The organism is Rhodococcus sp. DN22 (assembly GCF_036669995.1).
In the GTDB taxonomy this organism is placed as follows: Bacteria; Actinomycetota; Actinomycetes; order Mycobacteriales; family Mycobacteriaceae; genus Rhodococcus_F; species Rhodococcus_F erythropolis.
Genome location: NZ_CP133326.1, coordinates 3,538,039 through 3,595,709, shown reverse-complemented (window position 1 = coordinate 3,595,709; position 57,671 = coordinate 3,538,039). Strand labels below are relative to the sequence as shown.

The window sequence follows — 57,671 nt, the reverse complement described above, 5'->3', positions numbered from 1 at the left end:
AAGTGTCAACGCCCGAATCCGCAGGGCTATCAAGGCCCGTGGACACTTTCCGACCGAGGCCGCGGCCTTGAAATGCGTGTATCTGGCCATCATGAGCCTCGACCCGAAAGGCACCGCCCGCCAACGCTGGTCCAACCGATGGAAGGCAGCACTGAATGCCTTCGAGATAACGTTCGACGGACGGCTGTCTGCCGGACGAAAGTAGTTAGAAATCAATCAATTACACCGTTTTCTGGACAGACCCGTCAGACCCGCTGTGGAGGAGATGTTCACGATTGCACCTCCGCCCGCGGTTGTCAGGGACTTTGCAGCACAGTGTATTCCGAGCCATGCCCCGTACAGGTTGGTATTGAGGACATGTTTGAACTGTGTGGGGCGTTGTAGTTGCACGCTTCCCGACTCGATGATTCCGGCATTGTTGACGAGGACGGACAGATGTCCGAAAGTTGACTCGGCTGTGTCGATGGCGGATTCCCAACTCTCCGGTTGTGTCACGTCGAGACGCTGGAACGCCACGCGGTCACCGAGTTTCGATGCTGTGGCGTTTCCTTCTCCTTCGAGGAGGTCGCCGATGAGGACTCCGAAGCCTTCTTCGGACAGGGCTTTGGCGATGGCCGCACCGACCTGGCTCGCTCCTCCGGAAATGAGAGCGCTTCTTCCGTTGTGGTCGGTCATGCGTAGCCCCTCAGTTGAAGTTGTCCGCCTTGCTGTCGAGATAGCTGATGATGCGTTGCCGCGCGAGTCGTTCGCTGAGTTCAGGTCGGGCTTGCGGCGTTGTCCAGGACAGATCGTCGAGGCAGCCTGTCACGACGATGTTGATGCATTCCGCCGAGATGAGTCCCTTGAACTCCGCGACGAGTCGATTGACTGTGGCGGAGTATTGGTTGCGGTCCGAGGGCGACTTCGGTGGTGATTGGGGTTCGAGGTGCGTTGTCACGTGTTCTGGTCCTTCTGGCGGGTGGGGGACGGCATGATCAGCAACGGGCAGGACGCTGTGTGCATGAGACGGCGACTCGTCGAGCCGAGTAGCATCGACGAGAATCCGCCCCGTCCTCGCCGTCCCACGAGTACGAGTCGCGCCGATTTCGATTCGATTTCCAATTGCCTTGCAGGATTGTCACGTACGACGACACATCGAACGGCGACGTCGGGGTACTCCTGCCTCCACCCCGCAAGCCTTTCCGCCAAGACCGCATGCTCGGCGGTTGAGATCGTGTCCCAGTCCAGCGATACACCGTCAGGATCGGAGCGAAACACGGTTGTAAGGTCGGAGTCGCTCCAGGCATGGACTGCAGTTAGCTCCACTCCGTGGATTGAAGCGGCCTCGAACGCTTCGGCAATCGCGGGTTCGCTGTTCTCTGTCCCGTCGATACCCACCACTATCGGGCCGCTCATCTGCGGCTGTTTCGAATTCGGGACGTTTCGGATGACTGCGACAGGCACGTTCGAATGGAGAACCACTGCCGCGCTGACGGAGCCGAGTATCGCGTCGGCGAATTGATTGAGCCCGTGCGATCCGACGACAAGCATCGCAGCCGTGCGGGATTCGTCAAGGAGTACTTCTACACCGTTTCCGAATCTCAGCTTGTCGACGATCTGTAATTCTCTGTCTCCCAGCGTCGCTGCGGACAGCAGCGCCTCGGAACGAGCTGTGGAGAGTCGTTCGCGACCAACAGTTCGTTGGTCTGGAAACCGTGGTGCACCGAGTTTGACAGCACCGCCGAAAGTGTCTGCGTCGTCAGGCATCACGGACAGTAAGTGGAGCGGTCGAGTGCGAAGTACGGCTTCTCGGGCCGCCCATCGAACTGCGGACAGCGCCGGCGCCGACCCGTCGACACCCACCACGATTGGTGCTCCGCGGTTCATGACGTTTCCTCTGATTCGAAATCCCGTGTGGTGCGAGCTGCCTCGCGGATCGACTCAGCCCAGGAGCGAACCGAAGCCCAATCCCGGAAGTCGCCTTCGGGCGCGTGAACGACTCGTACGGCCACTCGTTCACCGAACCCCAATCCTTCGCGGTCGAGTTTGCCTGCGAACGATTTGTGTTCGACTGCACCGGTCTTCTCCATCAAGGTGGCGATGTCGGATGGAACACCGGTCGTGGATTCGCCGGAACCGATCGGTCCCGAGGAGAACAGCCAAACCTGGCGAAGCCGCAATGCATCCGAGAAGCGTTTGGTGAATTCCTCTGCGTCCTTCATCCAGTGCCCCATATAGATCGCGCTCCCGAGAACTATCGTGTCGTACTCGGTGAGTTCGAGAACGTCGTCAGGCTGGCGGCGGTCGGCGTCCATTCCGCTCTCTCGTAGGGATTTTGCGAGAAAATCTGCGATTTCGCTTGTCGAACCGTGGCGGCTTGCGGCCGTGACCAGTGTCTTCATCCAATGCTCCGCTCGGGAATCAACAGGGCGATTGCTCACGTGCACTCGCCGTGCTCGGGTGATCGTGATTCGAATTGTGCCGGGGTCAGGACTTCCTGGTCAGGGCCGCGAGGTGCACGAAAAAGGGTCTTTCGGCCTTCTGATCCGTGTGCCGCCGACACCTGTGGTGGTGGTTGTTGTGGGCTAGCGTCGACGGCAGGTAGCGACTCGACCGGTACGGCTGCTCAGGAGGCCCGGGAATGAATCAACCGAAAACTGCGAGTTTGGTGAGCGAGGCCGGGGATACGGTGACGGTCTCAGGGGAAGGGAGCACAGTCAGATCGTTCCCGGTCGGGGTATGGATGCTGACAGACGGTCGGCGCGTGGTGATCGTTGGTGAAGGTGGACCACTGTCGACGGCGACCGTCGACGGCAGCGCCCTGGTGGCTGCGGTACATGCGCGATGGCCTGGCGCTGTCGTGCTCGAGAGGACGCCTGTCACGGGCAGCGCTGCTGACCCGAGAGCGTATTCGGCCAGGTATGTCGAGGTTCGCGATGACGGTTCCCACGGCGAGCCTGCGTATGCGGATCTATCCGACGCCGGGTTCGCCCTGGGGCCGTCGATCGACGCCTCCTGACTGCCCCGCTGTTCGGACCCCTAGCTGTCCGGACCTCCTACTTATCCGAACTCACGGTGACCGAGGAGCCTGCAGCAAGGGTGTAGCTGGTGTCGTGGATCGAAAGCTCGATCGGTGGGATATCTTTTGTCTCCGATGCCACAGTCACATCCGAATGGGTGCACTGGATTCGAAGACGGTGGCCACGGTAACAGATCGTGAAGGCAAGTTCAGGCAGCTCGAGGGGTAATTGCGGATGCAGCCACAGAATATCGTCCCGGAAGTCGAGCCCTGTGTAGCAGCGTTCGAGAATATCGATCGCGCCCGCCATCGCGCCGAGATGGATTCCTTCCCTGGTACTTCCGCTCCGAGCGTCGGACAGATCCGCGGCCAGGGCATCGCGGAGCATGGCCCACGACTGTGATCGGTTGCCTCGCACAAGGACCCATGTGTGGGAAATTCGGCTCAGTGTCGAACCGTGCGTCGTGCGCTCGAGGTAGTAATCGATCATCTCCGGGATCACGGAGGGATCGAACTCGTACCCCAATCGTGTGATCAACTCGGTCAGTTCCTCCGCGGTGAAGACGTAGAGCAACATGAGGATGTCTGCCTGTTTCGAGGCCTTGTAGTGGATCGGCGAGTCTCCCTCTGCCTCGAGTATGAGATCCAGGCGCCCGATGTCCCCGTATCGTGACCGGTAGTCGGCCCAATCCAGCTCGGTCAACGCGCCGAAACCCTCGAATTGACTGATCAGGCCGTTGTCGAGGAAAGTCAGGCGCAGTCGCCTACTCAGTCGGTCCCACGACACCAACTCCTTGTCGCTCACATCGAGGCGCCCAGGGAAGTATCGGTTGTCATTGCGGAGTACCCGAACCGCCTCGACCGCACGTATGAGCGACCATTCCGTCATGACGTTCACGTATGCGTTGTTGTCGATCCCGGTGCCGGGGCGGTCGGGATAGCCGTCATGGAATTCATCTGGGCCCATGACACCGCGGATATCGTATCTGTCGTTGCTCGCGTCGTATTCGGACTTTGCCATCCAAAATCGCGCATTCTCGATGAGTAGATCGACCCCGTGACGAGCGAGAAATTCCAGATCGGTTGTCGTTTGCCAATATCGCCAGACATTGTGGGCGATTGCGAGGTTGACGTGGTACTGGCGACGAGAGTGATCGGGCATCCAGTGGGCAGACCTGGGGTTGAAGAGGAAGGGCGGTGTTTCTTCTCGACCGTCGCTGCCGCTTTGCCAGGGAAAGAGAGCGCCGCGCAGATTCAGGCCTCGGGCGTTTCGGTGCGCCTGGGCCAATCGTCTGCACCGATAGAGCAGCAAGGACGATGTCAACTCCGGAAGGCGGCGCGTCAGGATTGGCATAACGAACAATTCGTCCCAGAAGACGTGACCGCGGTATGCCTCGCCATGGAGTCCTCGTGCGGGAACTCCGACGTCGAGATCTGTTGTGTGGGTCGACAGTGTCTGAAGTACGTGAAGGAGTAGTACGTTCGTCGCCAGAGCAGAGGAGTCTTCTGTAGCGAGGGTAATGGCGAATTGGTGCCAGAGTCCGTCCCAAGCGGCGCAGTGGCGTCGAAACAGTGCGTCGTGGTTCTCTGCTTCCTGGACTCGTTGCCACGCGGCGGACTTCGGGTCGAGAGTTGATTTATCGCGGGAGGTGAAGAGCGCCGACGTCTTCTCGATGGTGACGGGTTTGGCGACGGTGATTCGGCAGCGGATGACCTGCACGATTCCAGTGTGGTCTGTGTTCACGTGGCGGTGGTGTTGCGTGATTGATCCGTCGATGTCGGCTAGGCGGAGACGCTCGGCTTGGGTGATTCGAATGTGGGAGTTAGTGGTTTGGACCGTTGCGGAAATGCATTGGTCGTCGACGGTGTCCAAAGCGAGGACTTCGAGGTGTTTTTTGGCCAGTTTCGAATAGTCCGGAACATTGTTGTTGACGACGTCGGTGGTGATGCCGGATCTGATGTCGATTGTTCCATCCCAGTTTTCGGCTGCGACGGTCATGGTGATCGCGGCTACGTGTGGATCGTCCATCGATACGATCCGGCGTTGTCGAATTCGAGTGACGCGACCGCGCGTATCGCGGAATACACTTTCTCTGGAACAGATTCCGTGCTCGAGATCGACTGCTTCGTGGTGGTGCGTGACAAGCGTTGATTGGGATTGGAGCAGTTCTCCGTCAGGTCCTGTGACGGTAAATGTCGTCCAGTCCGGCAGATTGACCGCGCTTTCGTCCTCGCGTAAGTGTCCGTCCATATCCGAGGTGAGTCGGTTGTAGCACCCCGCGACATATGTGCCGGGATAGTGGAGGCCGTCGTCGTGGGACTCAGACAACGCGCCTCTCGTGGCAAAGTAGCCATTTCCCATGGTCGACATGGTCTCGCGTAGGCCAGTGGCGCTCGGGTCGATCCCGCGATATTCGAGTGTGGAGTTGGGCTCATTTCCTGATATACAGAGTCGGCATCCAGGATCGTGGTTATCGCCTTCGCGCGTTGTGGCCGTGACGAAGTGGAAGGCGACCTCGCCGATGGCGGTGACGGCGAGGTCGGCGCCGTTCTCGGTGAGAGAGTCGAGATTTTCGCTTGGACCAAGACCGATTCGCAGACCGAATCCACCGGATCGGGCGGCGCGGATTCCAGCGATCGAGTCTTCGACGACGACGCATTCGGCTGGCGGGATCGACAGTCTTCGTGCGGTTTCCAGATAGGTGTCTGGATCCGGCTTGCCGTCCAACCCGAGTAGTGCAATGTCGGCGCCGTCGAGTCGGATGTCGAAATAGTCAGAGACACAGGCGATCTCGAGTACTCGTCGCGCGTTTTTGCTTGCCGACACCACAGCAGTGAGTACGCCGGCGGCGCGTAGTTGCTGAACCCACCTCACGGTCGGGGCGATCACCCCGACTCCTTCTCGTTCGAGTTCCGCGAGGAAGAATCGGTTTTTGCGCTCGAGGAGATTATTGACGGTAGTGGCATCGGGAGGATCGTCGGGATGCCCCAGGGGAAGTTCGATTTTCCGCGATTCGAGGTATGACCGGAGGCCCTTCTGTCTTTCTTTGCCGTCGATGAATTCTCGATAGTCCTCGTCGTCGAGTTCCACATCGCCGACGTCGTCGTGCGCGCTCAATTCGTGAAACAGGCGCCCCCAGGCGGCTCGATGGGTATGTCGGGTGTCGGTCACGACACCGTCCATGTCGAACAAGACAGCGCGAAAGACGCGTCTACGAATGATCACCGACGCGTGTTCGGAGGTCGCCGCGCGCCAGATAGTCATGGCACCAGCACTGCTGCGCCCGTGACTCGATCTGCCGCCAAGTCTTCCAGTGCCCGATTCGCTCCGCTGAGTGGATAGGGCATGGTGCTGACGTGGAGGTGATGATTGTCCGCGAATTCGAGAAACTCCTGTGCATCTCGCCTGGTGTTCGAAGTTACCGATCGAACCTCGCGTTCGTAGAACAGGTGCTTCTGGTAGTTCAGTGCAGGTACATCCGTGAGGTGTATTCCGGCGATTGACAGGACGCCGGCTCGGTCCAGTGCTTCGAGGGCAGTGGGAACGAGATCGCCGACTGGCGCGAAAAGGATTGCCGAATCGAGCAGTTCCGGTGGATGGTCGTATGCACCTTGCACCGATGCGGCTCCGAGATCGTGGGCCAGTTCGCGCGCGGATTTGCTGCGCGTCATCACATGCACCTGTGCGCCTCGAGCAAGTGCGACCTGCGTCGCAAGGTGTGCACTTGCGCCGAAACCGTAAACTCCCAGCCGCCCACCTTCCGGCAGGTCGGCACGCTCGAGCGCACGGAATCCGATGATTCCCGCACAGAGTAGCGGTGCGAGTTCGTCGTCCGTATACCCAGACGGGAGTTTGAGTGCGAATGCTTCTGATATAGAAGTATATTCGGCAAATCCACCGTTGACATCCCAGCCGGTATAGGTGGAGTTCGGGCACAGGTTCTCAGCGCCGCGTAGGCAGTAGCGACACACACCGCACGTCGAATGAAGCCACGGAATCCCCACACGGTTACCGGGCTTGAAGGCGTCGACAGCCGTCCCGACCGCCTCGACGAGCCCGACAACTTCGTGACCCGGTACGACGTTGCGTCGGTGAACCGGAAGGTCGCCTACGGCGACGTGGAGGTCGGTGCGGCACACTCCGCACGCGAGAACACGGACCAGTAGTTCATTCGCGCCGATTTCCGGGCGGGGGACCAGTCGCCTGACAAGTGGATGCGTCCCGAGCGAACCGGGGGCGTCGACATGCCACGACATCATCCACTCGTCGGAGGGCGTGCGGGGTGTCATCTCGATCATCGATGGCTGTTGACGACCAACACCGGACAGTGTGCGTCGTGGAGGACTTCTCGACAGGTGCTCCCTAGAAGCATGCCGCTGAATCCGCCGCGGCCGCGGCGTCCCAGAACTACCAACTGTGCCCGCTCGGTGTGGTGGACGAGATTTTGACCCGGCTTGTCCTTGACTACGACAGTATTTACTGGCACATCGGGGTAACGATCGCCGAATCCGGCCAGGCTCTCGGCGAGCAGTGCACGTTCGGTGTCTTGGCGGGCTCGCCAATCGACCTCCCGAAACTTCGAGAAGACAACGTCGAGAACTACGTCCGACCAGGCGTGGACGGCGACCAACTCGACGCCACGTAGTGACGCTTCCTCGAAGGCAGTGGCGATGGCTGGTTCGCTGTGTACGCTGCCGTCGACCCCGACTACTACGGGGCGAGAGGAGACGTCCTCGTCGCCGCCGAGTCCTCGGACGACGGCGACCGGGCACAGTGAATGCACTGCCAGCGACGAACTCACCGAACCCAGGAGACCTCCGGTGTATTCGCCGTGCCCGCGGCTTCCGACGACGATGACCCGGGCAGTTTTGGAAGTTTCACGGAGCACCGGTATGGGTGGATCCGAAGCCAATTCGACGTCGATCTGGACTGTTCGTTCGCCGACCGCTTGTTTCGCCAGTTCGGTGGCCTCGGCAAGTCGTTTTTTGGCGGCTGCTTCTTGTTCGTCGAAATAGAAGGCCGGCATCCCGATGGGTACGCCATAGGTGGTGGGAGTGAACATCGTCGTCAGCAGGAGTAAGGGTGCAGCTCGGAGGGCGGATTCGTGAGCGCCCCACCACACTGCGTCCCGTGACTGCGAAGATCCGTCATACCCGACAACAACGGGTGGATTGTTTTTCACAACTGATCTCCTTCTCGTCGGAACGGATGTCAATTGGCCGTGACCGAATCCTTCGTGACCGAGGCTGTCTATGGCAGAGGAGAAAGTCATTTTCGGTGTCACCAGTCGGATTGGGCCGACCTTCACAGGGTCGGCGTTGCGGTGACCATTGGCACTTATGCGGAGCGGACGACCCTGCGACGCTTCTACTGAGAGCGGCACGTGGGACTTCGGGCCGCTGAGATCGGAGGAGACATGAACCTCACCAAACCGGATTCGAGTGTCGTACAGCTCGCCGTCGATCTCGCGTGTCGGGCGCCGTCCTTGCACAACAGCCAACCGTGGCGGTGGACGTACGCCGACGGGCGGTTACAGCTGTTCGGCGATCACCGTAGACTTCTCCGGGCAGCTGACCCGACCGGACGGCAACTGCATATCAGTTGCGGCGCCGCACTCGATCACCTCCGAGTGGGCCTGCTGGGGCTACGTTGGAGTGTCGACATTCACTACGAAGACCGCGGAGTCTCCCCGAATCTATTTGCCACGGTAGAGTTTCGGCACGATGCGCGGCCGCGCTCGCACGACTTCGACATGCTCGCCGCGATACGTCGGCGGCGCACCGACCGCCGCGCTTTCGGGATGTTCGACGCAATCGACGAGCTGACCGACTCTGTGGCGGAAGTGGGTCGCAAACTTGACGTCGGCGTAACGGTACTGGGCTCGGAGCAACGAGCCGGTCTGCTTCGCGCAACCCAAGCGTCGGCCGCTGCTCGCCGATACGACTCCGAGTATCAAGCGGAGTTGCATTGGTGGGCTGGGCATTCCATGTCCTCGGGTGGAATTCCGGAGACTTCGCTTGTTTCCGGTGGTGGCAGCGTCCCCATCGCCCGGACTTTTCCCGCGCGCCGTAATGCTGCGATGGGGGACCAAGGTGCAATCGACGAATCGACGGTAGTGGCAATTGGCACAACCACTGACAGCCGGCGCGACTGGCTGCGGTGTGGTCAGGTGCTCTCGTCGATACTGCTCGAAGCGACGGTTCGGGGCGCGGCGACGTGCCCGCTGTCACATATGACCGAAGTGCCTGGCAGTCGTGCTCTGCTCAACCGGTTGGTGCCGGAAGTCGGCGTTCCTCAGATGCTGGTTCGTATCGGGCGTGCGCCTGGCGGCACTCCACCCGTCATGACTACTCGTAGGTCGATGTCCGAGGTCCTTACCGTGACGTGACGAACTTGTCGGGCAACACCCTTTGGGTGCAGTGACGTCCGCGTTCGCTGATTCGTTCGTCGGGCTATGGGTAGTCGTTGAGTGCGTGCTGCGTGAGGTGAGGACGGATGATCACATGACCGACGTATTTCTGGTAGACGATCACGAGGTTGTGCGCCGTGGCCTCGTGGAGTTACTCGAGGGAGACCCGGGCCTGAGGGTAGTAGGGGAGGCGTCGAATTATGCCCACGCGATGGCACGAATACCTGCTCTGAAACCAGACGTGGCTGTTCTCGATGTTCGGCTTCCGGATGGAAACGGGATCGAACTGTGTCGCGAGTTGTTGTCGAAGTTGCCTGCACTGCGGTGCCTCATCCTCACCTCGTTCGAAGACGATCAGGCGATGCTCGATGCGATTCTGGCCGGTGCCAGTGGCTACGTGGTCAAGGACATCAAGGGACTGGACTTGGCCAGGGCGGTGCGAGATGTCGGCGCGGGGAAATCGTTGCTCGACAACAGAGCTGCTGCGGCGTTGATGGCGAAATTGCGCACCGATGCAGCTGACAAGAACGGCCCATTCGAGGAACTGAGCCAGCAGGAGCGCGTATTGCTGGGATTACTTGGTGAAGGCCTGACGAATCGACAGATTGCGGCGCGAATGTTTTTGGCGGAGAAGACCGTGAAGAATTACGTTTCCCGTTTGTTGAGCAAACTTGGAGTCGAGCGTAGAACTCAAGCGGCGATACTGGCAACGAAGATGCACGAGCACCTTCCGCAGCCATGACTCACTCCGAGCCGGGTTCTGAAGCTCATGCCGGAACGGTACCGAACGACTTAGGCCTTCCGTCCGATGAACTCATACATGTCGACGGTCTGCTCGAAGCTCTACTGGCGGTCACGGCGGGACTCGACTTGGATGCCACCCTGCGCACGATCGTCAAATCCGCTATCGCGTTGGTCGATGCCACGTTCGGTGCGCTCGGAGTGGTCGGCGACAGTGAGGAACTGAAGCAATTCGTCTACGAAGGAATCGACGAGACCGGGCGGGAACTGATCGGTGACCTCCCCCGCGGACGCGGTGTGCTCGGCGCCCTGATTTCTGATCCGAAGCCACTGCGGTTGGATGATCTGTCAGAACATGAGGCCTCCGTGGGTTTCCCTGACCATCATCCGCCGATGAAAACCTTTCTCGGCGTACCGATACAGACTCGTGGCCAGGTGTTCGGCAATCTCTACCTCACCGAGAAGACGAACGGGCGAGCTTTCACCGCGCACGACGAGATGATCGTTCTCGCGCTCGCATCGGCCGCCGGCATCGCGATCGACAACTCCCAGCTGTACGCCCTGACGAAAATGAAACAAGAATGGCTGCGCGCGACCGGCGAGGTAACGACAGCGTTGTTGGCCGGCGCCGACACACGGGGAGTTCTTCAACTGATCGCAGACAAGTCGCTGTCACTCACTTCATCTGACTGCGCATTTCTGGCGGTACCTGCGGATCCTGAACTGACAGCCGTAGAGACCGCCGAGTTGGTGGTCTCTGTCGCGAGCGGACTGGATTCCGAAGCTTTGGTCGGACACGGTATTCCGATGGACTTCTCCACATCGGGCGCGGTCTACCGGAAAAAACTTCCGATCATGACGGAGTCATTGGAATTCGATCCGGGGTTCGGTGAGGGACATGACTACGGACCTGCGATCGTGCTGCCACTTCGAGACGGACAAGAGGTTCGAGGAGTCCTGGCGGTATTGAAATTGCGCGGGACGGAGCAGTACGGTACGGATCAGGTGGCGTCCATGTCTGCCTTTGCCGATCAAGGGGCTGTTGCACTGCGGCTGGCAGACAATCAACGTCGAATGCGGGAACTCGACATACTTGCTGACCGTGATCGGATCGCGCGTGACCTTCACGATCACGTAATTCAGCGAATCTTCGCTGTCGGATTGTCGGTTCAAGGCACGCTCCAGCTTGCGCGAGCTCCTGAAATACATCAAAGGCTCAGTGGGACCATCGACGACTTGCAGGACATCATTCAGGACATTCGCCGTGCCATCTTCGACTTGCATGCGACCGAGGACGGCGCCCCCTCACTACGGAGTCGCCTGAACCAAGTTGTCGCCGAGACGAGCGCTGACACCGACTTGCGGGTGACCGTCCAAATAAAGGGTCCACTGTCGGTCGTCGATCCGACTCTGGGCGAGCAAGCCGAGGCGGTGGTGCGAGAGGCGCTCAGCAATGTGGTCCGACACGCGCACGCGTCAACCGCGGCGATCGTCATAGACGTAGACGATTCCTTGACCGTCACGATCAAGGATGACGGAATCGGCTTACCATCAGGGGCGCACCGGCGCGGGCTGAAGAACCTGTGCGAGCGAGCATTCGCCTTGGGTGGGACCTTTGACGCACAGTCCTCCGCAGGAGGTGGTACAACTCTCGTCTGGTCGGTTCCCCTTCCGGATGGGAACGAGTGACGATGACCAAGATTCTGATCGCGTACGCGAGTGCCAAAGGATCGACGCGAGGTGTAGCCGGAAGGATCGCAGAACGGTGTGGTGCTGCAGGATTTGACGTGACGATGTTTCCTGCGGTCGAGAGCCCAGGGCACGAATGGTTCGACGCTGTGATCTTGGGAAGCGCCATTCACGACATGGATTGGTTGCCCTCCGCCACAGTCATTGTCGATCGACGGAGGGTGGCAGTGAAGACTCAACCGGTGAGGGCCTTCTCGGTCGCGACATGGGGCGAGACATCGACGTTTCTGTCTACGCAACTGACTCGTCGAATCAGAAAGTCTGCGTCTGAACCGAGGACGGTGACAAAACTTCGCAAATCGGCGGACTTGCGAGACCATCGCCGGTTCGCTGGTGCGTTGACACGTGGAGACTGGCTGCTGGTCGGCGCATTGTCTTCAAGATCATGGGCGGTCGATACTCGGCTGCTCGAGACTGGGCCGACATCGATGCGTGGGCGGACAAGATCACGGAACAACTCCGTGGCGGTGAATTCAAGTACTCCGCACGAACCGAGGATGCCTCACGACAGTTCGATGATTGACAAAGGGCCGTAGCGAACAGTGCGGGGCGAGGCGCACGATCAACAGAGACGTTTGCCGCTCGTCCGACAGCAGACGACTTCGACGAGAGTGATCGAACCATGGTGCGCTACGTGAGCGCGGATTCCGAGACGATCAGCAACGCTGTCCGTTGGGCCTGCGCGGCGCCGTCTGTTCACAACGTCCAACCGTGGGCGTGGCGACTGCGTCGCGGTGAACTTGAACTCCGCGTCGATCGGCTGCGCTCGATCCCGGTGGAGGATTCTGCCGGCAGGCAGCTGATCATCAGCTGTGGCGCCGCCTTGCATCATTTGCGAGTTACATTGGAACACAACCTCATCGAGCCGATTGTCGCGACTTTTCCCGACCGTGGGCAACCGGACCTGCTCGCGGTGATCACCTTCAGAGGGCGAGCGCGGGCGATGAGTGCCGACGCGGGCCTCTTCGCATCGTTGGAACGCCGCCGCTCCGACCGACGGCCATTCGATGCACCCCCCGTCGGGTCGCTGGTCGGCCTTGCTCAGCACGCCTCGGTTTTCGGGGCGTCGGCAATCAGTTTGTCACCGCAGTTCGGGGACATGCTCGCCCGAGCGGCCACAGTGGCCGCAGAGCAGCATCAGAGCGATCCGGCGTACTGGAACGAGTTGGAGAGTTGGATACGCTCGGCTCCGACAGCAGACGGTGTTCCGCGCAGTGCGTTGCCGGATGCATTGTCGATTCACGAGTCTGCGTCTGCACGAGCGTTTCCTTCGGGCCAACTGAGGATCGGGCCTGGAGTGAGGGACGATGCAGCATTGATACTGATCAGTACGTTTTCGGACACACCGATCGACTGGCTGAACGCAGGTCAGGCGATGTCCTCGCTGCTGTTACATGCCACCGCGTCGCACCTGGCGACCTGCCCTCTGACACATTTGACCGAAGTGGAATCAAGTCGGGAAATCGTTCGAGATGTTGCTTCGAGATCCGGCGAGACACTTCAGAATCCACAGGTGATGATTCGTGTCGGGTTGGAGAGAGAACCGTCCGACGCGGTGATCGATGCCGCAGGGAGCGAAACACGTATCGAGGAACATCGGACAGGGGGCACAGGCCGTCGTCCACTCGAAGAGGTGCTCACCGTGTCGAGTTGACACCTTTACCCACACTCACTGACCGGCGCCAGACATCTACGGCCGACTCGGCGCTGACGTCGATGGATGTGTCGGTATCGATCGCGGTCGATTCGGGCCAAGGGTCGTGGCCTTGCGCGATGGCGGCTGCAGTAGCCGTCGTGGCGTCGGAAAGCGTATTCGTGCGCGTTGCTATTCGTTGAACGGCGACAGGTAGCGGTGTGCTGGTCGACAGGCTGATCAACGTCGACGCTGTTGAGGTGCATAACAGTTCGGCTTCCCTGCGGTGTCGAGACCGAGCCCATGTTGCATCGAGTACGACCGACTCACCCATCGAGAGATGATCGCGGGCACGATCGAGCATTTCGCTGTAGACGGTGTGAACCGAGTCGGGCGAATACAGTCCCGATTGATAGGCGTCGGCGGAGCCGCGGAGTGCGCCGGCATCGACGAGCTCGCGCCGCACGCGGTCGCTGGAGATGACTGTAGCGCCGGTGTGTGCGGCAAGAGCGAGGGATAATGTCGTTTTACCGGTTCCCGGAAAGCCGCCCACCAGGCATAGTCGAACTTCGCCGTTGCGCAGGTGGTTGTCGGCAAGATCAAGGTGCCGTTCGAGCGCGGCCTGACTATTCGAATCGCCTTGCTGCAGACGCAGAGCGTCGACCTTGGCACGAACCGTGGCGCGATAGGCAATGTAATGGTCGATCAACGAAATCGGCGGCTGGTCCTTCGATTTCGTGACGATCGAGGCAAGGAACTCCCTCGCAAGATCCTCATAGCCGAGGAACTCCAGGTCCATGGCGAGGAAACAGCTGTCGTCGAGAATATCGACGAATCTGAGTTGGTCGTCGAAGTCGAGGCAGTCGAGAATCTTGGGTCCGTCGGGCAGTACGAAAATATCGTCCGCGAGAAGGTCTCCGTGGCCGTCCACGATGCAACCTTCGGCGATTCTCGAATCGAACAGGGACCGACGCCCACACAGGTATCTCGTAGACAGCGCCTCGAGGTGATCGAGTCGGCAGGGCGGGAGGAGACCCGAACACAATTGGCGCAATTCGGCAAGATTCGATACCCATCGGTGTCCGACGCCTGTTGATGTTCCTTGTTCGGATATTCGCTCGCCCCTGGCTGCTCGCCTGTGAAAGTCCGACACTGCCGCTGCGATCTCGTCCAATGCGTGTGCGACATCCTGGTTCGTCGCAGCCAACGCGGACAGTCTTCGCTCATCGGGCATACGCACCATCACCAGAATCGGCTCGCTCGACTGGTCGACCGGGTCGACCACGTGCGTCACTCCGCGGTAGACACCCTCGCAGATCCTTTGATTCAACGTGAGTTCACGTTGCAGAGCGTCCTCTCGTCGTGAAGGTTCGCTGAAGTCGAGGAATGGCGTGGAGATGGCCTTTTTGATCTTGTACGCGCGGTCACCTACAAGTATGACGACCCCGGTAGTCGTTTCCTTTACGTCGAGATACGAAGCATGAATGCTCATCTGATCTCCCCTCGTACTGCAGCGGTTCCCACGCGGAGACGCTCGATTCCTCGATCCTTCAAGTCTGGACGAAACAGCGGTCAGCCGTCGCGGGGCATTGCGATGACTTAGTCGGGCATTACGGCACTAGTGGTCACAGCGCGGCAATGACGACGCTGGAATCATGTCGCCTATCCGAGACCTGTTCCAGCGCTTGACAACGAAAGCCGAGTCCCTTCTCCTGGCCGCGACTGTGTGTGCGCTCGCCGGTGGCGTTCTCGCCTGGTCACTCGATCAGCGCGCCGTTGCCGACGGGATGTGGGCCTTGGGCACAATTGCGGCGTTGCTGCCGGCAGGGTGGTGGGTTGTCGACGGGTTGCGCAGAGGACGGGCGGGCGTCGATGTCATTGCAGTTCTGTCGCTGCTCGGAACGATTTGGGTAGGGGAGTATCTGGCCGGTGCGTTGATTGCAGTCATGCTGGCGACCGGGCGAACCCTCGATGCGGCGGCCAATAGTCGAGCGGCGCGAGATCTTCGTTCCCTTCGTGAACATGTTCCGAGGACCGCGCAACGCGAAGAGTGCGGCCAACTTCGGACGGTGGCAGTCGACGAGATCGAGCCAGGCGACCGAATCTTCCTCAGCTCCGGGGACGTCGTACCCACGGACGGATGGATTGTCGGCGAACCGGCAGTCTTCGACGAATCCGCTCTGACGGGTGAATCGAAAGTGGTGGAGCGCTCGATCGGCGACCCGGTTCGCAGTGGCGTGGTGAATGCGGGTGGTGGTTGTCGAATCGAGTCGAGTCGGACGGCCAGATCGAGCGCGTACGCGGCGGTGGTTTCGCTTGCCCAGGAAGCGGCCGCCGACAGTGCGCCGATCGTGCGTGTGGCCGACCGCGTGGCGGCGTGGTTCATACCCGTGACACTGCTCGTGAGTGGCTTTGCGTGGATGTCGAGTGGCTCTGCCACACGTGCGATTGCCGTACTAGTCGTCGCGACCCCGTGTCCGCTTTTGCTGGCTGCACCCGTTGCTATCGTTTCCGGTCTCTCACGGGCATCGCGGATCGGTGTGATCGTCAGGTCCGGCGGTGCACTGGAGAGGCTCGGAAATGTCAAGACTCTCGTTATCGACAAGACGGGGACTTTGACCACAGGGAAACCCACACAATCGGATATCGTCTGCGGAGAGGATATCGACAGCTCTTCAATTCTCCGCCTGGCTGCATCCGCAGACCAAGTGTCCTCACATATCTTGGCGGAGTCCATCGTTCGAAGTGCGCGAGCGCAGGGTTTGTTACTCAGTACACCCGAATCTGTGACCGAACGGCCAGGGTATGGAGTGACCGCAACGGTCGACGGTCATGTCGTCGAAGTCGGCAGAATCGCCGGCGCGATCGACCGCCCCGGCTGGGCCGCATCAGTGGAGAATCGCGCGAGGCTCGACGGAGCGGTCGTGGTGTGGGTGCGGATCGACGATCAACTCAGCGGGGCGCTACTGCTGATCGATCCGATTCGCAACGACGCACCTTGGACGATACGGCGCTTGCGATCGGCCGGCATCGGCAAGATCGTGATGCTGACTGGCGACCGTCCGGAACCTGCAGTCGAGGTCGGATGTGTCCTCGGACTGGACGCGGTTTATGCGGAACAGGAACCTGCCGACAAGGTCGTGCGAGTACGCGAAGAATCCGAGCGCGCGGTGACCGTCATGGTGGGAGACGGAATAAACGACGCGCCGGCGCTGGCCGCAGCATCGGTCGGTATCGCCATGGGTGCACGAGGTGCGACGGCATCGTCTGAAGCGGCTGACATCGTCTTGACGACCGACCGGTTGTCTCGGGTAGCCGATGCAATGGATATTGCTCGGCGATCTCGTCGAATTGCTGTGCAGAGTGCCACTGTCGGCACCGGGCTTTCTGTGGTCGCGATGGCTTTTGCAGCGTTCGGATTGCTGGCTCCGGCGGTGGGTGCCTTGTTGCAGGAGTTGATAGATGTTGCAGTGATACTGAACGCGTTACGTGCGCTTGGGCACGGACGGTCGAGTGTGCCGAAGCTCGAACCTGAGTTGGAGCGGATGCTTCGCGGATTCTCCACGGAGCATCGTCGTATGCGCGCAGATCTCGATTCGATTCGTGTCGCTGCGGATGCTCTCTCGGGTGACGACCGTGTGTTGGCAATGCGGCGACTTCATCAGACCAATCGGTTTCTCCAGGAGGTGGTTCTTCCGCACGAGCGGGCCGAGGGGGCGAAACTGTATCCAGCACTAGAGCGTTCGTTGGGTGGCGCGGATTCCATCTCGGCGGTGGCCGACGCTCACTCCGAGATCGAGAGACTCTGCCGACGGGTCGAGAATCATGTCAGGGCCGCGGACAAGCTGGGAGCGGTAGACGATGCTCAGGTCGGAGACCTTCTCGCGTGTCTCTACGGTCTCTATGCGGTGCTGAAGTTGCATTTCCGTCAGGAAGAAGAGAGCTATTTCGTCCTCGCAGATCGATCGGAGAGGGAAGGGAGTAGCAGTTGATCTGCGTCGCAGACGAATCCAGTCGCAGACGAATCCACTTGGACTTTTGTTACTTCATGCGTGTGGTGGGAAGGCCCCCGACCACTCTGCATCCCAGGCGCGACCGTTGCGCCAACTGATCAGTGTTCTTGCGGCAGTGAGCATTCCGTGCACAGCAAGAACGCTCGCACAATACAACGTGATCGCAGCAGCGATTCCGTCGACAGCCGTGCTCGACGTCTGAGGGGGAGGCGGAACCTGATCGCCTGTTGCATTCGTCCACACGGCGATCGTGTCACCGGGACGTGCGCTGAAGTGAGCAACCAATGGTTCGGTGCGTGCAGTTCCGTTCATGGTCCATGCCACGACCTTGCGCGCGGCTCCCATGTCTTTTGTCCCGGGAACCGGGTCGGGACTCACCGTGCCACTCCATTGGCTGTTGACGTGCTGTTGCTGTTCGATTCGCGCTCGGCCGGACGCGTAGACGGACGTGCCGACTGCTGCTGCGACAGGTATCGCAAGAGTCCCGATTGCGACTGCGGCGATGACCAAGGAGGACCAGATACGATCCGACGGACGCATGAGTCGGTTCGAAGACCAGGGAGCTTGGTTCCACCAGCGAGTGGGCCGTCCCGCCGTGTGAATCAGATCTTTACGCATGGTGCCGGCCTCCTGGACCGGTCTGGAGTGGAGGCATCACGGTCGGCTGGCGCTGAGGGAGCTTGCGTTGAAAGTTGTCTCTTTCATGGCGTTTTCCTTCGCACCATGACTGGAGAGATCCTCCGCAGATGCGTTTTCCCGATGAAGAAACGAACCGAGTTCGCCGATTGCGCTCATCAGGGGTGCGGGGAAGACCACGGTGGTGTTTTTCTCGACGCCGAGCTCTGCGAGGGTCTGCAGGTTGCGCAGTTGTAGCGCCAACGGGTGGTCCATCATTGTGTCCGATGCTTCGCCGAGCGCAGCGGCGGCTCGCGCTTCCCCTTCCGCTGCGATGATCTTTGCCCGCTTCTCTCGTTCGGCCTCTGCTTCACGCGCCATGGCTCGCTTCATGCTTTCCGGAAGCTGAATGTCCTTGAGTTCTACCAGCGTTACCTCGACGCCCCAGTCGAGTGTCGTGGTATCGAGTATCTGACGGATGCTGGTGTTGATCACGGCCGTTTCCGACAGAACCTCGTCGAGGGAATGCTGACCTACCACGTTTCGGAGAGTGGTTTGCGCGATCTGGTCGATGGCAGAGTTGACGCTCTCGATGGTCACCACGGATTTCTCCGCGTCGATGACGCGAAAATATGCGACGGCCGCGATATCGACGCTGACGTTGTCGCGGGTGATAATTCCCTGCGACTGGATCGGCATCGTGACGATACGCATCGAGACCTTGGTCATCCGGTCGACCGCGGGAATGATGAGTGTCAGACCGGGATTGCGTACCGCGATGATCCGCCCCAGCCGGAAATGAACACCGCGCTCGTACTGTGTGACGATTCGTATTGCCATTGCGAAAATCAGGAACAGGATTGTCGCAACCACGACGACGACGATGGTGGCGCTCACGGTGATTCTCGATTCTGTGCGGGGCAGGGGGCCAGACGAGCACCGTCGTGCGGGCGGGCGGACCTGCAGGCATGTCCGGTCTTCGTCCAGCTTTGCGTCGCGGTGTCGATTGCATACATGGCCGAATGTCACTAGTTGCACGGCAGGCGGACACTGTTTCGATCAGTGAGGCCATACGGCCTGAGTTGACTACCGAGTGCCCTGGTATCGCGTTCTCGGACGGTGAAACCTCGAACGAAGCAGTTGCATTTGGTTCTCGGTTCGTGAGGAGGTGTGCATGTGTCCGAGGCGGTCGCTGATTCGGAATCAGATGCGGTGAATCCGCGTGAATCCGTGGAACGAATGTTTCGAGATCTCAGGTCAGATCGGCAAGGTCTCTCGGCCAGAGAAGCCGAACGTCGATCCGTTGTTCATGGTTCCAACGAACTGCAGCGTCGGCGTGGACGTGAGTGGCCTGGCGAGATACTCGGGCAGTTGACTCATCCCCTCGCGTTGCTGCTGTGGGTTGCCGCTGGGCTTGCTGTTGTCAGTGGAGCTTCTCCACTGGCGGTGGCGATCGTCCTGGTGATTCTCGTCAATGCGTTGTTCGCGTTCGTCCAGGAATTACATGCCGAATAAGCGGTGGAGGCGCTCTCTGCATTTCTCCCTGAAACGGCGACTGTGGTCCGTGACCGCTTTGAGCAAGTGGTGGATGCACGGACCTTGGTTCCAGGTGATGTGATCATTCTCGACGAAGGTCGCCGAGTGTCGGCAGATGTACGACTGATATCGGGCTCGGTGCAGGTAGATCTGTCCACGCTGACCGGAGAGTCGGTTCCGGTCACTGTTTCTGCGGATTCGACAAGTAATGCAGGGCCTTTGGTTTCGGCCCGAGACATCGCCTTCAGTGGAACGGATGTGCTCGGCGGCAAAGCTACGGGATTGGTCTTCGCAACTGGTATGCGTACTGAGATCGGGCGTATCGCTGCCCTTTCACAGCGCGTGGGTCGTGACGAGAGTCCACTCGAGAAACAAGTGAAGAAGATTGCCTGGCTGATCGCCTGTGTAGCGGTGGTGATGGGCGCGGCATTCATCCCCCTCGGTAGCTTGATTGCGGGATTGTCCTGGGGAGATTCGATCAACTTCGCGATCGGACTCCTGGTTGCCAATGTTCCCGAAGGGCTCCTTCCGATCATCACGTTGGCGCTGGCAGTTGGAGTACGCACCCTTGCTAAACGAGGGGCGTTGGTCAAAAGGATTTCGGCGGTGGAAACGCTCGGTTCGACGAGCGTGATCTGTACCGACAAGACCGGAACTCTGACACAGAATCGAATGCGGGTAACCAGACTGTGGACGCCTGGTGGCGTTCTTTCCTTCGACGCAAATGGAGCAACCGATTCAACGTGGCCCGAGGGGTCTGTCCCGCGTCGTGTAGCGCATGCGATCACTTACTGTTGTAATGCGGAAATCGGGGACGGCCGCGTTGAAGACGGCGGGGACGATTCGGGGGACCCGACCGAGTTGGCGATGCTGCGGGCTGCGGCAGATATCGGTGAGCCGTTGTCGGCGACCACTCACGTGCACCACACGATTTTTCCTTTCGATCCCGAGCTTCGCAGAATGTCGACAGTGGACCGGGTCGGAGATGAATTTCGGATCCAGGCGAAGGGGGCGCCGGAGGAGATCCTCAGTTTGTGCTCCCGAATTGTGGGGGTCGATGCGTCTGAGCATGATCTGACGTCCTCGGAGCGTTCCGAGGTGGCGTCGGCGGTCCACGATTGGGCACGGGAAGGACTACGACTGATCGCCGTGGCGGAACGATTGTCGATCATCGGCGAGGAGGAGCAATTGTCTCGTCTCGACATCGAACGAGACATGACACTGCTAGGGATCGTGGCGATGATCGACCCTCCACGCCCGGAAGTCGCTGCCGCGGTGGAGAAATGCCATACTGCAGGTATTCGCATCATCGTGGTGACCGGCGATCATGGACTCACCGCACGCGGAATTGCAGAAAGTGTGGGAATCGGCCGAGGGGGCCTTCAGGTAGTCACCGGATCTGAACTCGAGGAAATGTCGGAGAAGGATCTCGACGAACTCCTGTATACCGACAACGAGATCATCTTCGCTCGGAGTTCGCCGGAAGAGAAGCTTCGGATCACAGATGCGCTTCGCGCCGGTGGCTATGTGGTCGCGATGACCGGCGACGGTGTCAATGATGCTCCAGCTCTGCGACGGTCGGACATCGGAGTGGCGATGGGACGGTCCGGCACTGACGTCGCTCGGGAGGCTGCGACGATGGTTCTCACTGACGACAATTTCGCCACTATCGTCGACGCGGTCGAAGCTGGGCGCAGGGTTTATGACAATGTCCGTAAATTCATCGTCTACATTTTTGCGCACGCGACTCCCGAAGTGGTGCCCTTCCTGGTGTATGCCCTGTCCGGCGGTCAGATTCCACTTCCCCTGACCGTGATGCAGATATTGGCAATCGATTTGGGCACTGAGACATTGCCCGCATTGGCACTCGGTCGGGAACGGGAGGAGCCTGGCTTGATGGATCGGGCACCGCGAAAAGCTTCACAGAATGTGGTGGACAAGATGATGCTGGTGCGATCGTGGGGCGTGCTCGGTGGCGCGTCGGCTGCAGCAGTCATGGTCTTGTTCATGGCCGCTCTTCTATCTGGAGGCTGGACTTTCGGAGCCGACGTGTCTTCAGGTGCGCTCGAACACACCTGGAAGCTGGCAACGACGATGAGTTTCCTCGGGATCGTGTCGTGCCAGATCGGAACCGCCGTCGCTTCTCGAACAGAGCATGCATCCCTATGGAAGATCAGATTGTTCTCGAATCGGTTGTTGCTCTGGGGGATTGCGTTCGAGATTGTCTTCGCCGCTGTTGTGGTGACGCTTCCGTCGGCGCAGCGTGTATTCGGCACAGTCTCGCCCACGTGGTATCAGGTTCTGTGGTTGCTGCCCTTACCGGTCTTGGTGTGGGGGTGCGATGAATTCTGGCGGTGGACGCGACGCCGCTGATCGAGCAGGCGACCAACCTATAGTGCCTATAGTGCGCGGGCGATGGATTCCGCTCTGGCACCCAGTCCGGCCAACCGCAGGTCGGCGAACGGAGTCAGAGACCCACCCATTCGGTTCGTGACGAATGCGACGGACAAACGAGTTTCCGGGTCAGCGAACGCACCTGATCCGCCGAGCCCGTAGTGCCCGAAGGCTTGCAACGACTGGGTGCGGCTGGTTACAAATGCCGAGTGATAACCCAGCCGCCAGTTCATGCGGACTCCGAGAACGTAATCGCGCGCAGTGGTCTGCACTTCACCCATCTGTTCGAGGGTGTCTTCGCTCAAGAACCTGATTCCTCCGACCATTCCTCGATTGGCAAGTGCTGCATACATGCGAGCAAGAGCTCGCGCGCTGAACACACCGTTCCAACCAGGCATCACGTAATCATGGATGACGGGATTGCGGACGAGTTCGTCGAAGCCTGCCGGCATTCCGGCATCCGCGATGTTCTTGAGGACAGGTAGACGGGTCAAAGCGTAAGAAGCTGTATCCCACGGCACTTTGAACTGATTGATATGAGGAAACAGCTTCGCAATTCGATGACGTTCGTCTTCGGGGACCTTGAACCAGAAGTCCGGAATGTCAAGAGGTTCCGCTATCTCGGTACGTACAAGGTCGGTAAACGATGTTCCGGTTGCCCGCGTCGTGAGTTCGGCGACGAGAGATCCGAATGTGACTGCGTGATACCCGGGTGAGTCGAGGCGACGGATATCCGGTGTTGCCGAGGCCAGGGCGTTGGCCATGCCGTCGTGATCGAGCATCGCAAGTCGGCCGGTGACAAGTCCGCGAATGCGATGTAGCCCGGCACGGTGGGTCAACAGTTGCCGTACGGTTACGTCATCCTTGCCGGCGTAAGCGAATTCGGGCCAGTATTTCGCGATGGGTGCGTCGTAGTCGATGAGCCCACGTTCTGCGACACGGTGCAATACCGTGCTGGCAACCCCTTTTCCGGTGGAGAAGGACACAGATACCGTGGAAGCGTTCCAACGGGTGTCGCGGGTCGACCACCCGGACCAGATGTCGAGTACCGGTTCTCCTTCGAGGTAGACCGCCAGCGCTCCGCCGCCGTTGGAAGGGCGTTCGAAGAGGCGGAAGAACTGGGCAGCCAGCTGACCGAACCGTGGGTCGATCAGCATGACGCCCGGAGTGGACAGGGGAGCACCCCCGTCGGATCCGTCCCTACGAGGGGCGCATGAAACGGTCGTCGAGAGTAGCTCCTCGATCTCGGGGAGGTTCGTCATGGTCTGCACTTCTCAATCGATCTTGGGTCGTCGATTACCACCGCGTTACTTCTTTGAAACGTCGTGTTGATCGGGAAGATTCCTGCGCCGGCACGCTTGGGGAAGGTGGAGCAGAAGTGCTCTACAAACACGGACTTGCGGCAGCATGGCGGGGCTTGGCGCATCTGCCGATATGAGCAGAAAGACTCTGTGTGCGCGTCGTGTAAGGGCGCATCATGAAGGAGTATGCGTGAGTGCTCCGCTGGTGGGGAAGTGCGTACGGCACGCATGGAGAGATGGGAGGCCTCGCTGTGATGTACGACGATCACTATTTCAGTAGTTGGGGTTACCTGCTGATGTTCGTAGGTATGGCCTTGTTTTGGGGCTTGCTGATCCTGGGGATCTTTCTGCTCATTCGCTACGCCGGACATGGACCGACAGAGTCGGGGAGTCAGCCGCCTGGAAGCAGTCGGTTGCAAAGTTTTCCGCCGCCGCGACACAGCGCCGAGCAAATTCTTGCCGAGCGATTCGCGCGCGGGGATATAGATGAGAACGAGTATCGAAGCCGGCTGGCGATTCTGCGAACCGACCCATCCCCCTGAGTGATTCGGCACAAGTACGAAGGAGGTGACGGCCATGGATGCCATGCAGATGTTCCACATGTTCATGATGTGTCTCCACGGAATGGGCATAGTGCCGCCCATGCAGATGATGCCGATGCACTAACTCACGATTCAGGAACGCCGGCGCGAGGTAACAAGTGAAATGGTCAAACACTGGCTGTTGACGGACTCGGAAAATGACGACAGACGAGTGCCGTATCGAACGCGGGTGGCGGGGGCAGGTCGGCATCTTCCCGTCACCAGACTTACGACTGAGGATTTGATGGCGACAACACGCCACGACACGGGTATCGATCTCGAACGACTGACTGGAATCCACGAGCGGCGGGTCAGCGTGGGCGATGAGGATTCCTACACCCTCGCAACAGCAGCTGCGCGGGATGCCTTGCGTCGGTCGGGTTGTGCCGTCGAGTCGATAGATGTGGTGATCAGCTGCAGTATCACCAAGTTTAGGGGCGGTATGACTCAATGGCTCGAACCGACGATGAGTAGTGCCGTCGCGCGGAACCTCTGTGCAGACCGGGCTATGAGCTTCGATCTTTCCAATGCTTGTGCTGGGATGCTCACTGGGGTGATGGTGGCCAACAATTGGATCCGTCTGGGATTGATCGAGCGGGCGCTGGTTGTCAGCGGTGAGTATATTTCTCAGCTCGGTCACAATGCTGCCAAGCATATTCACAACATATTGAGCAGAGAGTTGGCTTCCTTGACCTTGGGCGATGCGGGCGCCGCGCTCGTCCTCGAACGGGCGCCCGTGGGCGCAGCCGGGATTCGCATTGCCGGGTTTACAACGGTCGCGGACTACAGCCGGTTGTGTCTCGCTTACCCGAAGGGCAGGGAGCCGGGTGCTCGCATGTTCACCAATTCGCGAGCCATTCAAAAGGCCGCCATCGCCGATACCCCGTTACTTCTGCACGAGGTACTCGACACACTCGGACTGTCGATCCATGACATCGACCATGTGATCACCCATCAAACGTCGGCGCGTGCAATCAAGAAGGGCATGGCTGAGATGGCGCTGTCGTTCGGCGACAGTCCGCGCCATGACGCGGTCATCACCGTCGATCGATACGGGAACACAGCCTCGACAACTCATACCGTGGCATTGGTCGAAGAACTCGAGGCCGGCCGGATCAAACCGGGAGAGACAGTTGCATTGATCTCCCTGGCTTCCGGGCTGGAGATCGGGGTAGTCCTTGTGGAAATCGACGATGAACTGGTGGCGCGCTATGGGAACGATCATTGAGCAGGTGATGGTCACTCGGGCTGGATGGCTGAGGCGGCACAGCGCACTGCACCTTGCGGTAGCGGCGGCTCAGTCGTGCCTCGGAAAGGCCGGTTGCAGCCCGGATGGCTTGGATCTGCTCGTGAACGCGGGTTTGTATCGCGACCGGAACCTTGGTGAGCCGGCTCTTGCCGCGCTGATTCAGGACGATATCGGCGCTCATCCGGAAGACCCGCACACGGGCGATCACGGGACCTTCTCTTTCGATATCGCGAATGGCACCTGTGGCGTCCTGACCGCGCTGCAGATCGTCGACGGATTCCTCCGCTCCGGAGTGATCGAACGGGCTCTCGTCGTTGCCAGTGATGCAGACCCGGGGCATCGGCTCAGTGAGAGGTTTCCGTTCTCGGCAGCCGGGGGAGCGGCGTTATGCCGCTGGACCGATGATCGATATGGTCTTGGCCCGGTGCATTGGGTCAATGATCTCGACCGCGGGGAGTCTTTCCGGGCAACTGTCGGACAGGCAGACAATCGAAACATCCTGCGTTTCCAAGTGTCCGACTCGCTCGATGACGACTACGCCGCAGCCGGTCACGAAGCAGTTTCCGCATGCCTGCGGCAGGCGAAAATCGCTCTGGCGGAGGTGGATTTCATCGTGGCTGCTCCGGCTCGCCCGGCCTTCCGTTCGGCACTCGCGACACGGTTGGGGAGTGCGAGCTCACGGGTCATCGTGGCCGACGACGAGTACATCCACACGGCTGCCCTGATCGCAGGATTGGCGAGGGAGAAACCGCGACGCTTTGCAGGCTCTCGAACGATGCTGGTCGCGGCTGGGGCGGGCGTGACCGCTGGCGCCGCGCTGTACGACGTGCCCCCGGAGTCAGATTGAGCTGAGTCGGGTCGAGCTGAACAGTTGTGTGGGGGGAAGCGATGGTTGCGAACGTATTGGTGCTTGACGCTGACATCGATTGTTGTGGAGGTCCTGATGGCGAGATCTCCGATCATTGTGGGAATAGACGGATCTCAGCACTCGCGCGATGCTCTGGGGTGGGCTGTAAGGGAGGCAACCTTGCGTGACGTGCCGCTACTGCTCGTGTGCGCCACGACCTATCGACGCACAAATGATGGTCCAGACCTCGCCCGCGAACTACGTGACCGCGCAGATCGAGTGCTTGCCACGGCCCTGGGGATCGCCAGGGCCGAGGCTGTCGCCGGTTCAATCGAGGTCCGCGGGGAAGTGTCACGTCAGTATGCTCCGGGAGCGCTCATCGATCGATCCGCCGATGCATCGATGATCGTGCTCGGTCGTCGCGGGCTCGATGAGTACTCCAGAGGGTTTGTCGGTTCTGTGTGCGCGGCCGTAGCACGTCGAGCGAAATGCCCGGTGGCAGTGATAGACGGTTGGTCAAGGGACGAGACCGTCGAGGGGCCCGTCGTAGTCGGCGTCGACGGCTCGATGAACAGTGAGCCGGCCATCGGTCTCGCCTTCGAAGAATGTGCTCTTCGTGGAGCGTCCCTGATCGTGCTGCACGCTTGTTTCGACCAGGATATGTCTACGCTGCATGACGATTCGGCGACCGAGGTCCGCGCTGCGGTAGAGGAGGCAGGCCGGTTGGTGCTGGCGGAAAGTGTGTCCAGGTGGTGGAAGCAATTCCCTGAGGTCAGGGTGCGGCGGAATCTGGTTCGGGACCGGCCTGTTGAGCATCTCCTGGATTTGGCGGCCGATGCCCAGCTCGTTGTGGTCGGAACCCGAGGAAGGGGCGGTTTCGTGGGGATGGACATCGGCTCGACCGGCACAGCTTTGCTGCACAAAACGCCGTGCCCACTCCTGATGGTCCGACAGCCAGGCGGTGAATGCGTTGGCGAATAGAGAATGGCATCGAAAGAAATTGTGTATCAAGGAATCCGGCGATACTTCGTGGCCGATCGTGTCCGACAATTGCGACGAGTGGCTTCCCGCCGGCATCGATGAATCGTTGGAGTCGAGTCCATGACTATGCCTTCGATCCACCCACGTCGTCACGACCGCCGAATGTCGGAAATACCGGAAGCTCTCACATCACTCGGTCAGCTGACGACCCTTTTGCGTTCCCGACGACCTGTCGTCTTTCTTGACTTCGACGGAACCCTTTCGAACATCGTGAACGACCCAGCCGCTGCCACTCTCGTCGACGGGATGAAGGAAGATCTCGCGAGGCTGACTCGCTATTGCACGATCGGCGTGATCACCGGCCGCGATCTGGCGGACATCGAGACCCGAGTTGGCATGCCCGGAATCTGGTACGCCGGCAGTCACGGTTTCGAAATCGTCGGGCCGGACGGGCAGCGCTATCGAAATGACCTGGCTGTGGCCTCGGTGCCGAATCTCGAGCGCGCGGCGGACATTCTACGTGATCGCTTGACCGGTATTCCAGGGGTTGTCCTGGAACGCAAGCGGTTTGGTCTCTCAGTCCACTATCGCAATGCCGACCTCGACAGGCGCACCGAGACTGCCGCGGTGGTTCAGGAGGTTGGGGGTGGAACCGGGCTTCGTGCCACCCGCGGACGGATGGTGACCGAGCTCCGCCCCGACGTTAACTGGGACAAAGGTCGAACGCTGGACTGGATTCTCGATCACCTCGTCGATGCCGACAACGTGCTGCCGATTTACATCGGCGATGACTTCACCGACGAGGATGCTTTCGTCATACTCCACGACCGCGGCGTCGGGATCGTGGTGCGCCACTTCGAGAACGGCGACCGGCGGTCGGCTGCTCGGTTCGCGGTAGACAGTCCCGTCCAGGTCCGTAAATTGGTGCAATGGTTGGCAGATCTGCTGGGCAGCGGCGCGCAGACGATGCCACCCGCCGGCGATCCCTGGACTGTGTTCTTCGAAGGCTACGATCCGAACACAGAGAAGTTGAGGGAGGCACTGTGCACCCTCGGAAATGGAGCATTCGCCACTCGGGGATGTGCTCCGGAGTGCCGTGCCGGGGCCATCCACTACCCGGGCACGTACGCTGCGGGCGTCTTCAACCGCCTGCAGGACGAAGTATCGGGAATCACAGTCGACAACGAGAGCATCGTCAACCTGCCGAACTGGTTGCCGGTGACATTCCGGATCGACGGGGGCCCGTGGTTCGATATCGATACTGTGGAGGTGCTCGAGTACCGCCAGTACGTCGATCTTCGCCGGGCAATGCTGACGCGCCGATTCCGGGTGCGCGACACTGAGGGATACACCACGACGGTTATCCAGCGGAGATGTGTTGCCATGCACCTCCCGCATGCCTGTGCTCTCGAGATGACGATCGTGGCTGAAGATTGGGCGGGCCTACTCGAGATCCGTTCGGAACTGGACGGTACGGTCCGCAACGGGTTGGTGGAGCGTTATCGCGAACTCGGCTCTCAACACCTCGCACTGCTGGAGGCCAGAGAGCTATCCGAGAACGCGGTTCTGCTCGTGGTGCAGACCAATCGCTCACGGATACCGGTGGCGATGGCCGCCCGGCATACGGTGTGGAGAAATGGCGAACCGACTTCGACTGAGTATCGACGGGTAGAAGGAGAAGGGCGGATCGGGCACGACATATCTCTGCATCTCGCAGCGGGCTGCTCGGCGACTCTCGAGAAGATGGTGACGGTATTCACCGGACGTGATCCCGCTGTGACCGAGCCCGCTGACGAAGCCGAGCGCTGGCTGTCTCGTCTAGACCGATTCGATGAATTGCTCGACGGTCACGTTCTCACCATGGCAAGTCTGTGGGATCGCATGGGCATCGACCTCATTGGTCACGGTCACGCACTGCGTGTAATCCGATTTCATCTACTTCACTTGCTGCAGACGGTCTCGCCGAACACCGCCGACCGCGACGCCGGAGTACCGGCTCGCGGATTGCACGGAGAGGCCTATCGTGGACATATCTTCTGGGACGAGTTGTTCGTTTTTTCGGCGCTGAACCTGCGCCTGCCTACGCTGACGCGGTCCTTGCTCCGGTATCGGTACCGTCGATTGGGGGAGGCCCGTCGGGCTGCGATCGAAGCCGGTCATCGAGGAGCGATGTTTCCCTGGCAGTCGGGTAGTGACGGACGGGAAGAGAGCCAGCAACTGCATCTCAATCCGAGATCCGGGCGCTGGAACCCGGATCCGAGTCGGCGCCAGCATCACAGCGGCATCGCGATTGCGTACAACGTGTGGCAGTACTATCAGGTCACCGGCGATTTGGAATACCTGATCGAGTTCGGTGCCGAAATGCTGGTGGAAATCGCTCGGTTCTACGCGGATCTCGCTTCACTCGACCAGATGCGCGGACGGTATGTCATCCAGGGCATCATCGGCCCTGACGAATTCCACTCCGGATATCCGGATGCTCCCTGTGACGGGATCGACAACAACGCCTATACCAATGTCATGTCGGTGTGGGTGATCCTGCGAGCCCTCGAGGCATTGGATGTTGTGCCACTGCAGATCCGGTCGGACCTGACTCAGAAGCTGGAACTGCCCACACTGGAGATCGAGCGCTGGAGAGACATTACGCACAAGATGTTCGTCCCGTTTCACGACGATGTCATCAGCCAATTCGAGGGGTACGCGGACCTTCCTGAACTGGATTGGGACGCATATCGTCAGCGATACGGCGACCTACAACGCCTCGACCGACTCCTCGAGGCAGAGGGTGACGACGTCAACTCCTACAAGGTTTCCAAGCAGGCCGACGTAGTGATGTTGTTCTACTTGTTGTCCGCTGACGAGTTGCGTTGCATCCTCCATGGTTTGGGCTATGAGTTTGTGGGTGATGCCATCCCCGCAACCATCGACTATTACATGGCACGTACATCGCACGGTTCGACGCTCAGTGGTGTTGTCCATTCCTGGGTGCTGGCTCGGGCCAACCGCGACCGTGCGATGGAATTCTTCGACCTGGCCCTTCGTTCCGATATCGCCGATGTGCAGGGGGGCACTACCGCAGAGGGAATACACCTGGCCGCCATGGCGGGAAGCGTCGACTTGCTGCAAAGGTGCTTCACCGGGCTCGAGACCCGCGGCGACCGCCTGATCTTTTCCCCGCATTGGCCGAAACCACTCGGAGTTCTCGAGTTTCCCATCTTCTACCGGGGCCACCGCCTGCATCTGCGAATCAATGGGAGAGAAGTGCAAGTCAGTGCCGGGGTCGGCAACCAGCCGCCGATCGAGATCGAATGCCGTGGTCGAGTGGTACAACTCCGGCCGGGCGCGACTGTCCGACTGACCTAGTCATCGAGATTGTAGATTTCGCCCCTGGAAGCGTTGCTCACTGAAGGACGAAACGAGCCGGCGATCGATTGTGGTGCACACGCCGGGCGTCACGGATGGACCCTGCCACTGCGTGACTGTGGACCGGATGAATCGAATTCGGGACCGAATCAGTGAAATCCGCCGGCGGGCGAGGGGCTCCGCGTGGAACGCAGTAGGGAGTCGACTTCCTGTTCCATCGACGATGAGAGAAGTTGGACTTCGGAGACCGAATCGTAGTCAGCCGTGATTCCGAATGCGAGTTGATCGTGGTAGCTGAGGATTGCGAATCCGAGTCGCAACCGCACTGCAATCGGTACGTACGGATAGATACCGATGATTTCACGCCCTAGCAGTCGGCCCTTTTCGGTCGGACCCGGAATGTCCGTGACTACGGTGACGATACTTCGCTGAGGAAAGCGCATCGCGAGACGAATGAACCAGGCGGAGGACATGAATGGTGCGTACTGAGCAGCTGCCGTGATCGTTTGTCCACTGCCTGATTCACCGCCGTTCTTGTGCCGGGAGAGTCTGCGGTGGATCGTCTGCAAGCGGTCTAGTGGATCTACGATATCGACGGGAAGGAAGGGAAGCATGAGCGAGACCTGGTTGTGGAACGACGTGGCGGTGTTCGATGCCCGAACAGAAACCGGGACGAGTGTCCTCACGGCATGTCGGCTGACGTCTTCTTTGCGGTGAAGGAGAAGTGAGCGCAGCGAACTGGTCACACACGCGAGCGCAACGTCGTTCACGGTGACATCGAAGGCGGAACAGATAGTTCTTACATCGTGCATTCGCACCTGTGCTGTCCCGTATCGCCGTTGATGTCCGATCGGCCCGTTGAGGGAACCGTTCGCGCTCGGGATCAGCAGATCGCCTGCCAACTGGGCAGTACCCTCCGCGATCCGGACGGACCGGCGAGCCAACCGTTGCGGCGCCCGGAGTGTCGAGCAGTAGAGTCCGATCATTTTGCCGCACAGCGACTCTGGTTCTTTCGGTACTTCCTCGTCCGTTGGCGGTCCGGAGGTGAGAGGTTCGTCGAACAATACGTCGAACAATCGGGCCCCGGTAACACCGTCCATGAGAGAGTGGTGGGCCTTGACCAGGATTGCCCAGCGGCCGTCCTCGAGGCCCTCGATCAACCAGCATTGCCACAGTGGACGATCGCGATCGAGTCGTTCGGACATGATCCACGCGACGGTGTCCGTCAAGTCGTGCATTCGCCCTGGACTCGGCACTCCGATCCGTGTGAAGTGGCGAGCTGGATCGAAATTCGGATCAGGGACCCACGTAGGTGCAGCAAGATCGAGCGGGATGGCGTGAATCCTATCCGCAGCATGGGGGAGGGATCGAATTCGGGTGCTTAGTCTCTCGATCAAGTCGTCGTCGGTGGGTGTGGGTCCTTCGGCGACTACAACCGCGCCTATGGAGAGATTCGCGTGTCGATCGGAGTCCTCGACCTCGAGGAAGGCTGCATCGAGGGGAGTCAGTTTGTCCGACATCGCTATCTCCTTGGTCGACAACGATTTCTACGATTTCGACATCTTCCCGAGATGTCGCTAGGCGTTCAGGTGGGCGGGTTCGTGCGTGACACTTTCGAGGTCTGCAGCGGTCGCCTCGATCAGTTGACGGGCCAAATGGGAAAGAGCACGCGCGACCGCGAGCTCGTCACCGATCTCGGGCACATCGTGATCCGATGGGTTACACCGAGCGAAACCGGATCCGACGATGTGGGTATCGTCCCTCGAGCGAAGGCGTGCGATGGCCCGAGTCCGGTTGCCTTCTTCGGCGGTGTGCTCGTCGATGGTTATGTCGACTGTCCAATGCTTCTCGTTCACGATCAGATTCCTCCTCTGTCGAGGTTCCTGGGTGTCAATTCGGCTGTGGTGGTGTACTTGTCATGTTCCGTTCACGCATCACTGTCGCTTGATGTGCAATCCTCAAGGCCATTTCGAAGCCGGTGTGGTTTCAGCTTCGTCCGGTGAAGATCGGCCGAGTAGAGGCGAACGACGCCAATCGATGGCAAAGGTCACAACCACGCCTCCGTTAACCTGGTCGCTACCATCCAGGAGGTAGATCCCGAGATTGCACGTCGGAGATTTCGGCTGCGATCAGAGACAGTACCGCAGAGACAGAAGCTGCAACGGAGGGTGAAAGTCCGATGCCGTAGCCGGTGTCGTGTGCTTCGATCGTGTAGATCACCACGCGGTGGGGTTCTCGGCCGAGCGCGGCAGCCAAGGCCAGCGCCTCTAGGATGCCCAGTCCGTGTGAGCTGGCGAGTATTCCGGAGTGCTCTCTCGACCAATCCGTGATCCGACGAATTGTTCCGGCAGGTTGCGCCTTGCTGCCGGAAGACGGAGCACAGACTGAAGCGTCGACGATGATCACCAGATCCGACCTTGTCGATGCTTCGAGCAGCCTTGAAGGTTCACTACCGTTGTCGATGACCACGTTCACGCCGGCTCGGTGCTCGCTTTGTATCGTTCGCGCCACCACAGGTCCTACGCCGTCGTCTCGGCGGAATTCGTTGCCGGCTCCGACCACTGTGACAGTCATTTGCGGTTGATTGTCACGTCGAGGAAATGAGTGGCACACGAGATGCAGGGATCGTAGTTTCGGATGGTCCGTTCACACAGTTCGGTCAGTTCGGCGTCTGTCAGCGTGAGGTTCGCGGCGAGGGTGTTGCGGAGGTCGTTCTCGATTGCTGCCTGGTTCTGCGAGGTGGGCGGAATGATTGTGGCCCGCAGGATTCGGCCCTCGGAATCGAGTTGGTAGAGGTGGTACAGCACGCCTCTGGGGGCTTCACTGACGCCGTACCCGGTTGCGGCGTGGGGTGACACGTCGACGTACGGCGATTCCGGGCGGTGATACTCACTTATCAGGCGGAGTGCCTCGTCCACGGCGAACACTGTCTCGACGGCGCGGACCACAATGCTGTGAAACGGGTTGCGACACACTGTTCCCAAGCCGGCCTCGGTGGCCGCTTGACGAGCGGTCTCCGAGAGTTCGGTGGAGTGGAGGCTGTATCGAGCCAGCGGTCCGGTGAGATACGCCTGGCCGTCGAGGTGCGCGTGCAGCGCGGTCGAATGCGGAACTTGCCGTTCCGCGACGTGATCGCAGAATTCCTCCGGCGCGAACGATGATCCGGATGTGGTTGTCAACACGCCGTCTTCGATCGCGTAGCGGCCTGGCTGAGCCAGTGCGAGTAGTTCGGTATCCACCTCGGCATCTGGGATCTCGAAGTGTGATACCCACTGCACGGTCGCGAGAGCATCGTCGAGTGCCCAGCGTAATTGTTCGGCGAGGGGCGCGAGTTCACTGGGCGTCGGCGTTCGGTAGAACCCGCCGAGGCGTACGTTGACCGGATGAATCGATCGGCCACCGATCATGTCGAGAATCGCGTTCCCCGCCTTTTTCAACGTAAGCCCACGTTCGACGTCGGGACGCGCGATACGGGCAAGTTCGATCGCGTCGGACGCGCCCAGGAAATCAGGGGCGTGCAGCAAGTAGATATGCAGTGTGTGACTGGCGATCCACTCGCCGCAATACAGAAGTCGTCGCAGATCGAGAATCGGTTGGGTGAGGTGCGCACCGCATGCTTGCTCGATCGCGTTGCAGGCGCTGACTTGGTAAGCGACAGGGCAGATTCCGCAAATCCTGGACGTGATGTCGGGAGGCTCGCGGAAATCGCGGCCCCGGAGAAATGACTCGAAGAATCGAGGGGGTTCGTAGATGTTCAACTCTGCGGCTTCAACCCGGCCGTGTCGGACCGTGAACGCCAGGCGGCCTTCCCCTTCGACACGGGCGAGGGAACCGAGCGTCAGTCGGGTGGTATCCGTGTTCGTTTCACTGTCCATCTCGCCTGATCCCGTCGAACTCGGGGGAGGCAACGTTGAATGTCGAGAAGACGCGCTCGATACTCTCGCCGGTCATCCCGCGGGTGCGCAGCCACCCCGCCATTGCAATCAAGTTCGGGTGGGTTGATGGACCGAAACATCCATAGCAACCCCTCGACTGTGCCGGACACAGCGCGCCGCAGCCGGAATGGGTCACGGGTCCCAGACACGGTGTGCTGTCGGCGACCATGACGCAGGTGAGGCCACGTCGTTTGCATTCGGCGCAGACACTGGTGTCCGGGATGTTCGGCTTCCGCCCGGTCAGATACGACGAGATCACCTCGAGGAGCTGCCGTCGATCGATGGGGCAGCCGCGTAGTTCGAAATCGACCGGGACATGGTCTGCGATCGGTGTGGACGTCGCGAGAGTGTCGATGTACTCGCCGCTCGCGTAGACCACGGACATGAACTCGGCGATGTCCGCAAAGTTCCGGAGAGCCTGTATCCCACCAGAAGTGGCGCAGGCGCCGATCGTCACCAGATGCCGGGAATTCTCGCGGATGGCATGAATACGTTCGATGTCGGCAGCGGTGGTAATGGAGCCTTCGACCAGTGAGAGATCGTATGGACCGCTTTCCACCTCGCTCGACATCTCGAGGAAATGTGAGATGTGAACGGCGTCGGCCAAAGTGAGTAGTTCGTCCTCGCAATCGAGCAGAGTCAGTTGGCATCCGTCGCAGGATGCGAATTTCCATACCGCCATGGTGGGTGAGGGCATCACAGCTCCTTCACTGCGAGAAGTGGCTCGGCCGCGTGGTAGTCGACTACCGGACCGTCACGACAGAGGAGGAGTTCGCCGAGTTGACAGTGCCCGCACACTCCGGTCCCGCACTGCATGTTCCGTTCCAGTGATACTCGAATATTCTCGCGCTCAACGCCTTGGCCGATCATGGTCCGAGCCGACATCCGCATCATCGGTTCGGGGCCGCACAGCAGTACCGTCGTGCGACCGGGCTCGAGAACGAGGCGGTTCAGGGACTGCGTGACAAATCCGACATGACCCTGCCAGTCAGGTTCTGCCACGTCCACGGACAGCTCGAGGTCGACCAGGTCTCCCCGGCTCCATGTGTCGAGATCTGGGCGGTACAGGAGATCGGATGGTCGGCGAGCACCGACGCTGAGGACAACTCGACGAAATCGACCGCAGGCCTGTGCCTCCAAGACTGCAGAACGTACCGCCGCCAACCCGACGCCTCCTGCAACGACGATCAGATCGTCTTTGGCGGAATCCAGATCCCATCCCGTTCCGAAAGGTCCCCGGACACCTACGATGTCACCGATGGAGGCTTCGTGCAGCGCGCGGCTGACGGCACCGACAGCCCGAACAGTATGAACCACTGTGTGATCGGCGTGAGCTGGGTCCCCACTGATCGACAGCGGAATCTCGCCCACCCCCCGTGCGTAGACCATCATGAATTGGCCGGGGCGGAACCCGGGGAACGACTGCGAGGGCGCGGCCAGGGTCAGGGTCGAGGTATCGCTGTTCTCGTCCCGGCGGGCAACAACCTTGCACGGCGTCGGGACGAGTTGTTCACCGAACATGTTCGCGTGCATAGAGATCGAGCAGGCGCGCGCGTGTTGCCTGCAATCGGTGGAGTAGTGTGTCCGCCAGTATCGAGTAGATCGCCCGTCCGAGATCCGGATCGCTCTCGGCGACAGATTGCAACATGGTGGCGTCGACTTCGACTGCTGTCACGTGAGTGACCGCGGTCGCTGTCCATTGCCACTGTCGAGGTGGGCGGAACCAGGACACACCCAAGATTTCACCGGCAGAAAGTGTTTCGACAGTTTCCTCGCCACGTCCGGGAATTCTGGTGGTGAGCGTAATCCGGCCGGTCCGAAGAAACCAACATCTGTCAGCGGAGTCGCCTTCGTGGAACACCACGGTCCCGGGCGCGAGCTGAACCTCGCGTGAGAAGGCAGCAAGTTCAGACCGTTGATCGTCGGCCAGACCTTCGATTTCTCTTGGGCGCTGCTCGCAGGCGTGATCGTTCATGAGGGACAACCGGTATCGCTGTCGGGTTCCTCAGTCAAAGCGCCGGTTAGGCGTGCCGCTTCCGCCGTGATGTCGATTCCCACTGGACACCAGTCGATGCATCGGCCGCAACCGACGCACCCGGACGAACCGAATTGGTCGTGCCAGGTGCCCAACTTGTGAGAAATCCACTGTCGGTACCGGCTCTCACCACTGACACGTACTGCGCCACCGTGCAGTTGTGAGTAGTCCAGGTCGAAACATGACGACCAGTGCTGCCATCGCTCGACATTGTCGCCCGCAAGATCGGAGACGTCCTCGGTGGTAGTGCAGAAGCACGTCGGGCACACCATCGTGCAGTTTCCGCACGTCAAGCATCGTGACGCGACGTCCGTCCAGACATCGGCGTCCCGTGCGTCGCGGAGCATGCCGCGAAGATCGACGTCTGGCATTTGCCGACCCATGTGATCTGCTGCGTCGGCGACAGCGCCTGCGGCCTCGGTCGTTTCTTCGTCGGTTGCCTGCCTACCGCGGACCAGCGTGAGTATCCGTGATCCTTCCGTGGTGCCGACCCCGGTGACGAATCGGTGGCCGTCGTTGTCGATCCTTTCGGTCAGACACAGGTCGTAGCCGGTTTTGGCCTTCGGGCCGGTGTTCATCGACGCACAGAAACACACGCCGCCGGGTTCCGTGCAGTTGGCTGCGATCACGAAAAGACCCTCGAATAGATTTGTTGCCGCCTTTCCGCCAGCAGAGAGCACTGTCTGGAGTATGCCGATCGCTGCCAGGTCGCACGCACGTACGCCGAGAAATGCGTATCGGACCGGTTCGGTCGGCGGTGCGTGGAATGTATCGTCCGTGGATTGGCTCCAGAGTTGTTGCCGCGACGGGTGCAGGTACTGCTTCCACGATTGCGGGCCGGCGGAGTGACCGAAGACGGCACAATCTGCTCTCCTCCGTAGACGATACAGGCCAGGGGCGGTATCGACACCCCATCCCGTCGGCAATTGATCACCGGAGTCGAGAGTGTCGAGGACAATAGCGCTGTCGCGGACAGTCGGCCCGATGACGCGGTAACCTTCGCTGATCAACACCGTGATCAGCTCGTCAAGTCCGTCTCGGTCGATGACGAATTGTTCGCTGGTCAGGTCGGTGGGAGATCCCGTATCAGTCATGGATCCTCCTTGCGGGCGTCATCGGTATTCCTCCACGTTTGAGCTTCGCGCATGGGCTGCCGGCGCGGGTAGGGGCGAAGGACGGTATTCGATGACAAAAGGCTCTGCCCACTGAAGGCAACGGCACGGTTCAATCGGAAAGTATCCCCAGCCGAATCAGGTGATGATCGATGGCCGCCACTGGCAGCGGAATCGGCACTGCAACTCTCCGGTGTCTCGGACCATCCGACGCGGTTGCTGTTCAACGGTTCCATGAGCATCTTGACCAACATGATTCGTACATGCGGTGGTTCGGACCGCAGCCGAAGCAACTCACCACCTTTTCCGATCAACTGTGCGAGTGCAACGATCGGCGATGCGCTCTGGGTGCCTTCATCGGCGAAGAATTGGTGGGGGTCGGAAGCTATGTTGCGTTGGAAAGGGTTTCGCCGACTACGGTGGAGTTCGCCCTCGTGGTTGCGCAAGGCGACCGGCTGCACGGAATCGGGACTTCGATTTTGAAGCGGCTCGAGGATGAAGCCTACCTGCATGGGGCACGGCGTATGGTGGCCGAAATTTTGGGTGCGAACGCACCGATGCTGCAGGTCATTCGTGACCGTGGTTGGGCGAATTCGCTTCGTCGTGATGGATCAACGCTGCATCTGGAAGTGAAACTACATGGAGCAGAGTGACTCTCGCGTCGTGACGGTGACGATGAACCCGGCACTCGACATAGCGACCAGCGCGCGTACCGTCCACACGACAGACAAGGTGCGTTGTGCGGCACCTCGTCGTGATCCCGGCGGCGGCGGATTGAACGTCGCGCGAGTGCTCCGGGTGCTCGGCGGCGACGTGATGGCAGTGTTTCCCTCGGGAGGTCATTGCGGCCTGGCAGTCGAGGACCTTCTGATCGGTGAACAAGTACGGTATTGGGCCGAGCCCGTCTCAGGATCGACTCGCGAGAGTTTCACCGTGGATGACGAGTCGACAGGTGAGCAGTATCGTTTTGTGTTGCCTGGACCGATTCTCACCGTTGCAGAGGTGGAATCGTGTCTCGTGCGAGTGCGTGAGTTCGCCGTCGATTCCGGATATGTTGTCGTGAGCGGCAGTTTGCCACCGGGGGTGGGTGCAGGTTTTGTTCAGCGGTTGGTCGATTACCTGGAGGGAACCGGGGCGCGGCTGGTTGTCGACACCTCTGGCGCTGCATTGCGCGCATTGAACAGTGGTGTCTTTCTTGTCAAGCCGAGTATCCGCGAGCTTCGTGAATGGGTCGACCGCCCCCTCGAGACTCGGGTGGAGCAAGTCGACGCGGCGAGAACTATTGTTGCGCAGAAGGTTGCGGAGGTGGTGGTCGTTTCGCTTGGAGCCGCTGGAGCCTTGCTGGTGACTGCCGACATGTGTGAGTGTGTGCCGTCGGTGGACGTCGTATCGATCAGTGGTGTGGGCGCGGGGGACAGCATGGTTGCGGGGATGGTGTATTCGCTCATCCATCAGCGTTCGCTGATGGATGCGGTTCGGTTCGGTGTTGCAGCCGGGGCTGCGATGTTGAAGACCCCAGGGACGGCACCGTGTTTACCAGCCGACGTGGAGGTCTTCTACGAACGGATTCGGGCACGGGCTGATCGGGGAGTGGTCCGATCCGACTAGGTGCCGATGCTCAGTCAAGCCATCGACTCGGATGTCGGCGTCCGCTCGAACGAGCTCGGGCGAGGATGATTCGTCGTTCAGCGACCGCGATTGCATGGCGAGCGGTGTCAACTGCGTCCGGGGTCACGGAAACCGACGTGATGCCTTGCCTCACGAGGTGTTCGGCCAGAGTTGGGTTGGTTGACACTGCCTGTCCGCACAGTGAGGTCGTCATGCCCGCGAGGGTGGCACGCTCGATGATGGTGTCGATGGTTTCGAGGACGGCAGGATCCATGGTGTCGAAGAGTTCTTGGCAAATCTCCGAATCCCGGTCGACTCCGAGCACCAGTTGAGTGAGATCGTTGGTGCCGATCGACACTCCGTCGATGCCCATTGCCGCGTACCTGGGAATCCAGTGGGCAACCGAGGGTATCTCAGCCATCACCCATCGAAGCATCCGGTGGTCCGCCCCGAGCGGGTGGGCATCCAATTGTGCCAAACAGCGCGCGAGCTCCCATTCGGTGCGAACGAAGGGAATCATCAAGTGCACGTTCGGATAGTTCTTTCGCGTTTCGGCGATGACATCGAGATCGAGCGCGAACAATTCCGGTTCCCGCACGTAGCGAAAACAGCCTCGGTAGCCGATCATGGGATTGTCTTCGTGGTGTTCGATGTCACCACCTTCGAGATGTGCAAACTCGTTGGTGCGGAGGTCTATTGCGCGGTAGATGACCGGTCGGGCTCCGAAAGCGGCGGCAATACGTGACAGGGCAGAGGACATTTTGGCCACGTACTCTCCGTGGAGACCTCGGGCGATCATCGTGTGGGGATGCAGCCCTTCAAGAGCGTCCATGATCAGGAATTCAGCTCGCAAGAGTCCTACTCCGTCGACGTCTGTGTCGGCTGTCCGTTCTGCAGCTTCGGGAGTCGCCAGGTTCACGTAGACGGATGTCGCGGTTGTCGAACGGGGTGTCGGCATTGTCCTCGGCATGGTGGTGGTCGCATTTTTCGAGGAGTCGGCGGTTGCGGAATCTGCAGCAATGACCGTTCCTGCAGTTCCGTCGACTGTGATCAAAGTCCCGTCTGCAAGATCCTTTGTTGCCGTGCGTGTTCCGACGACAACCGGTCGGCCGAGTTCGCGGCCCACGATAGCTGCGTGGCAGGTAATGCCACCGCCGTCGGTGACGATGGCGGCGGCTCGTCGGAGAACCGGTAACCAGTCCGGTCGCGTCATCGGGGCCACCAGTATTTCGCCGTCGACCAAATCACGACCGTCGGCCACTGAACGCAGGACTCGGACGCGTCCGGTAGCAGTTCCCGGCCCGGCGCCCAATCCCTGGGCGAGGACACGTGCTTTTTCGCCGACGTCGTGTTGGGCCTCGGCCAGTGCTTCCGGTTGCTCGGAAAGGGTGGTGATCGGGCGTGTCTGGACCAGCCACAGTTGTCCTCCGCTGTAGGCGAATTCGAGGTCTTGTGGTCGCCGGTAATGTTCTTCCACGGCTGCGGCCAATGCTGCGAGCTGGTGGATCTGGTCGTCGGTAAGGATCTGGTGTTCGCGTTGTGAGAGAGGTATTTCCGACGCCTTTTCAGTCCCTTCGGACAGCGAGATCGCGAATGCCTGTGAACCGATATGCACATCGATGATGTCGAAGTCAGGTTTCGACACTACGTAAGTGTCTGGTTCCACTTGTCCACCCACTACGACTTCCCCCAATCCGGTGGCAGCTTCGATGACCATGCGGTCCCGCGCACCGGTGCGCGGGTCGGCAGTGAATACGACTCCCGATTGGTCCGAGTCGACCATCAGTTGGACGACAACTGCCAGCGACGGCTCGTCCGCAACGCCTTGGAGATTGCGGTACGACAATGCTCGATCCGACCATAACGATGCCCAACACTGCCGTACGGCATCGATCAAGCCTTCGTCACCGGCGACATTTGTGAAACTTTCGTGAATGCCCGCGTACGAGGTATCGGACGCGTCTTCTGCGGGAGCGGACGAACGGACCGCTACTCGCGTACCTGAAGGCCCCAGCGCGCGATAGGCGTCGATGATCTGCTCTTGCAGTGCTTTGGGCACGAGTGATGCTGTGACTGCCTCCTCGGCGCTGCGGGTAGACGGTAGTTCCCCTGATTTCAGGTCGTCTCTCAACCCGGAAGCTTCCATGGCGTCGAGATAGCCGCAGGTGGTGATTACGAACCCCGGCGGAACCGGAAAGTTCGATCGCCTCAGTTCGCCGAGATTCGCGGCTTTGCCGCCGACGGTCGGTGCGTCTTCGGGTCCGACGGCGTCGATCGGTACTACCCACCGGCGTCTGGCATCTATGGAACTCGCTTTCATGAGCTCTCCCGTCCGAGTGCTATGCGCGTGGGTTAGCGAGCGACAGTGTTCAGCAAACCCTTTCCCGCATCAGGTCTACAGAGGCGGAAGTCACTCCGCTCGGGGCCGATTTCCAGTGCGCAGGATGCCGAAGACACTTCCGGTTCACGGTCGATGTTTGTCACGCTGGGGACATCGGTTCGTCGCATTCCTGCGTTCGCGAGATCGGACGTCCAGCGGGATAACCAGAGGAGAATTGTCATGCGTGCACGAGACATCATGAGTAGCCCTGTGACGACAATCGATCAGGCGCGAAGTGTAGGTGACTGTCTACGAGAGATTGCGCGGTCAGGTTTTTCGGCACTCCCAGTAGTCGACGAGCAGAAGCGACTGGTCGGGATCGTGTCCGAAGGCGATCTTCTCAGAAGTGGGTTCGAACGACTGTCACAGGAACACGCGACCGAGTCGACCGAACAATCCGTCGCTGACGTGATGACACAACCCGTGGTGGCAATGACCGAAGATGTCGTGGTCAATGACATCGCATCCGAGATGCTGCGTTCTGGGCTGCGCGCGGTTCCGATCGTTCGTGAGAGGGACGTAATCGGAGTGGTGACCCGCCAGGATTTGATCGGACTGCTGGCCCTGGACCCCGATCGGATCGCTGACGAAGTGCGCCATCGACTTGACGTCTATGGCGGGCCCGACCGATGGGCAGTGGGTTATGTCGACGGAATGCTGACAGTCAGTGGGATTTCCGACGATGATCCCGAGCGAGGTGTCGTGACTGCACTTGCTTCGACCGTTCCAGGCGTTGACGAGGTTCGATTGAGGCCTTGAGAATCGCCAATCCTTGAAGGATTACGCCGACGAGTGAATCGAGTGGCCATGAGCGGCGCAAACGAGCGATCGATGACGCAGACCGACCTGATGTCTTGGCGGATGGAGGCCGATCCGGTCCTCCGCTCGACAATCGTCTCGATCATCGTGCTGGACAGGCTCCCGGATCACGAACGATTGACCGCCGCGATGAACCACGCCATCGATGTAGTTCCGATCTTCAGGTGTAAAGCGGTTGCGCGACAATTTCCGTGGAGTCCACCACGTTGGGTGGATGACGCGGACTTCGACCTGAGTTGGCACCTTCGAAGGTCTTCCGTGCCACCACCAGGTGGGTGGAAAGGCGTCCTGGATTTTGCCCGCATGAGCGGGATGGCAGCCTTCGACAAGGATCGTCCGTTATGGGAGCTCACCGTGCTCGATGGGCTAGGCGGCGGTGCAACAGCGCTGGTAGTCAAAGTTCATCATTCCTTGACCGACGGGGTCGGGGGTATGCAACTGACACGCGAAATTACCGATGACACGCGGACTGGCGGATCAAGTCAGGACGGCCACGAATTCAGGCCACCTGTTGTTCGTTCCACACCAGGAGACTCACGTGCGGCGATGACCGAAGCGGTGGCCCGAAGTGCCGCGCACGCAGTGCGCCATCCCGCCGCTACGATGCACGACGTCGTACGAATCTTCGGATCGACGGCGCGTATGACGCGACCGGCGACCAGAACGATGTCGCCAGTGATGACTGCTCGGAGTACGCGCCGTGGTTTCGGTGTGATCGAATTTCCGGTGGCGGCACTGACCACTGCAGCGGCGGGCACACAATGCTCGGTAAACGACGCGTTCTTGTCTGCACTTCTACTGGGCATGGCCGGCTACCACAGAGGCCACGGTGACGTACCGAATCAACTGATGGTGACGTTGCCGATCAGTCTGCGTGACAGTCGTGATCCGCTGGGAGGCAACCGAATCACGCTTGCAAGGTTTGCTCTTCCGGTCGATATTGCAGATCCGGAGAAATTGATCCGTCGTGTTCACGCCATCGTAGAAAGTTGGCGGAACGAGCCGGCGATTCCGCTATCTCCTCACTTGGCCAGAATGCTGAACTTGCTGCCGGTCGCGGTCACATGCGACATGCTCAAGCACATGGATTTTGTTGCATCCAACGTCGTTGGTTCTTCGACACCGTTGTACCTCGCCGGTGCGCGGATAATTCGCCAATTCGCATTCAGTCCTACCCTCGGATCGGCTTTCAACGCGACTTTGATGTCTTACGACTCGCACATGTGTGTCGGGATCAACGTCGACGTGAGAGCAGTTCCGGACCAACCCGCATTGATGACAGCCGTCGCCGAAGGGTTTAGAGCCGTGCTGGCACTTGGGTCTCGGCACACAGACGCCACCGTGACAACGTCGTACTGACAGCTTGGGCGTGTGTAATGGTTCGAGATCGAGCATCGGCTCAGGCAGTTGAACGTGCCGGTAACTTGACAGAGGTGGCGCCGACGTCGCCAGGTGCGGTGCCGACTACATCTCCGACTGTCATTCCGAAAGTCACTCCAGCAGCGATTCCGGTGAGGGAGGGGCAATTGTGGAACCGATCGAGCCATAGGCGATGTGACTCACTCCCACCGGATTCGGCCGACACCCCCAGCGATAACCGGTTCAACGCGCTGCGCATTTCCGCGGTGTACAGCCGCATCGACGCGAACACCGAATGTGCCGCGGCGCAATGCCCAGCAAAAGACGAATGCGTAACCGATGAAGGGCTTCTCGAACGAAGAGGACGCGCCCACGCGCACGATGAGGTCTCGGATAGTCCGACTGTTCTCTACCTGTCCATTGACGCTTTGTGTGGCGCTTCGATCTGTAGGCCCCAGAGTCCCAGTCCCATGATTCACGTTGGAAGTGTTCCGCGCTGCATTCGCCATGCAAACACGAAAGTGCCGCTGAGACTTGGCGATGCCAGAGTTGCTCTTTCACGTTGCGTGATCAGGCCAGTGCCCACGTTCCGTCGAGGCAGCAAAGCGTACGTCGATCAGGTAGGCGTTGCTGCCGCGAAGACGCTCGGTGCGAGTACCCCCAGCATTCGTCGACGTAAGGCTGGATTCGAATGGCCCAAACCAAGGGCAGAACCACGGGAGCGCACTCGCACTGACTTAGGCCGACACAGCGGCCAGGACACTGAACACCAGACCCGAACATGCAAGTGCGGCCCCGAAGGCAACTGAGCCGGCGAGTGGAAGTCAATCTGCGGCGATTGATGCTGACCTGCCTCAGGTTGGCGCTGAACATCGCCGTACATAGCATCCATCCGGACCGAACCCGGCGACTCGACTCCGTAGCCCGCTACCTGCAAGATCTGGGTTTCGACAACCTCGAAGCGAACGGCGCAGCCCAGACTCATCCCCCGGTGGGTGGTATGTCGACCGGTCATTGACGTCATCAGCTCACCTGACCCGACTCCGTGCGATTGCATCGATGATGTTCCGCGTTCGAGCCACTGGTGCTCTGTGCGAGTGCGCGTCGAATCAGATGGTGGCAGGCTTGTCGACATCGAAAGATTTCGTATCAACACTAATCCCCGAAACGGGATGCCGTCTCGAATCAGCGACCTCGTGCAACCGTCGGCCGGACGGGGCACCGGCTCGTTTCCGCGAGTGCTGCGCGTCAATGTCGAGCACCCCGTGGACCTTTGATTCCAGGAGATGCGGTCAGACGTCGGTACAGGTGGGATCGGTTAGCAGCTCGTCTTCGCCCGTCGAGTCATCTGTCGAGCTCTCCTGGCGTGTGACCCGCAGTACCCGCAGAGACGCCGCTAGGCCGAGGGCGAGGAATGCGATCGCTGCGACCATCGCCCATTGAGTGGCTGAGGCGAAGGCCTCGGACAACTGATGGATGACCTCGTCGGGGCCGTGACTCGCGCGTAGGCCGGCGATCGCGCCGCCCGCGGATTCTCGGGTGGCGTCGGTGAAGTTCTCCGCGGAACCCTGGATACTGCCGAGGTAGTGGGCCAGTCCGATCGACAGGACCGCGCCGACGACTGCGGAGCCGAGCGCCGAGCCGATCTGTCGAACGGTGCTCTGCGTGGCGGAGCCCTGCCCGGACAGGTCTACCGGTATATCGGACAACACGGTGCTGGTAAGTTGCGCGGACGCCAGGCCGAGGCCGACACCGTGGATCACGAGCACTGCACCGACCGTGACAGGGGAGACGTCCGCGCTGATGACGAGTACGAGTGCCAACACGCCGATGATCTCGAGGACGACGCCGACAACGACTGTGCCGGCTGCACCGATCGCAGCCGCCAGGTGACGGGCCATGGTGCCGGAGAGAAAGGCGCCGGCTGCCATCGTGGCCAGTACGAAGCCGGCGCCGAGGGTGCTCAGGCCGATGGCATTGATCAGGAACAGTGGCAGCGCGAAGATCAAGCCGAACTCGCCGACCGCGATCATCATCGCGGCGATGTTCCCCCAGCTGAAGGTGGGGGTGTAGAACATGTGCAGATCTAGAAGTGCGGACCGATTGACTCTGGCACGGTGGCGTTCCCAGAACACGAACAGCGTCAACACTACGGCAGCCAGGAGTAGCAGGATCGGCACGATCGAGAGGGGCATGTCCGCAGACCACGTCATACCGAAGAGGCTCAAGTCTTTGAGTGGCTTCCACCAGCCGAGGGTGCTGCCCTCGATGATCGCGAAGACGAGTGCACCGAAGCCGATCGCACTGAGCAATAGCCCATCCACGTCGAAGCCGGGGCGGGAGTCGCCGGAGCGGGTCTCGGGGATCACAACCAGCGCTGCGACTATCAATACAAGGCCGATGGGGATGTTGACGTAGAAGATCCACTGCCAGCTGAACGAGCTGGTAAGCCAGCCGCCGAGCAGCGGGCCGAGTGCGGCGGCGCCGGCCATGACCGCCCCCCAGACACCGAATGCGGCGGCCCGATCCTTTCCGCGGAAGGTCGCGTTGACTGTCGAAAGTGTGGACGGGAGGATGCACGCGCCACCAACGCCCTGCAGTGCACGCGCGGAGATGAGCATCTCGGCGCTCCCGGACTTGGCCGCCCAGAGGCTGCCGGCGAGGAACAGAGCGATGCCGACGAGGAAAATATTGCGCCGGCCCAGGCGATCGCCGAGGTTGCCAGTGGTCAGCAATAGCGCGGCGAACACGATCGCGTAGAGCGAGTTCACCCACTGTGCGTCAGTAATGTTCAGGTGCAGGTCGTCGATGATTGTCGGGAGGGCGACGGCCACAATAGTGCCGTCCATGACGATCATCGCCAGGCCCAGCGCGAGTACGACGAGGCTCCACCACTTGGATATGCGTGGGGCAGGAGAGAGCGCTGAGGCCGATGCGTTTTCCGTCACGGGGTCACACTACGGTTCACCGTGGACGGAGCGCATCAATCGAAAGTTGTACAGTGCTCCAGCAGTCGAGGTTGACGTCGGACCGAATTCGGCGCCAGCATTCCATAATCCACCTGTGCGCGGCGATCGCGCAGTGGTTGCATGGTTCGACGAATTGGGAACTGGGGTTCGCGTGGACGGATTGGGTGGGGCCGATCAGTGGCGACACGGATGTTGGCGTGCGATTGCACGGTCCTCGGATCTTGTTGGACGAGAATGGTGTTCGGCTCGAGTGCGGTAGGGAAGTGAGAACGGCGACGGTTCCGCAGCGGCGGGCGTTGGCGGTGCATGATGGTGGGTGTGCGTTTCCGGGGTGTGAAAGCCGTCGGAATAATGCCCCGGAGCATACGCTGGCATTTTCGTGTACCGGAGAGTTCAAGGCAGCGACCAGAACTGAGTAGTCACCAGATAGAAGACGACCACCCAGAACAAGGTCACCGCAGCGACGATTGCCACCCCTTGTGCGTTGGTTTTTGCGACAGGAATCCCCGGAGGCGGACGCAGCCAACGGCGCAGGAGTCGATTCACGTAGTACGGCATCGTGAAGAAACTCATGATGAAGCTCGACAGCAGATTGCCGATCAACAATCCGAGCCAGAGTGGCAGCTTCAGCGGTGACAGCGCCAAAGTAAGCAAGACGACAGTCGGGTAGAGACCGACCCAGACCGCGATCGAGGTTTTTGTCTCCGAAGGTGGAGGGGCCTCGTTTCCGTTCTCGTCGAAGGCAAACCAACTGCCGAACGAATTGTCCACGGTTCGCAGTTCGAAGTCGTGAAACTTGCGGCCCTCGGCGAGGAGTTGTTGTCGCTCAGGGGAAGTCAGCCACGTATCGAGGTGGGCAGCATTGTCGAAGCGATACAGCAGGGTCCATTCATCCTGCACACCGTCGACGGGGCGAAACAGTTCGGTGCCGCGGAATCCGTCGAAAGCACTCTCCACCTCCCGAAGGCGATCCTGCCAGGCAAGGAACTCGTCGATGCTGTCGTCACCGACTCGGTGCGTCACTACGACGGTCAGCAGTGGGTCCGGAGGCCTGATCCCGCCGCTCACTACCTGCTGCGTGGCCGGGCCGTCGAAGAACTGACGACCGCTGTCGAGGTAGTTCTGCCTCGTCGCGCTGTTGATCCACGCTTGAACATGAGCGATGGAGTCGAATCGGTACACGATCACCCAATCGGGTTGGGTGGGCGTCGGAGCCGCGATTTCTGCCCCGAGGAAGCCCGCGTAATCTGCGGCGGCTCGGTTGAGATCTTTCTGCCAGACCTCGAATTCTTTCTCCAGTCCGGCACGCACTCGCTGGCCGATTATGACCGTCGCGGCGCTGTCCGCCGACGTGTTCGCGGTCATCGGTTCAGGCCTGAGTAGATGCGTTCCGGGGTGAGCGGTAGTGACCGGAATCGTGACCCGGTTGCATCCTGCAGTGCGTTCGCCAATGCAGGGGCAACCGGATTGATGCAGCACTCCGCCATGCCCTTGGAGCGGAGTGGGCCGACGGAGTCTGATGACTCGACGAGGATCACCTCCGTGCGTGGGATATCTGCATATGTCGGGATCCGGTAGTTACGTAGATTCGGGTTCATCATCGCGCCGTTTGCGTCTACGTGGAAGTTCTCGGTGAGTGCGAAGCCGATGCCCTGGGCGACGCCACCTTCGATCTGTCCCCGCACCTGCGCCGGATTGATGATCACCCCAGCGTCGGTGGCTTGGACGCTGTAGAGAATGCGGATCTCGCCGGTGATGCGATGGACGGCAATCCGGAAGCCATGAGTGTTGGACACCACGCTGCGCGGAGATCCGTATGCCTTCCGCGCCTCGGTGAATCGGATCCCGCGCGGGCGTGCGGCCTCGAGTATCTCTTGCAGTGTTAATCGAGTACTACCGCAGACGATCTTGTCGTCGTCCATCGAGCACTGGTCAATCGACACGCCGGTGTGGTGCGCGGCGAAGGCAAGTAGGCGATCGCGGAGCGCATTCGACGCGCGAAGTACCGCGTTCCCAGCGACAAACAGGCCGGCGCTGGCGAAAGCGCCTGTGTCGAAACCGGTTCGGTCGGTGTCCGACTGAATGATTCGTACACGTGACGGTGTTGTGCCCAGCTGATTCGCGGCGATCTGCACGTGGGCGGTAGAAGTTCCCTCACCGAATTCGACTGTGCCGATGGCAAGTTCGTATACACAGTCTTCGCCGAGGGTGAGCCAGGCCTCGGAAATGTGCTCGGTGGGTGGCGCGGTCTCGTGTAGTGAACTGGCGGTACCGGTGCCGATCAGCCAATCGTCTCCGAGCGAGGGAACCGGTTGGCGCTTCAACGCGGTGTCGATCAGATCTATGCATTGCCCCAGTCCGTCTTCGGTGAAGATCACGTCGTCTGGGCCGTCTTCGAGTGCGACGAGCGAATCGCCCGGTCGGACGATATTGCGTCGACGCAGTTCGAGCGGATCCATGTCCAGCGCGATGGCCAATTCGGTCATGGCCGATTCCACGGCAAAGGCCGGTTGCGTCATCCCGTACCCACGTAGAGCGCCGCTCGGAACATTGTTGGTGTACACGGAATACGCATCGAACTTCTTGTTGGCGCAGCGGTAGAGCGAGACCGCCGCGCCGCCGGCAAAGAGTGTCTCTCCACCGTGGTTTCCGTACGCACCGGTGTTCGAGATGTTTCGGTACTGAAAGGCTGTGAGGGTTCCGTCCGACTTGGCGCCGAGCTTGATCGTGAGCTTCATCGGATGACGCGGCGACGCGGTGGTGAACTCTTCTTCTCGGGTGAACTCGAGGCAGACGGGACGACCGGTGTCGAGGGTGGCGAGCGCCACCAGATCCTCGCTGATCACTTCCTGTTTTCCTCCGAACCCGCCGCCCACGCGTTTGCAGAACACGCGTAGCTGATCCGGGCGGAGGTCGAAGAGATGGGCGAGTTTGACCTTGGCGATGGAGGGGGACTGCGAACTTGTGCGAACGTGAAGGCGTCCGTCTTCCATCCAGGAGATCGAACCGTGCGTCTCGAGGTGCGCGTGCTGAACCCGCGGCGAGAAGTAGGTGCCTTCGTGGATGACGTCGGCCTCGGCGAACCCGGCCTCGACGTCGCCCACATGACCGTGAAGTTCGAGCAGGATGTTGTGCTCGGGATCTCGAACAAAGGGATCGTCGGATCCGTGCAGGGCTGGAGCGTCGTCGGCCATGGCCTCTTCCGGATCGAACACGGAAGGCAGGATCTCGTAATCGACCTTCACCTTCCGACGGCCTTCTTCCGCAGCGACGACGGAGTCGGCGAGGACGGCCACTACACGCTGACCCACGAACCGCACGACGTTGTCGAGAATGTAGGTGTCGTCCGGATCGACAAGGTGGTCGGTATGAATTGCCGTGGTGAAGAGCTTGCGCGGCACGTCTTTCCAGGTGTAGACGCGATGGACACCGGGGACGGCGAGCGCCTCGGTGGTGTCGATGGAGGTGACGCGGGCATGTGCGTGAGGCGAGTGCAGCACTTTCAGATGCAGCATGCCGTCGATCGCGGTGTCCATAGTGTATTCGGCTCGGCCGGTCACCACGTCGGTGGCCGCCGGCGCCCCGACGCTGGTTCCGACGGCATGTCCCGGGAGGGCAACTTCGATAGCACCGACACCGTTGACCGCGTCTTCGATGGATCGGTAACCGGTGCAGCGGCACAGGTTTCCCTTGAGCGCTCGCGGCAAGTCTTCTTTCTGCGCGTCGGTGAGCGCCGCCGAGGTCATGATCATCCCGGCGGTGCAGAACCCACACTGAAAGCCGGGTGCATCCCGGAACTGCTGCTGAATCGGATGGAGATCTTCGGGCGTGCCGAGTCCCTCGATCGTGGTTACCGCGCGACCGTCGGCGCGAAAGGCGGGCGTGATGCAGCTGTGTATCGGCGCTCCGTCGAGCCACACTGTGCACGCCCCGCAGTCCCCGCCGTCGCACCCCTTCTTCACCCCGTGGTGTCCGAGGTGCCGAAGAAACGTCCGGAGACACTGTCCCGGGAACGGCTCCTCGTGGAACTGCCGGTCGTTCACCGTGTAGCTCATGACTGGCTCCCCGTGAGTTCGTTTCGGAGCTCGTCGGCGTAGTGGCGGGCGAGGTGGAGGCGGTGGTCGGGGGTTCCGTTGGGATCGTCGAACCAACTGTCGGCCGAAATGGAGTCGACGGCTCGTCGCAGAGAGTGCTCGTCCGGCATCGTGTCGAACGTCAGCCGGATCGGATGGGTGGTGCCGGCGGTGATGGTGAGGTGAAAGTCGTCGGCGCCAGGAGTCTGCGTCGCGATCATGAAGATCGTCGAACGGCCGAGGTGCGTGAGACTGAAGCGGCGGTGGGCGTGCCGTTTGGTGAGTGCGTGCACCGGGAACTCGATGCTCCGAAGGACTTCGCCCGGCTCCAGGACATTCTGGTGGTCACCGGTCACGAAGTCGCACGCGTCGACGGTCCTCACGGTTCCGTCGGTTGCCCATAGTGTCAACGAAGCCTCGAGCGCAACTGCCAGGGTGATCATCGGTCCGGCCGGAAGTGACATACAGATGTTGCCGCCTACGGTGGCCGAATTCCACACCTTGAAGGAAGAGAGGAAGTACTCGCAGCTGACGCGAATAAGTGGACTCGCACGCCAATTGTCCGGCGGGACAAACGCATACAGTTCGGCAACGGTGCACGTAGCTCCGACACCGAAATGAGTCGGGCCGACCTCCAGTGGTGTCCAACCGAGCGCGGTGAGGTCGACCAGTCGACGCGTGTCGGGTTGTTCTGCTGAGAACAGCCACGTTCCTCCCGCGAGCCAGGCGTCGCCGGGACGCCACACGTTCCCTGGGCGATCCGGTGGTCGGCGTATCACGTCGGTAATGGTGGTGATGTCCATGCGCCTGCTCCCCTCGGGGGATGTGTCTTCTCGGAGTGGGACATTACCGAGGTGACGAGACACATTCACACTTTTAGTACATATCGGGCACGCGAAACATGGGCGATACGTACGTGACATCGACTGGTGGGGCGGTGCATGCGCTTGCCGATTCTGGGTACGACTGCTTGAGAGGCGCGATCAGCCTCTTGCTTTCGCGCTGTTGATTCGGACGCGGCTACGCACTCGGCGGCCGCGGAGATCATGCGGGGCGGGGCGCTGTGAAACCCTTCGAGGTAAGTCGGACCGACCCTTCTGATGAGACGCTCTTTCCGCTCTCGGCCGCCCAACGGGCAACCTGGTTCGCTCAGCAATTCGATCCCGAAGTCCCGATTCTGATAGCGCACTACGTGGAGCTGCGCGGCGAGCTCGACGTCGAACTGCTGGATCGCGAAACGCGAGCGGTGGCATACGAGTTTCAATCTCCTTTGCTCAAAGTGATCGAGATCGACGGTCACCCGATGCAGTACGTGGATGAGAAGGCCGAAATCTCGGTCGGTTTGGTCGACTTCCGTGGGTCCCCCGATCCGATCGAGGATGCCCTCGGGTGGATGCGCCGAGATTGCCGGACGCAGCTCGACCTGGCAGTCGACGGAATCGTCGCGACCGCTGTGCTGCGCGTGGGTGACGCGCACTATCTGTGGTACAGCCGCATCCATCATGTTGCGCTCGACGGTTTCGGCGCCATGACCATGATGAACCGCATTGCGCATCGGTACTCGGCCTCGGCGGCGAGAAAGGACTCGCAGCCGAGTCGTGCCGCGACACTGCGCACGCTGTACGACATCGACGAGCGGTACAGAATGTCGGATCGATTCGCCGCCGACCGGGAGTACTGGGCTGAGCGCAATACCACCCTCGCTGGATCCAGCCTGGCGGAGGCTTCTGGGCCCGCGCAAACCGAGAGCCGACTCGAAAGCACACTGATCTCGGACCGAAGTTGTGCCCTTCTCTACGAATCCGAGAACCACGCTGCCCCGGTCATCGCTGCGCTCGCGTTGTACCTCGCGCGGATGACGGCGAAAGAGACTGTCCAGATTCATGTTCCGATGTCCGGACGGACTACGGCGGTGCTGCGGGACTCGGGCGGCATGATGGTGAACGTCACGCCACTGCTCATCCGTGTCGCAGCGGTCGACACCGTCGGTGAACTCTTCGCCCAGGTCCAGCATGAGCTCATGGGTGCATTGCGGCACCAGCGCTGCAGCCTCGACGACATCCGTCGGGACGCAGGCGTGACGAGCGGTCTGGAAGGCGAAGACTCATATGCCGGGCCCATGGTCAACGTCATGCTGTTTCGCCAGGAGGTGCAGTTGGGCGAGGTGGTTGGGGAGTATCACATCGTCACCTCCGGGCCGGTGGAAGACCTTCTGGTCAACGTGTATCCGAGCGGCGACAGGCTGCGTGTCGACTTCCGGGCAAACCCGATCCGATACGAGGAGGCGGGTTTACGCGAGCACCACCGGAACTTTGTCGGCTTGCTGGAAGAGTTGATCGCGTCTGATTCCGGTGCCGAACTCGCAGACATTCACGGCCCGACGGCCCGAGAGGGCGAGCGACGACAACGCGAAGTCCGGCACCTCGAGTATTGGAGACATGAGCTCGCCGGGGCGCCCGAACTTTTGCAACTTCCCTTCGATCGACCCAGGCCTGCAACGCAATCGCTGGACAGTGCACAGGTTGAGGTCCTGATCGCCGCCGACACCCACGCGCGGATCACGGCGATGGCGAGTGATCTCGGGACGGACACTCGTGCGGTCTTACATGCGAGCTTTGCTCTCCTGGTGAGCCGGTTGTCCGGCGCTTCGGATGTTGTGATCGGTACGCCGACGGGATCCGACGCGAACATCGTCGCCATCCGGAGTCGCGTCGATCTGGAGACGCCGTTCACGGCACTCTTGGGCAGTGCCGTCGAGGTCCGAAGTAATGCGCTGCCGCACAGTGGGATACGGCTCGGGCAGGTGGCGGAATCGCTCGAGGTGGAGGATGTACCTGCGTATGCGCCGGTGATACAGGTGACATTCGAGTCCGTCGCCAGCGCTGACGAGCACCTTCCCGACCTCGGCCGCTTCGATCTCGGAGTGTCTGCAGTCGAGACTTTCGACGAGGTGGGTACGCCGTCCGGAATCTCGGTGAGGCTCGCGTTTGCCACCGACCTGTTCGACGCCGAGACGGTACGCGGCCTCGGTTTGCGGTTCGCGTGCGTCCTGGAATCCGTCACAGCGGATCCGGCAATCATGGTCGGCGACATCGATATCTTGTCCGACGACGAGCGATCCGCGATACGGCCTGTCCGCGGTGACCCGCGCGCTTCGCATCGCACCCTGGCCGATTTGTTCGACGGTGCGGCGCGCACACACCCCGACGGCGTGGCCCTGTCGTATCTCGATGACGAGTTGACGTATCGACAACTCGACGAGCGTTCGTCGAAGTTGGCCCGAGAATTGATCGACCGCGGCATCGGTCCGGAAAACATTGTGGCGCTGGGTATGACGCGTTCGATCGAATCGGTTGTCGCGATGTTGGCCGTGAGCAAAGCCGGCGCGGCATTCGTGCCGGTGGATCCGACCTATCCGGATGAACGTGTTCGCTTCATGCTGACCGATTCCGGCGCCGTACTGGGACTCACGGTCGTCGCGGAACTTCATCGCTTGCCGGATTCGGTTCCCTGGTCAGCGATCGACGACGCCGAGTTCCGTGGCCGACTTGCACGGTTGTCCGTGCGTTCCATCTCCGATGTCGATCGGGTGCACCCGATCCGGCCCGACAATCCCGCATACGTGATCTACACGTCCGGGTCCACCGGACTCCCCAAGGGGGTGACGGTCTCGCATCGTGGACTGGAAACGCTTGCTGCCGAACAGCGTTCGCGGTTCGGTGCGACCCAGGATGCGCGAACGTTGCACTTCTCGACCCCGAGTTTCGACGCCTCGATTTTCGAGTACCTGCTGGCTTTCGGTGCCGGAGCGACCATGGTGATTGCGCCGAGCACGATCTACGGCGGTGACGAGTTGTCTCACTTCCTCGAATCCCAGCGTGTCACGCATGGTTTTGTCACTACTGCGGCGCTCGGAACAGTTTCGCCCGAGGGCCTTTCGGACTTCGGCGAAGTGGTGGTCGGTGGTGAGGCCTGTCCGCCGGATCTCGTGCAGCGGTGGGCTCCCGGCCGACGGCTGTGCAATGCGTACGGGCCGACCGAGACCACCGTCATGTCGAACATCGGCGAGCCGATGGTGTCGTCGGAGGACATCACAGTGGGCGGTCCGCTCCGCGGCTTCGAGGAGATCGTGCTCGATCAGCGATTGCACCCCGTCCCCGACGGTGTTGTGGGCGAGCTGTACATCTCGGGAGACGCGCTCGCACGTGGATATCACCGGAAGTACGCGTTGACCGCAGAACGATTCGTGGCAGACCCCTTTGGCCTCCCCGGGCAGCGGATGTATCGAACGGGGGATTTGGTGCGGTGGCGCCGTGGCCGTGGACTCGAGTACGTCGGTCGTAGTGACTTCCAGGTGAAAGTTCGCGGATTTCGTATCGAACTCGGGGAAATCGACAGCGTCGTGCGGTCGTGTCCGCAGGTCGAGAATGCAGTCACCGTGGCGCGTGCGGCTCCCTCCGGGACAGCGATGATCACCACGTACGTCGTGCCTGCCGGCGGAAGTGCGCTCTCGACGGCCGAGCTGACGCGGTACGTCGCGAGCCGTGTTCCGTCGTACATGGTTCCTGCGGCATTTGTTCTACTCGACGAGTTGCCGGTAACTCCGGCGGGAAAGGTCGATCGCGCTGCCTTACCTGCACCTCGGCTCGATGCTCGGTCGGACGACTTTCGACCGCCCGAGGGCGCTGAGGAACTAGTGCTCGCCGAGATTTTTGCCGATGTTCTAGGCGTCGAGACGGTGGGTGCGGGTGACGACTTCTTCGATCTGGGCGGGAACTCACTGATTGCCACGAAGCTGATCGCTCGCGTAAATGCCGCTGAAGAAATCGATTTCAGGGTGCGGACTTTGTTCGAAGCACCGACTATCGAATCATTGGCCCGTCACGTGCGGGATGCGAAGTCATCCCGCGTTGATCGCACGCGTTCGAAGCGTCCAATCCTGCAGGCACATTCGTACAGGGACAAGATTCCGGTGTCTGTGGCACAACGACGCCTGTGGTTCGTCAATCAGTTCGACACGTCGTCCCCGGCCTACAACATTCCGATGGTGGTCCGACTGTCAGGTGCCTTGGATGTCGCTGCGATGCAGCGCGCGGTGGGAGATGTTGTCGATCGGCATGAATCGCTCCGTACCGTCTACCCGGCGTCGGTCGACGGCCCCCATCAGGTAGTAGTGCCTTCGGAACGCGTGACGTCGAAGATCGCGTGGGAAGTATCCGTGGACGAGGAAGCCTTGGACAGGCGCATCGCCGATCTCGCTCGCGAGGGGTTCGACGTGAGCGCGAACGTGCCCCTGCGCGGCTCCCTTTTTCGGGTCACGCCGGACGATCATGTCCTTGCGCTGGTGGTTCACCATATTTCGGCGGACGGAGCATCCCTCGAGCCGCTGGCCCGCGACCTGACCCGCGCCTACGCGGCGCGGGCTGCGAAACGGGCACCGGACTGGTCGCCTTTGCCTGTGCAGTACGCCGACTACAGCCAATGGCAGATCGAACTGCTCGGCAGTGACGACGATCCGGACACGCTCGAGGCGAAGCAGTTGAACTACTGGACGTCCACCCTGGCCGGTCTACCTGACGTGATCGACCTTCCGCTGGATCGACCGAGACCGGCGGAACGATCCATGCGCGGTGAATCGGTCCGATTCTCGGTGCCCGCAGACGTGCACAGTGAACTCCTCGAACTCGCTCGGAATCACAACACGACACCGTTCATGGTGATGCACGCAGTGCTGGCGGTTCTGTTGGCACGGCTGAGCGCCTCGCCGGACATAGCGATCGGGACTCCGGTAGGAGGGCGCGCCGAGCAAGTCCTCGACGATCTGGTCGGGATGTTCGTCAACACGGTCGTCCTGCGAATCACCGTTGACACCGCCGCGACTTTCGAGGAGATCCTTTCACGAACTCGCGAAGTCGATCTGGCAGCGTTCGGACAAGCCGAGGTGCCGTTCGAGCGAGTCGTCGATGCAGTTGCGCCGGAGCGTTCGTCATCTCGCTCACCGCTCTTCCAGGTTCTGTTGGAATTCCAGAACACCGCAGATCCCCACCTCGAACTACCCGGACTGGGTGTCGATGTTGTTCCAGTCGACGTCGGTGTCGCCAAATTCGACTTGCAACTGTCGCTCTCCGAGCAGCGTGGCAAAGACGGCGTCCCCATGGGTTTCGATGCCGCCTTCACCTATGCCTCCGATATCTTCGAGCGCACCACAGTCGCCGAGTTCGGCGAGCGTTTCGTCCGCCTCCTCCGGTCGGTCGTGTCGGATCCAACAGTGCCAGTAGGGGATACGGAAATTTTGGGCGCGCCCGAGCGTGGGTTGGTGGTGGGTGGTTGGGATGGTGTGGGGGTTGTGGTGGGGGGTTTGACGTTGGTGGATGTGTTGGATGGGCGGTTTGCTGGTGTGGGTGGTGGGGGGTTGGTGTGTGGTGGGGTGGTGTTGTCGTGGGGTGAGTTCGATGTTCGGGTGAATCGTTTTGCGCGGTTGTTGATTTCGTTGGGGGTGGGTCCGGAGTCGCGGGTGTGTGTGGCGTTGTCGCGGTCGGTGGAGTTGTTGGTGGCGGTGTTTGCGGTGGTGCGGGCTGGTGGGGTGTTTGTTCCGGTGGATGTGGGTGCGCCGGTGGAGCGGGTGGGGTTTGTGGTGGGGGTGGTGGATCCGGTGGTGGTGTTGTCGCGGGTTGGTGATGGTGGGTGTTTGCCGGTGGGGGTGGGGTTTGTTGATGTGGGTTGTGTTGATGTTTCGGGGTTTTCGGGTGGTCCGGTGGGGGTGGGGGATCGGTTGGGGGTGTTGTTGCCTGAGCATGCGGTGTATGTGATGTTCACGTCGGGGTCGACGGGTCGTCCGAAGGGGGTGGTGGTGTCGCATGCGGGGGTGGTGAATCGGTTGTTGTGGATGCAGGGGGAGTTTCCGTTGGGTGTGGGGGATGTGGTGTTGCAGAAGACGCCGGTGTCGTTCGATGTGTCGGTGTGGGAGTTG

General features: G+C 60.6%; 45 protein-coding genes and 1 pseudogene (2 of these 46 only partly in view). 22 read left to right on the top strand and 24 right to left on the bottom strand.

Features of this window, described 5'->3' with window-relative positions; all coding sequences use genetic code 11:
* Positions 1-205, top strand: the end of a protein-coding gene (locus tag RA302_RS16310) for an IS256 family transposase (RefSeq protein WP_003945410.1). Its footprint begins 1,079 nt before the window's first position; only the last 205 of its 1,284 coding nucleotides appear in the window; the start codon falls outside the window, past its left edge; its stop codon occupies positions 203-205.
* An 11-nt stretch (positions 206-216) separates the two neighbouring features.
* On the opposite strand, the gene RA302_RS16305 is transcribed toward RA302_RS16310, so the two are convergent.
* Genes RA302_RS16305 through RA302_RS16290 form a run of 4 tightly spaced genes read right to left on the bottom strand, consistent with a single transcriptional unit; the run spans position 217 to position 2,381 of the window.
* Positions 217-675 (bottom strand): SDR family NAD(P)-dependent oxidoreductase, encoded by a 459-nt coding sequence (locus RA302_RS16305; protein WP_338477316.1) that lies wholly within the window; start codon positions 673-675, stop codon positions 217-219.
* A gap of 10 nt (positions 676-685) precedes the next feature.
* The gene (locus RA302_RS16300; RefSeq protein ID WP_054187199.1) at positions 686-937 is read right to left on the bottom strand and encodes a hypothetical protein; all 252 of its coding nucleotides are present in this window, start codon (positions 935-937) and stop codon (positions 686-688) included.
* Complete coding sequence (locus tag RA302_RS16295) at positions 934-1,866, bottom strand: universal stress protein (RefSeq protein ID WP_054187200.1); 933 nt, start codon at positions 1,864-1,866, stop codon at positions 934-936. Before RA302_RS16295 ends, RA302_RS16300 begins: the two co-directional genes overlap by 4 nt.
* Entirely contained in the window at positions 1,863-2,381 is a 519-nt protein-coding gene (locus RA302_RS16290; RefSeq protein ID WP_054187201.1) for a flavodoxin domain-containing protein, read from the bottom strand. The genes RA302_RS16295 and RA302_RS16290 overlap by 4 nt, the downstream gene beginning before the upstream one ends.
* A gap of 239 nt (positions 2,382-2,620) precedes the next feature.
* Between RA302_RS16290 and RA302_RS16285 the strand changes: the two genes are divergently transcribed.
* Positions 2,621-2,998: a hypothetical protein gene (locus RA302_RS16285; RefSeq protein WP_054187202.1), complete on the top strand. Its 378-nt coding sequence runs from the start codon at positions 2,621-2,623 to the stop codon at positions 2,996-2,998.
* A gap of 37 nt (positions 2,999-3,035) precedes the next feature.
* Here the strand turns inward: RA302_RS16285 and RA302_RS16280 are convergent, their stop codons facing one another.
* From RA302_RS16280 to RA302_RS16270, 3 genes are read right to left on the bottom strand one after another with little or no spacing between them, the layout of a single operon-like run.
* The gene (locus RA302_RS16280) at positions 3,036-6,263 is read right to left on the bottom strand and encodes an HAD-IA family hydrolase (protein ID WP_070161684.1); all 3,228 of its coding nucleotides are present in this window, start codon (positions 6,261-6,263) and stop codon (positions 3,036-3,038) included.
* A complete protein-coding gene (locus tag RA302_RS16275) occupies positions 6,260-7,258 on the bottom strand; it encodes a zinc-binding alcohol dehydrogenase family protein (RefSeq protein ID WP_054187217.1) in 999 nt (332 codons plus the stop codon). The genes RA302_RS16280 and RA302_RS16275 overlap by 4 nt, the downstream gene beginning before the upstream one ends.
* Positions 7,259-7,293: 35 nt before the next feature.
* Positions 7,294-8,181 (bottom strand): universal stress protein, encoded by an 888-nt coding sequence (locus RA302_RS16270; protein ID WP_209447499.1) that lies wholly within the window; start codon positions 8,179-8,181, stop codon positions 7,294-7,296.
* 234 nt (positions 8,182-8,415) lie between these two features.
* On the opposite strand from RA302_RS16270, the gene RA302_RS16265 reads away from it, so the two are divergent.
* The 5 genes from RA302_RS16265 to RA302_RS16245 all read left to right on the top strand — a co-directional run bounded on the left by RA302_RS16265 (position 8,416) and on the right by RA302_RS16245 (position 13,552).
* Entirely contained in the window at positions 8,416-9,387 is a 972-nt protein-coding gene (locus tag RA302_RS16265) for a hypothetical protein (RefSeq protein WP_054187205.1), read from the top strand.
* A 115-nt stretch (positions 9,388-9,502) separates the two neighbouring features.
* On the top strand, positions 9,503-10,150 hold the full coding sequence (locus RA302_RS16260) for a response regulator transcription factor (RefSeq protein ID WP_020907981.1): 648 nt from the start codon (positions 9,503-9,505) through the stop codon (positions 10,148-10,150).
* Positions 10,147-11,838 (top strand): GAF domain-containing sensor histidine kinase, encoded by a 1,692-nt coding sequence (locus RA302_RS16255; protein WP_082900853.1) that lies wholly within the window; start codon positions 10,147-10,149, stop codon positions 11,836-11,838. Before RA302_RS16260 ends, RA302_RS16255 begins: the two co-directional genes overlap by 4 nt.
* 445 nt (positions 11,839-12,283) lie before the next feature.
* A complete protein-coding gene (locus tag RA302_RS16250) occupies positions 12,284-12,421 on the top strand; it encodes a hypothetical protein (protein WP_338477315.1) in 138 nt (45 codons plus the stop codon).
* Between the two features lie 111 nt (positions 12,422-12,532).
* Positions 12,533-13,552 carry a hypothetical protein gene (locus tag RA302_RS16245; protein ID WP_141751468.1) on the top strand — a complete coding sequence of 340 codons (1,020 nt, stop codon included), beginning with the start codon at positions 12,533-12,535 and terminating at the stop codon, positions 13,550-13,552.
* Here RA302_RS16245 and RA302_RS16240 read toward each other — a convergent pair.
* Positions 13,536-15,023 carry an AAA family ATPase gene (locus RA302_RS16240; RefSeq protein ID WP_064112844.1) on the bottom strand — a complete coding sequence of 496 codons (1,488 nt, stop codon included), beginning with the start codon at positions 15,021-15,023 and terminating at the stop codon, positions 13,536-13,538. The two genes, RA302_RS16245 and RA302_RS16240, sit on opposite strands and share 17 nt — an antisense overlap.
* A 163-nt stretch (positions 15,024-15,186) precedes the next feature.
* Here RA302_RS16240 and RA302_RS16235 point away from each other — a divergent pair, with 163 nt between their 5' ends.
* The gene (locus RA302_RS16235) at positions 15,187-17,523 is read left to right on the top strand and encodes a heavy metal translocating P-type ATPase (protein WP_338477314.1); all 2,337 of its coding nucleotides are present in this window, start codon (positions 15,187-15,189) and stop codon (positions 17,521-17,523) included.
* 54 nt (positions 17,524-17,577) lie between these two features.
* On the opposite strand, the gene RA302_RS16230 is transcribed toward RA302_RS16235, so the two are convergent.
* Entirely contained in the window at positions 17,578-18,162 is a 585-nt protein-coding gene (locus RA302_RS16230) for a hypothetical protein (RefSeq protein WP_141751469.1), read from the bottom strand.
* Between the two features lie 36 nt (positions 18,163-18,198).
* Positions 18,199-18,999, bottom strand: coding sequence for a slipin family protein (locus RA302_RS16225; RefSeq protein WP_080656743.1), 801 nt, complete (start codon positions 18,997-18,999; stop codon positions 18,199-18,201).
* Between the two features lie 336 nt (positions 19,000-19,335).
* Here RA302_RS16225 and RA302_RS16220 point away from each other — a divergent pair, with 336 nt between their 5' ends.
* Positions 19,336-19,674 (top strand): cation-transporting P-type ATPase, encoded by a 339-nt coding sequence (locus RA302_RS16220; protein WP_256261754.1) that lies wholly within the window; start codon positions 19,336-19,338, stop codon positions 19,672-19,674.
* A gap of 3 nt (positions 19,675-19,677) precedes the next feature.
* Positions 19,678-22,068, top strand: coding sequence for a cation-transporting P-type ATPase (locus RA302_RS16215; protein ID WP_256261755.1), 2,391 nt, complete (start codon positions 19,678-19,680; stop codon positions 22,066-22,068).
* Between the two features lie 26 nt (positions 22,069-22,094).
* Here RA302_RS16215 and RA302_RS16210 read toward each other — a convergent pair whose 3' ends face one another.
* Positions 22,095-23,246, bottom strand: a complete 1,152-nt coding sequence (locus tag RA302_RS16210) for a serine hydrolase domain-containing protein (protein WP_054187220.1) — start codon at positions 23,244-23,246, stop codon at positions 22,095-22,097.
* A 398-nt stretch (positions 23,247-23,644) separates the two neighbouring features.
* Here RA302_RS16210 and RA302_RS16205 point away from each other — a divergent pair, with 398 nt between their 5' ends.
* From RA302_RS16205 to otsB, 5 genes are all read left to right on the top strand, one after another.
* The gene (locus RA302_RS16205; protein ID WP_054187221.1) at positions 23,645-23,932 is read left to right on the top strand and encodes an SHOCT domain-containing protein; all 288 of its coding nucleotides are present in this window, start codon (positions 23,645-23,647) and stop codon (positions 23,930-23,932) included.
* A 163-nt stretch (positions 23,933-24,095) separates the two neighbouring features.
* Entirely contained in the window at positions 24,096-25,199 is a 1,104-nt protein-coding gene (locus tag RA302_RS16200) for a 3-oxoacyl-[acyl-carrier-protein] synthase III C-terminal domain-containing protein (protein ID WP_054187210.1), read from the top strand.
* Positions 25,183-26,067, top strand: coding sequence for a 3-oxoacyl-ACP synthase (locus RA302_RS16195; RefSeq protein ID WP_054187211.1), 885 nt, complete (start codon positions 25,183-25,185; stop codon positions 26,065-26,067). The genes RA302_RS16200 and RA302_RS16195 overlap by 17 nt, the downstream gene beginning before the upstream one ends.
* A 96-nt stretch (positions 26,068-26,163) precedes the next feature.
* Entirely contained in the window at positions 26,164-27,048 is an 885-nt protein-coding gene (locus tag RA302_RS16190; protein WP_054187222.1) for a universal stress protein, read from the top strand.
* Positions 27,049-27,168: 120 nt separating this feature from the next.
* Entirely contained in the window at positions 27,169-30,411 is a 3,243-nt protein-coding gene (gene otsB / locus RA302_RS16185) for a trehalose-phosphatase (protein ID WP_070161689.1), read from the top strand.
* A 149-nt stretch (positions 30,412-30,560) separates the two neighbouring features.
* Here otsB and RA302_RS16180 read toward each other — a convergent pair whose 3' ends face one another.
* The 8 genes from RA302_RS16180 to RA302_RS16145 form a co-directional block, all read right to left on the bottom strand.
* On the bottom strand, positions 30,561-31,931 hold the full coding sequence (locus RA302_RS16180) for a wax ester/triacylglycerol synthase family O-acyltransferase (RefSeq protein ID WP_054186606.1): 1,371 nt from the start codon (positions 31,929-31,931) through the stop codon (positions 30,561-30,563).
* A gap of 57 nt (positions 31,932-31,988) precedes the next feature.
* Positions 31,989-32,273, bottom strand: a complete 285-nt coding sequence (locus RA302_RS16175; protein ID WP_041815023.1) for a DUF1876 domain-containing protein — start codon at positions 32,271-32,273, stop codon at positions 31,989-31,991.
* 214 nt (positions 32,274-32,487) lie between these two features.
* Positions 32,488-32,985, bottom strand: coding sequence for a hydrogenase maturation protease (locus RA302_RS16170; RefSeq protein ID WP_020907965.1), 498 nt, complete (start codon positions 32,983-32,985; stop codon positions 32,488-32,490).
* Positions 32,982-34,286: a Ni/Fe hydrogenase subunit alpha gene (locus RA302_RS16165; RefSeq protein WP_054186605.1), complete on the bottom strand. Its 1,305-nt coding sequence runs from the start codon at positions 34,284-34,286 to the stop codon at positions 32,982-32,984. Before RA302_RS16165 ends, RA302_RS16170 begins: the two co-directional genes overlap by 4 nt.
* Positions 34,276-35,043 carry an oxidoreductase gene (locus RA302_RS16160; protein WP_054186604.1) on the bottom strand — a complete coding sequence of 256 codons (768 nt, stop codon included), beginning with the start codon at positions 35,041-35,043 and terminating at the stop codon, positions 34,276-34,278. Before RA302_RS16160 ends, RA302_RS16165 begins: the two co-directional genes overlap by 11 nt.
* Positions 35,043-35,867 carry an FAD/NAD(P)-binding protein gene (locus RA302_RS16155; protein WP_054186603.1) on the bottom strand — a complete coding sequence of 275 codons (825 nt, stop codon included), beginning with the start codon at positions 35,865-35,867 and terminating at the stop codon, positions 35,043-35,045. Before RA302_RS16155 ends, RA302_RS16160 begins: the two co-directional genes overlap by 1 nt.
* Complete coding sequence (locus RA302_RS16150; protein ID WP_054186602.1) at positions 35,857-36,321, bottom strand: cyclic nucleotide-binding domain-containing protein; 465 nt, start codon at positions 36,319-36,321, stop codon at positions 35,857-35,859. The genes RA302_RS16155 and RA302_RS16150 overlap by 11 nt, the downstream gene beginning before the upstream one ends.
* Positions 36,318-37,475 (bottom strand): 4Fe-4S dicluster domain-containing protein, encoded by a 1,158-nt coding sequence (locus RA302_RS16145; protein ID WP_054186601.1) that lies wholly within the window; start codon positions 37,473-37,475, stop codon positions 36,318-36,320. The genes RA302_RS16150 and RA302_RS16145 overlap by 4 nt, the downstream gene beginning before the upstream one ends.
* Positions 37,476-37,756: 281 nt before the next feature.
* On the opposite strand from RA302_RS16145, the gene RA302_RS16140 reads away from it, so the two are divergent.
* Both RA302_RS16140 and RA302_RS16135 read left to right on the top strand, forming a co-directional pair.
* Positions 37,757-38,146: a GNAT family N-acetyltransferase gene (locus RA302_RS16140; RefSeq protein WP_231915776.1), complete on the top strand. Its 390-nt coding sequence runs from the start codon at positions 37,757-37,759 to the stop codon at positions 38,144-38,146.
* Entirely contained in the window at positions 38,133-39,101 is a 969-nt protein-coding gene (locus tag RA302_RS16135; RefSeq protein ID WP_054186599.1) for a 1-phosphofructokinase family hexose kinase, read from the top strand. The genes RA302_RS16140 and RA302_RS16135 overlap by 14 nt, the downstream gene beginning before the upstream one ends.
* Positions 39,102-39,111: 10 nt before the next feature.
* Here the strand turns inward: RA302_RS16135 and ppsA are convergent, their stop codons facing one another.
* Positions 39,112-41,421 carry a phosphoenolpyruvate synthase gene (gene ppsA / locus RA302_RS16130; protein WP_338477313.1) on the bottom strand — a complete coding sequence of 770 codons (2,310 nt, stop codon included), beginning with the start codon at positions 41,419-41,421 and terminating at the stop codon, positions 39,112-39,114.
* A gap of 240 nt (positions 41,422-41,661) precedes the next feature.
* On the opposite strand from ppsA, the gene RA302_RS16125 reads away from it, so the two are divergent.
* The 3 genes from RA302_RS16125 (at position 41,662) to RA302_RS16115 (ending at position 44,677) form a co-directional block, all read left to right on the top strand.
* Entirely contained in the window at positions 41,662-42,240 is a 579-nt protein-coding gene (locus RA302_RS16125; protein WP_054186596.1) for a CBS domain-containing protein, read from the top strand.
* Positions 42,241-42,312: 72 nt separating this feature from the next.
* Positions 42,313-43,659: a wax ester/triacylglycerol synthase domain-containing protein gene (locus RA302_RS16120; protein WP_232318949.1), complete on the top strand. Its 1,347-nt coding sequence runs from the start codon at positions 42,313-42,315 to the stop codon at positions 43,657-43,659.
* Positions 43,660-44,476: 817 nt separating this feature from the next.
* Positions 44,477-44,677, top strand: a complete 201-nt coding sequence (locus RA302_RS16115; protein WP_054186594.1) for a hypothetical protein — start codon at positions 44,477-44,479, stop codon at positions 44,675-44,677.
* 274 nt (positions 44,678-44,951) lie between these two features.
* On the opposite strand, the gene RA302_RS16110 is transcribed toward RA302_RS16115, so the two are convergent.
* Positions 44,952-46,607: an MFS transporter gene (locus tag RA302_RS16110; RefSeq protein ID WP_338477312.1), complete on the bottom strand. Its 1,656-nt coding sequence runs from the start codon at positions 46,605-46,607 to the stop codon at positions 44,952-44,954.
* A 146-nt stretch (positions 46,608-46,753) separates the two neighbouring features.
* Here RA302_RS16110 and RA302_RS16105 point away from each other — a divergent pair.
* A pseudogene (locus RA302_RS16105) lies at positions 46,754-46,963 on the top strand (HNH endonuclease); the annotation flags it as partial.
* Between the two features lie 58 nt (positions 46,964-47,021).
* On the opposite strand, the gene RA302_RS16100 reads toward RA302_RS16105, so the two are convergent.
* The 3 genes from RA302_RS16100 to RA302_RS16090 are packed head-to-tail and all read right to left on the bottom strand — an operon-like array spanning position 47,022 to position 51,504.
* On the bottom strand, positions 47,022-47,993 hold the full coding sequence (locus RA302_RS16100) for an antibiotic biosynthesis monooxygenase (RefSeq protein ID WP_338477311.1): 972 nt from the start codon (positions 47,991-47,993) through the stop codon (positions 47,022-47,024).
* Positions 47,990-50,683, bottom strand: a complete 2,694-nt coding sequence (locus RA302_RS16095) for a molybdopterin cofactor-binding domain-containing protein (RefSeq protein WP_338477310.1) — start codon at positions 50,681-50,683, stop codon at positions 47,990-47,992. The genes RA302_RS16100 and RA302_RS16095 overlap by 4 nt, the downstream gene beginning before the upstream one ends.
* Positions 50,680-51,504, bottom strand: a complete 825-nt coding sequence (locus RA302_RS16090) for an FAD binding domain-containing protein (RefSeq protein ID WP_231783428.1) — start codon at positions 51,502-51,504, stop codon at positions 50,680-50,682. The genes RA302_RS16095 and RA302_RS16090 overlap by 4 nt, the downstream gene beginning before the upstream one ends.
* 260 nt (positions 51,505-51,764) lie before the next feature.
* On the opposite strand from RA302_RS16090, the gene RA302_RS16085 reads away from it, so the two are divergent.
* A protein-coding gene (locus RA302_RS16085; protein WP_338477309.1) for a non-ribosomal peptide synthase/polyketide synthase crosses the window boundary here: on the top strand, positions 51,765-57,671 show its beginning. 20,886 nt of this gene lie beyond the right edge of the window; the window shows 5,907 of its 26,793 coding nt (coding positions 1-5,907); the start codon lies at positions 51,765-51,767; the stop codon falls past the right edge of the window.

Bases quoted from the DNA above. Each gene is read 5' to 3' on its own strand.
- RA302_RS16305 (WP_338477316.1), bottom strand. From the start codon at position 675: ATGACCGACCACAACGGAAGAAGCGCTCTCATTTCCGGAGGAGCGAGC.
- RA302_RS16295 (WP_054187200.1), bottom strand. From the start codon at position 1,866: ATGAACCGCGGAGCACCAATCGTGGTGGGTGTCGACGGGTCGGCGCCG.
- RA302_RS16290 (WP_054187201.1), bottom strand. From the start codon at position 2,381: ATGAAGACACTGGTCACGGCCGCAAGCCGCCACGGTTCGACAAGCGAA.
- RA302_RS16285 (WP_054187202.1), top strand. From the start codon at position 2,621: ATGAATCAACCGAAAACTGCGAGTTTGGTGAGCGAGGCCGGGGATACG.
- RA302_RS16280 (WP_070161684.1), bottom strand. From the start codon at position 6,263: ATGACTATCTGGCGCGCGGCGACCTCCGAACACGCGTCGGTGATCATT.
- RA302_RS16275 (WP_054187217.1), bottom strand. From the start codon at position 7,258: ATGATGTCGTGGCATGTCGACGCCCCCGGTTCGCTCGGGACGCATCCA.
- RA302_RS16265 (WP_054187205.1), top strand. From the start codon at position 8,416: ATGAACCTCACCAAACCGGATTCGAGTGTCGTACAGCTCGCCGTCGAT.
- RA302_RS16260 (WP_020907981.1), top strand. From the start codon at position 9,503: ATGACCGACGTATTTCTGGTAGACGATCACGAGGTTGTGCGCCGTGGC.
- RA302_RS16255 (WP_082900853.1), top strand. From the start codon at position 10,147: ATGACTCACTCCGAGCCGGGTTCTGAAGCTCATGCCGGAACGGTACCG.
- RA302_RS16250 (WP_338477315.1), top strand. From the start codon at position 12,284: ATGGGCGGTCGATACTCGGCTGCTCGAGACTGGGCCGACATCGATGCG.
- RA302_RS16240 (WP_064112844.1), bottom strand. From the start codon at position 15,023: ATGAGCATTCATGCTTCGTATCTCGACGTAAAGGAAACGACTACCGGG.
- RA302_RS16235 (WP_338477314.1), top strand. From the start codon at position 15,187: ATGTCGCCTATCCGAGACCTGTTCCAGCGCTTGACAACGAAAGCCGAG.
- RA302_RS16230 (WP_141751469.1), bottom strand. From the start codon at position 18,162: ATGCGTAAAGATCTGATTCACACGGCGGGACGGCCCACTCGCTGGTGG.
- RA302_RS16225 (WP_080656743.1), bottom strand. From the start codon at position 18,999: ATGGCAATACGAATCGTCACACAGTACGAGCGCGGTGTTCATTTCCGG.
- RA302_RS16210 (WP_054187220.1), bottom strand. From the start codon at position 23,246: ATGCTGATCGACCCACGGTTCGGTCAGCTGGCTGCCCAGTTCTTCCGC.
- RA302_RS16205 (WP_054187221.1), top strand. From the start codon at position 23,645: ATGTACGACGATCACTATTTCAGTAGTTGGGGTTACCTGCTGATGTTC.
- RA302_RS16200 (WP_054187210.1), top strand. From the start codon at position 24,096: ATGGTCAAACACTGGCTGTTGACGGACTCGGAAAATGACGACAGACGA.
- RA302_RS16195 (WP_054187211.1), top strand. From the start codon at position 25,183: ATGGGAACGATCATTGAGCAGGTGATGGTCACTCGGGCTGGATGGCTG.
- RA302_RS16190 (WP_054187222.1), top strand. From the start codon at position 26,164: ATGGCGAGATCTCCGATCATTGTGGGAATAGACGGATCTCAGCACTCG.
- otsB (WP_070161689.1), top strand. From the start codon at position 27,169: ATGACTATGCCTTCGATCCACCCACGTCGTCACGACCGCCGAATGTCG.
- RA302_RS16180 (WP_054186606.1), bottom strand. From the start codon at position 31,931: ATGTCGGACAAACTGACTCCCCTCGATGCAGCCTTCCTCGAGGTCGAG.
- RA302_RS16170 (WP_020907965.1), bottom strand. From the start codon at position 32,985: ATGACTGTCACAGTGGTCGGAGCCGGCAACGAATTCCGCCGAGACGAC.
- RA302_RS16165 (WP_054186605.1), bottom strand. From the start codon at position 34,286: ATGGACAGTGAAACGAACACGGATACCACCCGACTGACGCTCGGTTCC.
- RA302_RS16160 (WP_054186604.1), bottom strand. From the start codon at position 35,043: ATGCCCTCACCCACCATGGCGGTATGGAAATTCGCATCCTGCGACGGA.
- RA302_RS16155 (WP_054186603.1), bottom strand. From the start codon at position 35,867: ATGTTCGGTGAACAACTCGTCCCGACGCCGTGCAAGGTTGTTGCCCGC.
- RA302_RS16150 (WP_054186602.1), bottom strand. From the start codon at position 36,321: ATGAACGATCACGCCTGCGAGCAGCGCCCAAGAGAAATCGAAGGTCTG.
- RA302_RS16145 (WP_054186601.1), bottom strand. From the start codon at position 37,475: ATGACTGATACGGGATCTCCCACCGACCTGACCAGCGAACAATTCGTC.
- RA302_RS16140 (WP_231915776.1), top strand. From the start codon at position 37,757: ATGCGGTGGTTCGGACCGCAGCCGAAGCAACTCACCACCTTTTCCGAT.
- RA302_RS16135 (WP_054186599.1), top strand. From the start codon at position 38,133: ATGGAGCAGAGTGACTCTCGCGTCGTGACGGTGACGATGAACCCGGCA.
- ppsA (WP_338477313.1), bottom strand. From the start codon at position 41,421: ATGAAAGCGAGTTCCATAGATGCCAGACGCCGGTGGGTAGTACCGATC.
- RA302_RS16125 (WP_054186596.1), top strand. From the start codon at position 41,662: ATGCGTGCACGAGACATCATGAGTAGCCCTGTGACGACAATCGATCAG.
- RA302_RS16120 (WP_232318949.1), top strand. From the start codon at position 42,313: ATGACGCAGACCGACCTGATGTCTTGGCGGATGGAGGCCGATCCGGTC.
- RA302_RS16100 (WP_338477311.1), bottom strand. From the start codon at position 47,993: ATGACCGCGAACACGTCGGCGGACAGCGCCGCGACGGTCATAATCGGC.
- RA302_RS16095 (WP_338477310.1), bottom strand. From the start codon at position 50,683: ATGAGCTACACGGTGAACGACCGGCAGTTCCACGAGGAGCCGTTCCCG.
- RA302_RS16090 (WP_231783428.1), bottom strand. From the start codon at position 51,504: ATGGACATCACCACCATTACCGACGTGATACGCCGACCACCGGATCGC.